60 protein-coding genes and 8 tRNA genes (1 of these 68 running past the window's edge) are annotated in these 57,671 nt (G+C 39.5%); 6 read left to right on the top strand and 62 right to left on the bottom strand.

The window, feature by feature from the left end; all coding sequences use genetic code 11:
- On the bottom strand, positions 1-2,142 hold the 5' portion of the coding sequence (locus T375_RS08520) for a RelA/SpoT family protein (protein WP_044937312.1). The gene continues 162 nt to the left of window position 1, outside the view; the window shows 2,142 of its 2,304 coding nt (coding positions 1-2,142); it begins with the start codon at positions 2,140-2,142; its stop codon lies beyond the left edge, outside the window.
- Between the two features lie 165 nt (positions 2,143-2,307).
- On the opposite strand from T375_RS08520, the gene T375_RS08515 reads away from it, so the two are divergent.
- Complete coding sequence (locus T375_RS08515; RefSeq protein ID WP_044937308.1) at positions 2,308-3,945, top strand: ABC-F family ATP-binding cassette domain-containing protein; 1,638 nt, start codon at positions 2,308-2,310, stop codon at positions 3,943-3,945.
- A 34-nt stretch (positions 3,946-3,979) separates the two neighbouring features.
- On the opposite strand, the gene T375_RS08510 is transcribed toward T375_RS08515, so the two are convergent.
- The 9 genes from T375_RS08510 to T375_RS08470 all read right to left on the bottom strand — a co-directional run bounded on the left by T375_RS08510 (position 3,980) and on the right by T375_RS08470 (position 13,124).
- Entirely contained in the window at positions 3,980-5,266 is a 1,287-nt protein-coding gene (locus T375_RS08510) for an ABC transporter permease (RefSeq protein WP_044937305.1), read from the bottom strand.
- On the bottom strand, positions 5,260-5,991 hold the full coding sequence (locus T375_RS08505; RefSeq protein ID WP_044937303.1) for an ABC transporter ATP-binding protein: 732 nt from the start codon (positions 5,989-5,991) through the stop codon (positions 5,260-5,262). The genes T375_RS08510 and T375_RS08505 overlap by 7 nt, the downstream gene beginning before the upstream one ends.
- Positions 5,992-6,001: 10 nt before the next feature.
- On the bottom strand, positions 6,002-7,522 hold the full coding sequence (locus T375_RS13590; protein WP_044937300.1) for an efflux RND transporter periplasmic adaptor subunit: 1,521 nt from the start codon (positions 7,520-7,522) through the stop codon (positions 6,002-6,004).
- Positions 7,523-7,723: 201 nt separating this feature from the next.
- A complete protein-coding gene (locus T375_RS08495; protein ID WP_044937297.1) occupies positions 7,724-9,010 on the bottom strand; it encodes an ABC transporter permease in 1,287 nt (428 codons plus the stop codon).
- On the bottom strand, positions 9,010-9,762 hold the full coding sequence (locus T375_RS08490; protein WP_033153562.1) for an ABC transporter ATP-binding protein: 753 nt from the start codon (positions 9,760-9,762) through the stop codon (positions 9,010-9,012). The genes T375_RS08495 and T375_RS08490 overlap by 1 nt, the downstream gene beginning before the upstream one ends.
- Positions 9,763-9,771: 9 nt before the next feature.
- Positions 9,772-11,184: an efflux RND transporter periplasmic adaptor subunit gene (locus T375_RS08485; RefSeq protein ID WP_044937294.1), complete on the bottom strand. Its 1,413-nt coding sequence runs from the start codon at positions 11,182-11,184 to the stop codon at positions 9,772-9,774.
- Positions 11,185-11,311: 127 nt separating this feature from the next.
- Entirely contained in the window at positions 11,312-12,052 is a 741-nt protein-coding gene (locus tag T375_RS08480) for a hypothetical protein (RefSeq protein ID WP_044937291.1), read from the bottom strand.
- Positions 12,052-12,765 carry an ABC transporter ATP-binding protein gene (locus tag T375_RS08475; protein WP_044937288.1) on the bottom strand — a complete coding sequence of 238 codons (714 nt, stop codon included), beginning with the start codon at positions 12,763-12,765 and terminating at the stop codon, positions 12,052-12,054. The genes T375_RS08480 and T375_RS08475 overlap by 1 nt, the downstream gene beginning before the upstream one ends.
- Positions 12,765-13,124: a GntR family transcriptional regulator gene (locus T375_RS08470; RefSeq protein WP_044937283.1), complete on the bottom strand. Its 360-nt coding sequence runs from the start codon at positions 13,122-13,124 to the stop codon at positions 12,765-12,767. The genes T375_RS08475 and T375_RS08470 overlap by 1 nt, the downstream gene beginning before the upstream one ends.
- Positions 13,125-13,285: 161 nt before the next feature.
- Between T375_RS08470 and T375_RS08465 the strand changes: the two genes are divergently transcribed.
- The gene (locus T375_RS08465; RefSeq protein ID WP_044937280.1) at positions 13,286-14,245 is read left to right on the top strand and encodes a P1 family peptidase; all 960 of its coding nucleotides are present in this window, start codon (positions 13,286-13,288) and stop codon (positions 14,243-14,245) included.
- Between the two features lie 87 nt (positions 14,246-14,332).
- Here T375_RS08465 and T375_RS08460 read toward each other — a convergent pair whose 3' ends face one another.
- The 14 genes from T375_RS08460 to T375_RS08395 form a co-directional block, all read right to left on the bottom strand.
- Entirely contained in the window at positions 14,333-15,181 is an 849-nt protein-coding gene (locus T375_RS08460; protein WP_155952476.1) for a hypothetical protein, read from the bottom strand.
- Between the two features lie 556 nt (positions 15,182-15,737).
- A tRNA-Leu gene (locus T375_RS08455) sits at positions 15,738-15,817 on the bottom strand.
- Between the two features lie 198 nt (positions 15,818-16,015).
- Entirely contained in the window at positions 16,016-17,161 is a 1,146-nt protein-coding gene (locus tag T375_RS08450; RefSeq protein WP_044937274.1) for an MFS transporter, read from the bottom strand.
- A gap of 307 nt (positions 17,162-17,468) precedes the next feature.
- Positions 17,469-17,882 (bottom strand): ATP synthase F1 subunit epsilon, encoded by a 414-nt coding sequence (gene atpC, locus T375_RS08445; RefSeq protein ID WP_044937271.1) that lies wholly within the window; start codon positions 17,880-17,882, stop codon positions 17,469-17,471.
- Between the two features lie 3 nt (positions 17,883-17,885).
- Positions 17,886-19,286, bottom strand: coding sequence for a F0F1 ATP synthase subunit beta (atpD, locus tag T375_RS08440; RefSeq protein ID WP_044937268.1), 1,401 nt, complete (start codon positions 19,284-19,286; stop codon positions 17,886-17,888).
- Between the two features lie 12 nt (positions 19,287-19,298).
- Positions 19,299-20,309, bottom strand: a complete 1,011-nt coding sequence (gene atpG / locus T375_RS08435) for an ATP synthase F1 subunit gamma (protein WP_044937265.1) — start codon at positions 20,307-20,309, stop codon at positions 19,299-19,301.
- 3 nt (positions 20,310-20,312) lie between these two features.
- Positions 20,313-22,328, bottom strand: a complete 2,016-nt coding sequence (gene atpA / locus T375_RS08430) for a F0F1 ATP synthase subunit alpha (protein ID WP_044937262.1) — start codon at positions 22,326-22,328, stop codon at positions 20,313-20,315.
- 2 nt (positions 22,329-22,330) lie between these two features.
- Entirely contained in the window at positions 22,331-22,813 is a 483-nt protein-coding gene (atpF, locus tag T375_RS08425; protein ID WP_044937259.1) for a F0F1 ATP synthase subunit B, read from the bottom strand.
- Positions 22,814-22,851: 38 nt separating this feature from the next.
- Complete coding sequence (gene atpE / locus T375_RS08420; RefSeq protein WP_015548814.1) at positions 22,852-23,073, bottom strand: ATP synthase F0 subunit C; 222 nt, start codon at positions 23,071-23,073, stop codon at positions 22,852-22,854.
- A gap of 212 nt (positions 23,074-23,285) precedes the next feature.
- Positions 23,286-23,972 carry a F0F1 ATP synthase subunit A gene (locus T375_RS08415; RefSeq protein ID WP_044937255.1) on the bottom strand — a complete coding sequence of 229 codons (687 nt, stop codon included), beginning with the start codon at positions 23,970-23,972 and terminating at the stop codon, positions 23,286-23,288.
- 213 nt (positions 23,973-24,185) lie between these two features.
- Entirely contained in the window at positions 24,186-25,466 is a 1,281-nt protein-coding gene (locus tag T375_RS08410; protein ID WP_044937253.1) for an amidohydrolase family protein, read from the bottom strand.
- 26 nt (positions 25,467-25,492) lie between these two features.
- Positions 25,493-25,759 (bottom strand): dihydroxyacetone kinase, encoded by a 267-nt coding sequence (locus T375_RS08405; RefSeq protein WP_044937250.1) that lies wholly within the window; start codon positions 25,757-25,759, stop codon positions 25,493-25,495.
- A 106-nt stretch (positions 25,760-25,865) separates the two neighbouring features.
- Entirely contained in the window at positions 25,866-26,984 is a 1,119-nt protein-coding gene (glgD, locus tag T375_RS08400) for a glucose-1-phosphate adenylyltransferase subunit GlgD (RefSeq protein ID WP_044937248.1), read from the bottom strand.
- A gap of 1 nt (position 26,985) precedes the next feature.
- Positions 26,986-28,125 carry a glucose-1-phosphate adenylyltransferase gene (locus T375_RS08395; RefSeq protein ID WP_044937247.1) on the bottom strand — a complete coding sequence of 380 codons (1,140 nt, stop codon included), beginning with the start codon at positions 28,123-28,125 and terminating at the stop codon, positions 26,986-26,988.
- Between the two features lie 269 nt (positions 28,126-28,394).
- Between T375_RS08395 and T375_RS08390 the strand changes: the two genes are divergently transcribed.
- Positions 28,395-28,466: transfer RNA gene (locus T375_RS08390), tRNA-Glu, on the top strand.
- 87 nt (positions 28,467-28,553) lie between these two features.
- Here T375_RS08390 and xylB read toward each other — a convergent pair.
- The 7 genes from xylB to T375_RS13250 all read right to left on the bottom strand — a co-directional run bounded on the left by xylB (position 28,554) and on the right by T375_RS13250 (position 36,276).
- Complete coding sequence (xylB, locus tag T375_RS08385; RefSeq protein ID WP_044937245.1) at positions 28,554-30,011, bottom strand: xylulokinase; 1,458 nt, start codon at positions 30,009-30,011, stop codon at positions 28,554-28,556.
- Positions 30,012-30,067: 56 nt separating this feature from the next.
- On the bottom strand, positions 30,068-31,552 hold the full coding sequence (locus T375_RS08380) for an L-fucose/L-arabinose isomerase family protein (protein ID WP_044937243.1): 1,485 nt from the start codon (positions 31,550-31,552) through the stop codon (positions 30,068-30,070).
- Positions 31,553-31,696: 144 nt separating this feature from the next.
- A complete protein-coding gene (locus T375_RS08375; protein ID WP_044937241.1) occupies positions 31,697-32,317 on the bottom strand; it encodes a zinc ribbon domain-containing protein in 621 nt (206 codons plus the stop codon).
- A gap of 126 nt (positions 32,318-32,443) precedes the next feature.
- Entirely contained in the window at positions 32,444-33,418 is a 975-nt protein-coding gene (locus tag T375_RS13255; RefSeq protein WP_049960362.1) for a ribonuclease H family protein, read from the bottom strand.
- Between the two features lie 2 nt (positions 33,419-33,420).
- Complete coding sequence (locus tag T375_RS08365; RefSeq protein WP_033153513.1) at positions 33,421-34,251, bottom strand: AraC family transcriptional regulator; 831 nt, start codon at positions 34,249-34,251, stop codon at positions 33,421-33,423.
- Complete coding sequence (locus T375_RS08360) at positions 34,251-35,009, bottom strand: GNAT family N-acetyltransferase (RefSeq protein ID WP_049960361.1); 759 nt, start codon at positions 35,007-35,009, stop codon at positions 34,251-34,253. Before T375_RS08360 ends, T375_RS08365 begins: the two co-directional genes overlap by 1 nt.
- 10 nt (positions 35,010-35,019) lie before the next feature.
- Positions 35,020-36,276 carry a DUF6273 domain-containing protein gene (locus tag T375_RS13250; RefSeq protein ID WP_049960360.1) on the bottom strand — a complete coding sequence of 419 codons (1,257 nt, stop codon included), beginning with the start codon at positions 36,274-36,276 and terminating at the stop codon, positions 35,020-35,022.
- Positions 36,277-36,463: 187 nt separating this feature from the next.
- Between T375_RS13250 and T375_RS08350 the strand changes: the two genes are divergently transcribed.
- Positions 36,464-37,168, top strand: coding sequence for a hypothetical protein (locus T375_RS08350; protein ID WP_044937238.1), 705 nt, complete (start codon positions 36,464-36,466; stop codon positions 37,166-37,168).
- Here the strand turns inward: T375_RS08350 and T375_RS08345 are convergent.
- The 4 genes from T375_RS08345 to T375_RS08330 are packed head-to-tail and all read right to left on the bottom strand — an operon-like array spanning position 37,165 to position 40,553.
- On the bottom strand, positions 37,165-37,668 hold the full coding sequence (locus tag T375_RS08345; protein WP_044937236.1) for a shikimate kinase: 504 nt from the start codon (positions 37,666-37,668) through the stop codon (positions 37,165-37,167). The two genes, T375_RS08350 and T375_RS08345, sit on opposite strands and share 4 nt — an antisense overlap.
- 33 nt (positions 37,669-37,701) lie before the next feature.
- Positions 37,702-39,171, bottom strand: a complete 1,470-nt coding sequence (locus T375_RS08340) for a carbohydrate-binding domain-containing protein (RefSeq protein ID WP_049960359.1) — start codon at positions 39,169-39,171, stop codon at positions 37,702-37,704.
- Between the two features lie 12 nt (positions 39,172-39,183).
- A complete protein-coding gene (locus T375_RS08335; RefSeq protein WP_044937233.1) occupies positions 39,184-39,855 on the bottom strand; it encodes a DUF4956 domain-containing protein in 672 nt (223 codons plus the stop codon).
- 20 nt (positions 39,856-39,875) lie between these two features.
- A complete protein-coding gene (locus T375_RS08330; RefSeq protein ID WP_044937230.1) occupies positions 39,876-40,553 on the bottom strand; it encodes a polyphosphate polymerase domain-containing protein in 678 nt (225 codons plus the stop codon).
- A gap of 182 nt (positions 40,554-40,735) precedes the next feature.
- Here T375_RS08330 and T375_RS08325 point away from each other — a divergent pair, with 182 nt between their 5' ends.
- Entirely contained in the window at positions 40,736-41,293 is a 558-nt protein-coding gene (locus T375_RS08325; protein ID WP_044937228.1) for an alpha/beta fold hydrolase, read from the top strand.
- Positions 41,294-41,338: 45 nt separating this feature from the next.
- Here T375_RS08325 and T375_RS08320 read toward each other — a convergent pair whose 3' ends face one another.
- Positions 41,339-41,707 carry a desulfoferrodoxin family protein gene (locus T375_RS08320; protein ID WP_044937227.1) on the bottom strand — a complete coding sequence of 123 codons (369 nt, stop codon included), beginning with the start codon at positions 41,705-41,707 and terminating at the stop codon, positions 41,339-41,341.
- Between the two features lie 635 nt (positions 41,708-42,342).
- Between T375_RS08320 and T375_RS13245 the strand changes: the two genes are divergently transcribed.
- The gene (locus T375_RS13245; RefSeq protein WP_049960358.1) at positions 42,343-43,377 is read left to right on the top strand and encodes a GGDEF domain-containing protein; all 1,035 of its coding nucleotides are present in this window, start codon (positions 42,343-42,345) and stop codon (positions 43,375-43,377) included.
- A 14-nt stretch (positions 43,378-43,391) separates the two neighbouring features.
- On the opposite strand, the gene T375_RS08310 is transcribed toward T375_RS13245, so the two are convergent.
- The 26 genes from T375_RS08310 to T375_RS08185 form a co-directional block, all read right to left on the bottom strand.
- Positions 43,392-43,724, bottom strand: a complete 333-nt coding sequence (locus T375_RS08310) for a rhodanese-like domain-containing protein (protein ID WP_044937225.1) — start codon at positions 43,722-43,724, stop codon at positions 43,392-43,394.
- A 15-nt stretch (positions 43,725-43,739) separates the two neighbouring features.
- Positions 43,740-44,063 (bottom strand): thioredoxin family protein, encoded by a 324-nt coding sequence (locus T375_RS08305; protein ID WP_044937223.1) that lies wholly within the window; start codon positions 44,061-44,063, stop codon positions 43,740-43,742.
- A 2-nt stretch (positions 44,064-44,065) separates the two neighbouring features.
- Positions 44,066-44,275: a hypothetical protein gene (locus tag T375_RS08300; RefSeq protein WP_044937221.1), complete on the bottom strand. Its 210-nt coding sequence runs from the start codon at positions 44,273-44,275 to the stop codon at positions 44,066-44,068.
- A 21-nt stretch (positions 44,276-44,296) separates the two neighbouring features.
- Positions 44,297-44,608, bottom strand: coding sequence for a hypothetical protein (locus tag T375_RS08295; protein WP_044937219.1), 312 nt, complete (start codon positions 44,606-44,608; stop codon positions 44,297-44,299).
- A gap of 203 nt (positions 44,609-44,811) precedes the next feature.
- The gene (locus T375_RS08290) at positions 44,812-45,318 is read right to left on the bottom strand and encodes a nitroreductase family protein (RefSeq protein WP_044937217.1); all 507 of its coding nucleotides are present in this window, start codon (positions 45,316-45,318) and stop codon (positions 44,812-44,814) included.
- Positions 45,319-45,601: 283 nt separating this feature from the next.
- Positions 45,602-46,837 (bottom strand): glycerate kinase type-2 family protein, encoded by a 1,236-nt coding sequence (locus tag T375_RS08285; protein ID WP_044937215.1) that lies wholly within the window; start codon positions 46,835-46,837, stop codon positions 45,602-45,604.
- A 21-nt stretch (positions 46,838-46,858) separates the two neighbouring features.
- Positions 46,859-48,250 (bottom strand): GntP family permease, encoded by a 1,392-nt coding sequence (locus T375_RS08280; protein ID WP_044937213.1) that lies wholly within the window; start codon positions 48,248-48,250, stop codon positions 46,859-46,861.
- A 123-nt stretch (positions 48,251-48,373) separates the two neighbouring features.
- Positions 48,374-49,516 (bottom strand): CdaR family transcriptional regulator, encoded by a 1,143-nt coding sequence (locus tag T375_RS08275; RefSeq protein ID WP_033154319.1) that lies wholly within the window; start codon positions 49,514-49,516, stop codon positions 48,374-48,376.
- A gap of 300 nt (positions 49,517-49,816) precedes the next feature.
- On the bottom strand, positions 49,817-50,278 hold the full coding sequence (locus T375_RS08270) for a GNAT family N-acetyltransferase (protein WP_044937211.1): 462 nt from the start codon (positions 50,276-50,278) through the stop codon (positions 49,817-49,819).
- A gap of 61 nt (positions 50,279-50,339) precedes the next feature.
- Positions 50,340-50,630: a helix-turn-helix domain-containing protein gene (locus tag T375_RS08265; RefSeq protein WP_044937209.1), complete on the bottom strand. Its 291-nt coding sequence runs from the start codon at positions 50,628-50,630 to the stop codon at positions 50,340-50,342.
- 432 nt (positions 50,631-51,062) lie between these two features.
- Positions 51,063-51,290: a hypothetical protein gene (locus T375_RS08260; RefSeq protein WP_044937206.1), complete on the bottom strand. Its 228-nt coding sequence runs from the start codon at positions 51,288-51,290 to the stop codon at positions 51,063-51,065.
- The gene (locus tag T375_RS08255) at positions 51,290-51,772 is read right to left on the bottom strand and encodes a DUF3990 domain-containing protein (protein WP_044937204.1); all 483 of its coding nucleotides are present in this window, start codon (positions 51,770-51,772) and stop codon (positions 51,290-51,292) included. Before T375_RS08255 ends, T375_RS08260 begins: the two co-directional genes overlap by 1 nt.
- Positions 51,769-51,951 (bottom strand): DUF3791 domain-containing protein, encoded by a 183-nt coding sequence (locus tag T375_RS13885; protein WP_242839276.1) that lies wholly within the window; start codon positions 51,949-51,951, stop codon positions 51,769-51,771. The genes T375_RS08255 and T375_RS13885 overlap by 4 nt, the downstream gene beginning before the upstream one ends.
- A gap of 239 nt (positions 51,952-52,190) precedes the next feature.
- Positions 52,191-52,493, bottom strand: a complete 303-nt coding sequence (locus T375_RS08245) for a type II toxin-antitoxin system RelE/ParE family toxin (protein WP_044937200.1) — start codon at positions 52,491-52,493, stop codon at positions 52,191-52,193.
- Complete coding sequence (locus tag T375_RS08240; RefSeq protein WP_044937198.1) at positions 52,486-52,749, bottom strand: type II toxin-antitoxin system prevent-host-death family antitoxin; 264 nt, start codon at positions 52,747-52,749, stop codon at positions 52,486-52,488. Before T375_RS08240 ends, T375_RS08245 begins: the two co-directional genes overlap by 8 nt.
- Before the next feature lie 186 nt (positions 52,750-52,935).
- Positions 52,936-53,008, bottom strand: a tRNA-Lys gene (locus tag T375_RS08235).
- Positions 53,009-53,060: 52 nt separating this feature from the next.
- Positions 53,061-53,132, bottom strand: a tRNA-Gln gene (locus T375_RS08230).
- 46 nt (positions 53,133-53,178) lie between these two features.
- Positions 53,179-53,252 (bottom strand) — tRNA-His (locus tag T375_RS08225).
- Between the two features lie 28 nt (positions 53,253-53,280).
- Positions 53,281-53,354 (bottom strand) — tRNA-Arg (locus tag T375_RS08220).
- Between the two features lie 25 nt (positions 53,355-53,379).
- A tRNA-Gly gene (locus tag T375_RS08215) sits at positions 53,380-53,450 on the bottom strand.
- Between the two features lie 21 nt (positions 53,451-53,471).
- Positions 53,472-53,546: transfer RNA gene (locus T375_RS08210), tRNA-Pro, on the bottom strand.
- 301 nt (positions 53,547-53,847) lie between these two features.
- Positions 53,848-54,279 carry a flavodoxin gene (locus tag T375_RS08205; RefSeq protein ID WP_044937196.1) on the bottom strand — a complete coding sequence of 144 codons (432 nt, stop codon included), beginning with the start codon at positions 54,277-54,279 and terminating at the stop codon, positions 53,848-53,850.
- Between the two features lie 35 nt (positions 54,280-54,314).
- Positions 54,315-54,929 (bottom strand): DUF3793 family protein, encoded by a 615-nt coding sequence (locus tag T375_RS08200; protein WP_044937194.1) that lies wholly within the window; start codon positions 54,927-54,929, stop codon positions 54,315-54,317.
- A gap of 193 nt (positions 54,930-55,122) precedes the next feature.
- Entirely contained in the window at positions 55,123-55,479 is a 357-nt protein-coding gene (locus T375_RS08195; RefSeq protein WP_044937192.1) for an ArsR/SmtB family transcription factor, read from the bottom strand.
- An 11-nt stretch (positions 55,480-55,490) separates the two neighbouring features.
- The gene (locus tag T375_RS08190; protein WP_044937190.1) at positions 55,491-57,362 is read right to left on the bottom strand and encodes a heavy metal translocating P-type ATPase; all 1,872 of its coding nucleotides are present in this window, start codon (positions 57,360-57,362) and stop codon (positions 55,491-55,493) included.
- Positions 57,363-57,371: 9 nt separating this feature from the next.
- Positions 57,372-57,590, bottom strand: coding sequence for a cation transporter (locus tag T375_RS08185; protein WP_044937188.1), 219 nt, complete (start codon positions 57,588-57,590; stop codon positions 57,372-57,374).
- Positions 57,591-57,671 lie beyond the last annotated feature (81 nt).

The raw sequence follows: 57,671 nt of genomic DNA, 5'->3' as shown, positions 1-57,671 counted from the left end.
TTCGGTGAATATACGTGTGATATCAACCAAAAGTCCTGTACGGTTGTTTCCGTAAATATTGATTTCTGTGAGGTATACTCCGCCCTTCTTGCCATCTTCCTCTGCGTCACGAGCCCACTCGGCCTCGATGAGACGTTCCTTTTCGAATTCTGGAAGATTAATCATATTGATACAATCGGTACGGTGAATTGATACACCTCTTCCTCTGGTAACAAAACCTACGATTTCATCACCTGGAACTGGATTACAACACTTTGAGAAACGAACTGAAACATCGTAAAGTCCGCTAACTGTAATACCATTTTTAGACTTTGGCTTAGCTTCCTTGCCTGAACCAGAATGCTCTGCCAAGATTTCTTCGTCGGTAACCTTAACTGGGTGATCCTTCTGCCATGCAGAGAACATTCTGTTGATAACAGCACCTTCTTTGATGGCACCCTGACCAACTGCCGCGAGGCAATCTTCCCAGCTGTGGAATCCGTATTTATTAATAATGATTTCCTGATATTTAGGCTTGTTTATATCGCCAAGATCCACACCTTTTTGCTTTGCAGAACCAATGAGAAGTTCCTTACCTTTAGCGATATTTTCGTCCTTGGACTGACTGCGGAACCACTGATTGATTTTGTTCTTTGCCTGTGAACTTTTGACAATACTCAACCAGTCACGGCTTGGGCCGTTTGTATTCTGAGATGTGACAATCTCGATACGGTCTCCGTTTTGGATGACATAGTCGATTGGCACAAGCTTGCCATTGACTTTTGCACCAATCATTTTGTTTCCTACTGCCGAATGGATGGCATAGGCAAAATCGATAGGTGTTGAACCGTTTGGCAGATTCTTAACATCACCTGATGGGGTGAAACAAAATACTGTATCAGAAAACAGGTTAAGATCTGATTTTAATAAGGAAGAAAACTCTTTATTATCTGAGATTTCCTGCTGCCACTCGAGGATTTCACGAAGCCATGAAAGCTTTTCTTCCTCGCCCATAACAGTAGAGCCTTCACCGCTTTCCTTGTATTTCCAGTGGGCAGCGATACCGTATTCGCTAGTACGATGCATTTCGTATGTACGAATCTGGATTTCGAATGGCGCACCATTAGGTCCGATAACTGTAGTATGCAAAGACTGATACATGTTTGGCTTTGGCATAGCGATGTAATCCTTGAAACGACCTGGAATAGGTGTGTACATTTCATGGATAACGCCAAGTGCTGCATAACAGTCCTTGATAGAATCTACAATGATTCGAACTGCAAATAAATCGTATATTTGATCGATGGTCTTGTGCTGATTAACCATCTTTTTGTAGATGCTAAAGAAATGCTTTGCACGGCCATAAACCTCTGCATCGATTTCCGCATCCTTTATATGCTTTGAAACATCCTCTACAAGAGAATTAATGTATTCTGTACGCTGACTCTTTCTGAGTGCGATTTTTTCAACTAAGTCGTAGTAAGCATCTGGCTCCAGATACTTAAGTGAAAGGTCATCAAGCTCGATTTTAACCTTGCTGATACCAAGACGCTGTGCAAGTGGAGCATAGATTTCCATGGTCTCACGCGCTTTTTCCTTTTGCTTTTCAGGACGCATGTACTTTAGAGTACGCATGTTGTGAAGTCTATCTGCAAGCTTGATAAGGATGACACGGATATCCTTTGCCATTGCAAGGAACATCTTTCGAAGGTTTTCCGCCTGGATTTCCACCTTATCCGCATCATAATTTAACTGACCTAACTTTGTGACACCATCCACAAGCTCTGCAACTTCGTCAGAGAACTCTGCTGCTATCTCTTCCTTTGTATAGATGGTATCCTCAACAACGTCGTGAAGAAGACCAGCCACAATTGTTTCTTTATCAAGTTCCAAATCAGCAAGGATAATTGCAACGCAAAGTGGATGAATGATATATGGCTCACCAGATTTACGCACCTGTCCCTCGTGGGCTTTGTGCGCAAGTTTGTAGCCCTTTTCAATCATAGAAATGTCTGTGTTAGGATGATATTTGCGCACTCTATCAATGAGCTCCTTATAGAGCTCGTCTGGATCAACAAAGTCCGCAGTAGCGATGACACCCTGGCTTTCAAAGGCAATCTTATTTTCTAGCTTTTCTAATTCGTCCCTGTTTTGAACTGCCATGATATCACCACCTTCCATGAAAAAATTATTAAATATTATATAATTTAACCGTGTAAAAAGCAATAATAAGGGGGCTAAAAATAGGCAATTTTCTAGACAATTTTAAAAATTTTTGATATTATATCTCAGGTTTTACATAGTTTGATTTATGAAAGGATTATTTATATGATACAAGCTAATAACGTTACTCTTCGTTTCGGCAAGAAAGCCCTTTTCGAAGAGGTTAATATCAAATTTACAGAGGGTAACTGCTACGGTATCATCGGTGCTAACGGTGCTGGTAAGTCTACTTTCCTTAGAATTTTATCTGGTCAGTTAGAGCCTACTAGCGGCGAAATCACAATGAGCCCTGGTAACAGACTTTCATTCTTAGAGCAGGATCACTTCAAGTATGATGAGTTCACAGCTCTTGATACAGTAATTATGGGTAATCAGCGTCTTTACGACATTATGAAAGAAAAGGACGCTATCTATATGAAGGAAGACTTTTCTGATGAGGACGGTATCCGCGCAGCTGAGCTTGAGTCTGAGTTTGCGGAGATGGATGGTTGGAATGCAGAAGCAGATGCTGCTACTCTTCTTAACGGCCTTGGTGTTGATACAGAGTTCCACTACACACAGATGTCAGAGCTTCCTGGTGCATTAAAGGTCAAGATTCTTCTTGCAAGAGCACTTTTCGGTTCACCTGATGTACTTCTTCTCGATGAGCCTACTAACCACCTTGATTTGGATGCTATCGCATGGCTTGAGGAGTTCCTTATCAACTTCGAGAACACAGTCATCGTTGTATCCCATGACCGTTACTTCTTAAATAAGGTATGTACACATACTGCAGATATCGACTACGGCAAGATTCAGCTTTACGCTGGTAACTATGATTTCTGGTATCAGTCTTCACAGCTTATCATTCAGCAGCGTAAGGAAGCTAATAAGAAAAAGGAAGAACAGATTAAAGAATTACAGGAGTTCATCCAGAGATTCTCTGCTAACGCTTCTAAGTCTAAGCAGGCTACATCACGTAAGCGTGCATTAGAGAAGATTCAGCTTGATGACATCCGTCCATCTAGCCGTAAGTATCCATACATCGATTTCAGACCAGCTCGTGAAATCGGAAACGAGGTTCTTTCAGTAGAAAACCTTACAAAGACAATTGATGGTGAGCTTATCCTTGACCACCTTACATTTAATGTTGGTCGTGAGGACAAAATCGCTCTTGTTGGTTCAAACGAAAAGGCTAAGACAGTTCTCTTCCAGATTCTTGCAGGTGAGATGGAGCCAGACGAAGGAAGCTACAAGTGGGGTGTTACAACATCTCAGTCATACTTCCCTAAGGACAACACAGAGATTTTCAACACAGACCTTCTCATTGTAGATTGGCTTACACAGTTCTCTGAAATCAAGGATGCTACTTATGTTCGTGGATTCCTTGGCCGTATGCTTTTCGCAGGCGACGACGGAGCTAAGAAAATGAAGGTATTATCCGGTGGTGAAAAGGTACGTGTACTTCTTTCACGTATGATGATTGAAAACTCAAACGTACTCATGCTCGATGAGCCTACTGACCACCTTGATATGGAATCAATCACAGCACTTAACACTGGTCTCCAGAAGTTCTCAGGAGTAATCCTCTTCTCTTCTCGTGACCACGAAATTGTACAGACTACAGCAAACCGTATCATCGAAATCCTTCCAAATGGACAGATGATTGATAAGATGACAACATACGACGAATACCTTGAGTCAGACGAAATGGCTCGTAAGCGTACAGTACTTGAGTTATCTTCAGATGAACTTGATGATTAATAAAAAAATGCCAGCCCAGAGGGCTGGCATTTTTTTATTCATATCGTAAAGCCTCAATTGGATTTAATTTTGCAGCTTTGTTAGCTGGATAGTATCCGAAGAAGATTCCGATGGCCATAGAGAAGGCTACGGCAATTATGATGGCGCTGATTGATACGGATGCTGAGTAGCCCATGTATGTGGCTGCTACGGATCCAAGAACAACACCAAGTATGATTCCGATAAGTCCACCCATTATACAGATAACAACTGATTCTGTAATGAACTGAAGCCTGATGGAACCGTTTGTTGCTCCCAAAGCTTTTCTAGTACCAATTTCTTTAGTACGCTCTGTGATTGATACAAGCATGATATTCATAACACCAATACCACCAACAACAAGAGATATACCTGCGATAATCGCAAGGGCAAGCTCAATTGTTCCAATCATTGTGGTCATTGATTCAATCATGCTGGCCATGCTTGTAACTGAAACCTCATAATCATCATTGTTTGAGTAATACATAGTGTTGAAATAAGTTTCAACAGTGTCTGCAAACTCCTCTGAATCTGTATCGATTGTTGTTACAAGTGTAAAGCTTTCATATCCATCATTGATTGTATGAAGCTGAGTTCTAGCTGTATCGTAAGGGATGTACAAATCCGTTGTTGTATCTTCAGTAGAATCGCTAGACCATGTACTATCATCGTATTCATAAACACCTACGATGTAGTATGTATAATACTTTCCATTGATGCTGATTTCTACAGCAGACCCCAAAGCAGCGGAAGTATCCCCATCAAACATGTTATTAACAAAGTAGTCTGAAACAATACAAACCTTCTGAGCATTTTCATAATCCTTTTCTATGAATGTACGACCTGCAAGTATCTCTGGGTCGTTGTATTCCATATAATCCTCGTTGTAACCTACAACATTTACATATGCATATAAATCACCGTCGATGGCTGTACCTGAACCAACAGTTGATGAAAGAAGTGTATATTTTATATTATCGCTGTATTCCTCAAGGAATGAATCTATCATATCGTCGGTAATGTAGTCCTCTGTGTCCATAGATCTGCGATTTCCGGCGCCAAAGTGCAATCCTGAAGAAGTAGTCTCCTCGGAAGTGCTCTTTGCTGATACACCAACTGTTAAGTTATTTGCTCCCATCTCCTGCATCTGTGTGTTAACCATAACAGTGATAGAATTACCAACCGTCATGATTGCAATAACGGATGCAATACCGATGATGATACCAAGCATTGTAAGTAGGGAACGCATTATATTGGACTTTAGTCCTGCCAGTGCGAGGAGGACGTTTTCCATAATTAGCATGCTAAATCCTCCTTTATTGTTTCCCACTGACCTTTCGACTCACCTCTTATATCACCATCTCGGAGTGTGATGATACGCTCTGTCTCTAAAGAAAGCTCATTTGAGTGAGTAATTAAAACGATGGTCTTGCCCTGCTCCTCATGAAGCTTGTGGAATATATCCATAATCAAGCGACCTGTTGCAGAATCAAGGGCACCTGTAGGCTCATCTGCAAGAATGATTGCCGGGTCATTTGCCATAGCTCTTGCAATGGCTACACGCTGTTTCTGTCCACCAGAGAGCTCGTCAGGATTGTGCATCATTCTGTTTGTCATGCCTACCTGCTCCAAAAGCATTTTTGCTCTTTCATTTCTCTCTGCTCTTCCTATGCCAGCGTACATCATTGGAAGCTCAACATTTTTGATAGCATTTGTTCTAGCTATCAGATTGTATGTCTGAAATACGAATCCAATCTTCTTGTTTCTTAAAATAGATAATTCGTGGTCCTTTGCTTTTTCAATATCTACACCATCAAGTGTATATTCACCACTTGTTGGTCTATCCAAGGCACCAATTATATTCATAAGTGTAGACTTTCCTGAACCAGACTGTCCAACTATTGATACGAATTCGCCTTCACGGACGCTAAAATTAACGCCGTGAAGTACTTCAAATTCGTTTGGTGTGCCGATGAAGAAGCTCTTATGGATGTCACGAAGATCTAACATGATATCTCCTGCTGCCATAATTCACCTCCTACATTCCGCCTGGGCCGCCACCCTGGCCGCCGCCACCACTTGGAGCACCGCCTCCCATGTCGCCGCCACCTTGGCCGCCGCCCATGTTAAGTAGTGAATTGTTTTCATCCTTTGACTCATCAGATGAATTAGAAGATGTGCTTGATGCTGTTGCCTTTACCTGAAGTCCTTCTGACAATTCATCACTGATAATCTGTACATAATAATCACTCTCAAGACCAAGTGTTACTTCAAGTTTTGTCTCATTTCCATCGTCATCAACTACTGTTACATAGCTATTTCCATCTGCATCTGTCTCTACGCAATCATAAGCTACTGCGTAAGCATCTGTTACTGATTCAAGGATAACTGAAGCCTTTGCTGTCATACCAACACGGAGTCTATCGTCTGTATCATCAAGTGTAATCTTTACTTCGTAGCTTGCAGATGTGCTGCCTGTGCTTGAAGATGAGCTTGATGTTGTAGAATCAGATGTAACTGCAACATATGAAACTGTTCCTGTAAACTCATCATCATCTGTAGCATCAAACTTAACTACTGCTGAAAGTCCTTCGCTAAGAGATGCAATGTCATACTCATCAACTGTTGCTTCTACAACAAATGAATCTGTATTTGATATCGTAAATACGGTATTACCCTGTGTATAGTTATTTCCCTCTTCTACATTGATTGCTGTAATGTATCCAGAAAATGGAGCAACAACCTGTGTGCCTGACTGGCTTTCAGTTACTGACTCATACTCCTCTGTCTTTGTGTATGTGTTGTCGTATTCCTGGTTTAACTGCTCGAGCTCATACTGATACTGAAGGTCTTCAATTTCCTCCTGGAGTGTTTCGAGCTCATCCTGCTTTGACTCATATCCTGAAATAGTTACTCCGTTGCCATCATCAAGAGTCTTAGCTGCGTTTGACTCTGTTGTCCAACGGCTAGCAACTGAAGAATCTGAATCGCCGTACTCAAGATAATCGTTGTAGGCATCAACGAGGTTGTTATAAACATCAGCCCACTCATCTAAGTATTCCTGAATCTCTGCCATCTCTTCCTGCTTTTCTTCAATCTGATCTAAATAATCCTGAAGAGTATGTGCGTCCTCGATATCAGAGATATTGTATTTTGCATTTAACTCAGCAAGCTTTGTTGCGTAATCATCTGCATCAAACTCAACGATAACTGTGCCGGCCTCTACATAGTCACCCACTTCATAATACACTGCTGCAACCTCAGTACCTGTTGCAACTGTTGAAGTTACCGACTGTGTCTGGCCTGCTGCAAGTGTACCAGTTACACTAATTGAAGACTGTAAATCCATTACTTCTACAGAAGTTGTAAGTGTCTGTGTTTCCTCAACTTCATGTGAGTTTGTCTTCAACAGATACTTTCTTCCAAATATAATTCCAACTACGATTAAAATAATAATTATGATAAATAGTAATAAATGTTTTTTAATAAAGCGGCCAAATCGCTTTATAAAACTACCCAATTTAGAAAGGATAGAAAACTTTTGAGAATCCTTCGGCATTTTGTCCCTCCTGGTAAAATATGTTTTTGATTAACTTCACACACTTTACTAGGATTTTTCCCCTAAGTAAACGGATTCCACATACCTTTCAGAATAATTCAGATGGTCGTCACATGGCCGTTTCACAACGTACAAAAAAAGCCAACAGGCAAAATACCTGTCGGCTTTAAATGAGCTAGTAGACAACAAGCTAAGGATAGACTATTCGTAACGCAAAGCATCGATTGGATTTAGTTTCGCCGCCTTGTTGGCTGGATAGTATCCGAAGAAGATTCCGATAGCCATTGAGAAGGCTACGGCTACTACGATACTCTGTGCAGATACTGCAGCTTCATATCCCATCAGCTTAACAGCAACTGTACCGAGAACTACACCAAGTATAATTCCGATGATTCCACCGATTACGCAGATAACAACTGATTCGGTTATAAACTGCATTCGAATAGAACTATTTGTAGCACCAAGGGCTTTTCGTGTACCGATTTCCTTGGTTCGCTCTGTGATTGATACCAGCATAATATTCATAACGCCGATACCACCAACTACCAGTGATATACCGGCAATTACTGAAAGCGCTAGCTGAATCATACCTATCATGGAATTCATGGAATCCATCATAGATGTCATACTTACAACCATTACCTCATAAGTGTCATTTCTTGAATAATAATTTATATTAAAGAAATCACGTGTCTTGATAGCAAAATCATCGTTGTTTGTATTTACTGATGTAACGATTGTGAAGTAGTAATCGCCTTTATTTTGATTGTGATTAGCTGTTCTAGCTGTCTCGTAAGGAATTACAAGCTCTGTTGTTGGATTGTCTGAAACACCAAATGAGAACTTATCCTCAACGTATTCGTAAACACCTACTATGTAGTAATTATAGTATGTGCCAGCTACATTAACCTCAACCTCCTGGCCAAGAGCTGCTTCGCTATCACCATCATAAATTCGCTCAACAAATTTGTCTGTTACAAGACAAACCTTCTTTGCATTTTCAAAGTCCTGGTTGAGGAACTGACGTCCTGCAACCATTTTGTAATCCTTAAATTCAAAGGTATCTTTGTTATATCCAACAATTTGAACATTGGCATTTTTATTGCCTTCAACAACCTTACCCTTGTCACCAACGTTTTCCATTTTCAGGATATACTGAACGTCATCAGGGAATTCATCCTTATATGCCTGAATCATTTCATCGGTAATCATATCGCTGTCAGTCATTTCTCTGACATAGCCATCACCATAGCTTGTTCCATCTTCATTGGTCTGGTCTGTGGACTTTTGCATAACACCCATTTCAAGGTTGTTTGCTCCAAGGTCCTGCATAGTACTGTTTACGATTAATGTGATGGAATTACCAACTGTCATAATTGCAATAACGGATGCAATACCAATGATGATACCAAGCATAGTCAGAAGGGAGCGCATTATGTTGGCCTTAAGTCCTGCTAAGGCAACCAGAATATTCTCTGTAAATAACATTACTCCACCTCCTTCTTTACGCCAGCGCGTTCATCAGAAGAAAGTCCCTTCCAATTGCCCTTTGATTCACCCAGGATTGTTCCATCCTTAATAGTGATAATTCTGTCAGTCTCCTGAGAAAGCTCAGGCGAGTGGGTAATGAGAAGAATTGTCTTTCCCTGCTCCTCGTGGAGCTTGTGGAAAATATCCATTATCATTCGTCCAGTAGCTGAATCCAGCGCACCAGTAGGCTCATCTGCAAGGATGATAGCTGGGTCGTTAGCCATAGCTCTTGCAATGGCTACACGCTGCTTCTGTCCACCGGAAAGCTCGTCTGGGTTGTGGTGCATTCTATCTGTCATGCCAACTTCTTCAAGTAGCATCTTTGCTCTGTCTGTACGCTCACCACGTCCCATTCCTGCGTACATCATAGGGAGCTCAACGTTTTTAAGTGCGTTGGTTCTCGCAATAAGATTGTAGGTCTGAAATACAAAACCTATCTTTTTATTTCTAAGCGCAGACAATTCATGATCTTTTGCTTTTTCAATATCTACTCCATCAAGAGTGTACTCTCCAAGTGTAGGTCTATCTAAGGCACCGATTATGTTCATCAATGTAGATTTACCGGAACCTGACTGTCCTACAATGGAAACAAACTCACCCTGATTGACGGTAAGATTAATTCCATGAAGAACCTCAAATTCATTTGGTGTACCGATGAAAAAGCTCTTATGAATATCACGAAGGTCTAGCATTAAATCTCCTGCTGCCATAAGGACCTCCTATTCAAAAGTCATATAATCCATAATATCTGTGCTAGGTGCATCGCTAACGATTGCCTCTACAGTCATGCCTTCTTTGATTCCATCACCTGAAATCTCTACATAATAATCGCTTTCAAGTCCCTTTGTAACAGGGATGTCCTTCTTTGTTCCATCATCAGCGATAGATGTTACGAAGAAGCTTCCGTCATCCTTCTGCTGAACACAGTCATAAGGTACTGCAAGCACATCTGAAGCAGAATCAAGAACGATGCTTGCCTTTGCTGTCATACCAACACGGAATCTATCGTCTGTTCCATCCATCTTAATCTTTAATTTGTATGACGCAGCGCTTCCAGTTGATGTACCTGTTGCTGCGCTGTAGTTAGCTGAAGCTGTTGCTGCAGATGTAGTAGATTCAGATGCAATTGATACGAATGAAACTGTACCTGTGAATTCCTCGTCACCTGTGGCTTCAAACTTAACTGTAGCTGGCAAATCCTTTTGGATGTTTGCTACATCGTATTCATTAACAGTTGCCTCTACAATAAATCCGCTTGTATCAGCTATCGTAAATACGGTATTGCCCTGTGTATAGTTGTTACCCTCTTCAACGTTCATTGTAAGGATATATCCTGAAATAGGTGCCTCTACCTTTGTCTTATCCATGCTCTCATAAAGATCATTTTTAGCATCTACCTGAGTGTAATTCTGAGCATAGTTCTGCTGCATCTGTGCAAGCTCAATCTTGTTCTGAGTTGTACGGATTTGCTCCTTAAGAGCATCAACCTCGTCCTCAACAGCTTCGTATCCTGAAACAGTAACTGGCTCACTTCTGCCAGCAGCAGCTGCTGATTCTCTATTCCAACGCTCTACTACAGATGGGTCAGAATCCTTATATTTCTCATACTGATCAAAAGCATCCTTAAGGTTTTCGTAGATTGCCTTGTTATCATCAAGCCACTTCTGCTTCTCGTCAATCTTCTTCTGAGTGTCTTCGATGGATTTTTGCATATCCTCGATGCTCATGCTTGCTTCAGTGTTTGTAATATCGTTCTGAAGATTGAGCTCTGTAAGCTTACGCTCATAATCATCGCCATCAAACTCAACTACTGTCTGGCCTTTTTCGACGTAATCTCCTACCTCATAATTTACAGTAGAAACCTTTACGCCTGTAACACCTGTACCACCAAGTGTTGATGTAACAGTAAGTGTCTCATTTGCTGTAAGTGTTCCAGTAACACCAACAGACTTCTTTAAGTCCATCTTTTCAACTGTAGATGTGACCGGTTCATTCTGTTCATCAAGCATAGCCTGAGCCGCAACTTGAGCCTTGTGTCTTATAAACAACACCACGCCAATAATAACAACCAGAATAATGATTAGCTTCAAGTGCTTTTTGCAGAAGCCACCTATTTTCTTTATAACGCCCAATTTCATCCTCCTTTTGAACATATCCTGGGTAAGGTATGTTCGTATAACTTTTTCATATCTTGTTTAGTGTAATATAATCCACTGTAATGTAAATACTTTTAATTTTTATTTAATAATCTTTTTAGATTTACACTGAAAGCTTATTGTCCATTAACCATGCTGATGCAACATAAAGAATTACTGAAACAACTGCATAATAAACAATCTGGATGATTACACGTGTTGTATTAAAATCCAATCCATCGTCGATAAACACGCCAAGTAACTTGCTAAGGCAGATTGAGATTGCGATGAAGATGCAGAAGCTGAGGAATCCATTGTATTTCTTGCCGTTTAATAATGTCGCGCAGATGATTACAGCAAAGAAACCTAAGCATACTGTGGAAATCCAATTTACAACAGATGCTGCACTAATCATGGCAAATCTGTATGAATCAACATAATAGCTTTCGCCTAAAAGGGCATTTATAAACTCAAATAACTCTTTAAACTCACCGTAAGAAGCAGCCAAAATAGAAACATCAGCAATTGCAAGTGCTACAAAACATACGCTTACTACTATGATTGAGCTTGCATTTTCAATAAGCTTTGCGCCTAAAATCTTGAAGCTATTATTTGGAGTCATAAAAAGCATGTAGCTTCGCTTTGTGTTCAAATCTCTGCTCAATGTAAATATTCCAAAAATACCAATAATAAACACTGAACAAACAGCTATCATAGAAAGAAGGGTTACACCTATTGCTAAAAATCCTTCCTTCTGCATGAAAACACCAATTAAAAACATCACCTCAAATATAGCTGTTATAACAAGGATTATTCCCTTCATTGCCCATGATTTTCTGAATTCGTATTTAATTAAGTTTCCCATTATGCAATCCCCTCCATACATGTAATATTTGAAAATACCTGGCGATATTTATCAGCCAAAGATACGCCTTCTGTCATACGTAAACCTTCTACATCAAATACACCTACAAGCTGTGCCTGCTTAATAAAGATTGCTTTATCAACAACTGACTCCAACTCTTCAACCAGGTGGCTTGAAATGAGAAGAATTTTATCCTCTGATGCCGCATCAAGAATCATGTTCATAACCTCATCTCTTGCAAGCAAATCAATTCCATTTAATGGCTCATCTAGCATGTAGACTTTTGCATCTCTAGCCATAGTAACTGCAACCTTAAGCTTAGCCATCATACCTGATGAAAGTGACTTCACCTTTTGCTTCATATCCAAATCCATGCTAATAACCATATCTGTGTAGTTATCCATGGAGAAATCTGCAAAGAAATCCTTATAATATTTTCCAACATCCCCTACAGTCATCCAATCATAGAAATATGGCTCAGTAGACATATAAGCAATTTCCTTTCGGCTTTCGATACCGATTGGAGTGTCCTTGTAAAGCACCTCTCCTGATGTAGGCTTTATAAGGCCTGCTGCCATCTTCATCCAAGTAGTCTTACCGCTTCCATTAGGACCTAGCATTGCATAAATGTGTCCTGGTTCGAGGCTCATTGTTATGCCATCTACCGCGGTTTTGCCAACAAATTTTTTAGTAACATCAACACTTTTTAACATCACATTTCGTCCTTTCTACTTCTAATCATTTCTATTGCTTCTTCATTAGTAATTCCAAGCTCCATGATGCTTTTCAAGAATAGATTTAAAGCATCCTGCGCCATTTCCTGTCGACATGCTTTGATGATATTTGCATCATCTGTCACAAACGTTCCCATGCCTCTTTTGGTGTAACATACACCCTCCCTTTCCAGCTCCTGATAAACCCTAGCGGCTGTGTTTGGATTGATTGTATATTTAACAGCCAGCTCTCGGCTTGATGGAAGCTTTTCTCCGCATTTAATACGTTCATTAACGATATCCATTTTGATAGAGTTAATTACTTGTAAGTAAATGGGTGTCTTTGAATCAAACTGCATATTCACACTCCTCCTGTGTCATGTACTACTGTACTATCTGAATAGTACACTAGTATGTTGGTGCTGTCAACAGTTTTTTTCCACATTTTTATTTTTTGTTGTAAAATGTTTTCTAGGGCTTTGTTTACTGCCCCTACTTAATTATTTTTTAGGAGGTTTTTATGAAAGAAATTGATATTTTCCAGATTGGGAATTTTAAGATAGGACAGGCTGAAAATCAGGACGCTGGAACTGGTGTCACTGTTATCGTTGCTCCAGAGGGAGCACCATGCGGTCTCGATATTCGCGGCGGCGGCCCAGCCAGCCGTGAATCAGGATTAATGGATCCTCTTGCCGCTGCAGAGGTTATTCACTCTGTTGTTTTAGGCGGGGGCTCAGCCTTCGGTTTGGATGCAGCCGGTGGCGTTATGAAATGTTTAGCTGAAAAAGGAATTGGCTTCCCTGTGGGGGATGTTGTTGTACCACTTGTTTGCCAGTCAGATATCTTTGATTTAGGCTACAAAGCTTCTAACGTATATCCGGATAAAGAAATGGGATATGCAGCTTGTACTAAAGCTTTTGAAGGAGAACATGGCAACTTTGAAAATGGTAGTCATGGTGCAGGATGTGGCGCAACTGTCGGAAAAATGCTTGGTCCTGACAGATGCACAAAGTCAGGAATTGGCAGCTACGCTGTTGAACTTGGTGAATTAAAAGTTGGAGCAATCGTCTGCACTAACGCTGTTGGCGATGTTTATGATTATGTTGATGGAAAAAGAATAGCTGGTGTTTTAGCAGAAGACAAAAAATCCTTAAACGATGTTTCCTGTGAGGAATTAATGTACGCCATGACTATGGCCGGAAAGCCTTCTGATTCTGCCGATAATGCCCCTGCCGGTGCACCAACTAACACTACCATTGGTATCGTATTTACGAATGCAAAGCTCAACAAAACACAGCTCTGTAAAGTAGCCGGCATGACCCACGATGGCTACGCTCGATGCATACGCCCTATCCACACATCAATGGACGGCGACAGCATCTACGCCATGTCTTTAGGAAATGTAGAAGCGCCCCTTGATGTTGTAGGAACCCTCGCAAACCACGTAATGTGTGAAGCTATAAAAAGAAGTGTAAAATAAGTAAAAGGCTATTGCATTGTGCAATAGCCTTTTTGACTGTATATATCGAGTAGGTATCTAATCACGGAGAACAAATACCTACTCTTTTTATTTACAATTCTCTAATATTATCCTATACAAATCATTTATGTTTAATCCATCAACGCCAGTCTCAAAAGAATAAAGCAAGTTCTTGCCATACTCATACCCTAATTCTCTATATTTCGCAATTTTCTTCACTGCAGCTATAGCGTATTCTGGCTTGTCCATCATTCCAAAATGCTCATAGAAATATGTCTGTCTGGTCTCTTGATTTAATAACACAAAGTCCGGATGAAGCCCCTTTCGGTTTAGCTCACAAGCCGGTTCATATACATATGGAATTCCTTCTTTTGCAAACTTATCTGCAATAATCTTCTCTGATTTAGATCTAACATGCTCCCCATTATCTGTGTAGTAGGATGTTTCAATTGGATATTTTTCTTTGAATAAGTCAATATCTTCTTGACCATTGTATTTGGCCAACCAGTGATCTATAAAGGTTTGGTCATCTATATATTTGCTGTCAATTAGAGCCTTGCGCGCATCTGACAATTCATTATATAGCATCATCCCGTCTAGTTTAGGGAACTCTTGTATCGTCCCATTTAATGCTATCAATTGCTCATTCAATATCTTTAGCAACTGAAAATCAAAATCCTTTTGCGCTAATCTCCTAGCCACATCAATATCATCTCGTTTTATAAAAGTTCTCTCTACCTTAAATCTTCCTTGTCCAGGAATCATTTTACATTTGTAGAATTGAGTATATTTCCCCCGATTTTTCTTTATTTCAAGGAAATATCCATCATCCTTTGGATACCTCCTTTCTAGTGATTCTATTTCTCCCTTAATATTATCTATCTCTTGATTTATTGCATCTATGAAGCTTTTCAATAACTCTACCTCCTTAATCATAGCTCTCAAACCTGCATTTACCACTAGCATTCCAGCTATTTCAACTTGCTAGTGGTATCTTTTCGTCACTTTACCTCTAGCAAATAGTATTTCTGTGACAGCTAGAGGTATTCTTTTGCACCTATACCACTAGCATGAAGCAATCACACTTACGCTAGTGGTATGTCTCTCATTTTTTACCACTAGCAGAATTCAGTTTTGATTATGCTAGTGGTAAACCTACAATTTCGTACCTCTAGCTCTCAGTATTCCATCTCCCGCTAGTGGTAATGAACATATTTTGTACCTCTAGCAAACAACATCTGACTACCCGCTAGTGGTAAAACCGGGCCCATCAGCCCCAATTAATGCTTTCCTAATCCGTACTACTCCAAAATTACTTAACTCACCACACTTCCTAATACCAAATCACAATAACACTCATTTTCCCCGCAATTGCCAATCTATTACATACACCAAAAACTAGCAATTGTATGACCTGTTTCGTGAAAATCGCTATCGACTTGATAGCAAATGAAAAAAAGAAAATCTCACATACAGATGTATGTGAGATTACTGCGGGTGACAGGACTTGAACCTGCACGGTCTCCCACTAGAACCTAAATCTAGCGCGTCTGCCAATTCCGCCACACCCGCGTGAATCAAGGTCTTGACCAAGTCTACGACCTCGATGTCGGCTCATCGACTCCAATAATATATCACACTGCTACTCCCAATGCAACAAAAAATAGGCCTTTCAGAATACATCTGAAAGACCTACCAATTATCTAAATATTCAACCAGATTTTATCATTTCCCATGACTAAAGCACTACCTAAAGTTCTACCTGAAGCTCTATCCGAAAATCCATCCAAACACCGGTGATAATAGAATCATTATAACCGAATATGTAAATGAATTTACTGACATCAAAGTGGCTCTTTGGCCTGATGGAATCATGTCGTTCAGCACTACATCTGATCTGATTTCAATGAAGCTGTCTGCAAAAGAACCGATGCACGCTCCCACAATCATTACATATGGATTGCCAACTAATACTGAGGCAAAGGCAAGGACAACTCCCAAAAAGGAAATAAGACCAATAGTCCTATATCCTAACTTGTTGAAAAATGTGACAGTCTTTGAACCTAGAGCTCCAGAAAGGCCAATAACAAACAAAGCTGGACCAAGTAACACAGGTCTCAAGCCAACTTCAGGAAGCTTTGCTTGCATGAAGAAACCTATCAAAACAGCCACCGCCCCGATTTCAGCATTAAATAGAATTATCAGCCTCGCTTTGCGATTCTCCTTTAAAAACTTGATTGAGCCAATAGCAACTTCTTTGAATCTGCCAGCCACGTCCATTGATTCATGGCCTTCAGCATGAACCTCTGTCAGCGATAATGCAAACACCAATGCCACGCTTCCGATGATGATATCAACCAAATATGCTCTACGGTACCCTAGCATCAACGCTACTCCCGCAAGAAGTGTAGCCAGGGAACTGAATATCTCATAGATAATCATATCTTTTGAAAAGAAATCTTCGTAATTCTTTTCGACGCCAGCCTTTTTCATACTGTCGTAGGCCAGTGCTTCGCGAGTTCCTGATGCTAAGTTATAGCTCAATGCACTCACTCCCATAGCGAAAGCAATTGAGATGAACGAATCAGTGAATATCATTATCATTGCAGATAACATAGACATTATCTGCGCAAGCACCATAGATTTCTTTCGTCCAAACACATCAGACACCGCGCCAGATGGCACTTCACATATCATGCTTACCACATGAAAAATACTTTCAAACCAGCCTATCTCCAGTGTTGAGAAGCCACGAGCTGCCAGCAGCGCAACCCATGAAGCACCTGCAATCATAAATGCCCCAAAAGTATCTATAGCATAAATCTTCCCAAGCTGTGCCTTTATATTTATCTTTTTGCTTCTTACACGAAGCTCATTATTTCCTTGAATTTCAAATTCTGTATTATTTATTTCCATAAAAAAATCTCCTTATCTATTTTTTAGAATAAGGAGATAGTGCGGCACGATGTTATAAGCAATTAATTTCTATCGCTTAAAAAAGGGCGCACTATCCCCGTAAACTGCAAAAATAGAACCTTTTGTAAGATGCATATTAATTGTTTTCCAAGTCATACTACGCCCTCCTTTCTTTAAAACTTTGATGTTAACAATGTGGATTTTACCATATCGTATTTTCGAAGTAAAGTAAAAAAACACCTCTTTATCAAATGTGTCCAAAACAGTGAACACATTAGTAAAGAGGTGTTTATAAATCATATTAAAGCTATGAGTGTCTGCTAGCTCCCTTTAATCGAGCCATAGCACGAGCCATATTAGCAGTAGAGATTTGGTATTCAACCATACTCTGTTTCTGCTGAAGCTGCTCCTGAGCACGCTCTAAAGCTTCCTGAGCTCTGTATGTATCAATATCTTCTGGACGCTCGCAAGAATATGCAATCATCTTTACTGAGCCGTCTTTGTAAACAGATACTAATCCATCAGATACAATGGCACTTCGCCATGTTCCATCGCCTGTTTTAAAGCGTATTTCACCGACAGAAACTACACCAGTCATCATCTCATGATGATTCATGATTGCAGACTCTCCATCAGGACTAGGAATAATAATTATTTCGCAGTCACCATCATAAAACACGCCATCACAAGCGATTATTTTAAGATTAAATAATGATGCCATATACTACTCCTTTACAAGATCTGCAGCCTTTTTCTTGACATCCTCAATTGTACCAACGTTAAAGAATGCTGCTTCTGGATAATCATCCATCTCACCATTAAGGATAGCCTTAAATCCGCGGATAGTATCCTTTACAGTTACGAACTGTCCCTTAACACCTGTAAAGTTCTCAGCAACTGAGAATGGCTGTGAAAGGAAACGCTGTACCTTTCTTGCACGATATACAGTAATCTTATCCTCGTCAGAAAGCTCTTCCATACCGAGGATAGCGATAATATCCTGTAACTCTTTGTACTTCTGGAGAATCTCCTGTACTCCACGTGCAACCTGATAATGCTCCTCACCAACTACATCTGGCTCAAGGATACGTGATGTAGACTCAAGTGGATCTACAGCTGGGTAAATACCCATTTCAACGATCTTACGTGAAAGAACGGTTGTTGCATCCAAGTGTGAGAATGTTGTTGCTGGAGCTGGGTCAGTTAAGTCATCAGCAGGAACGTATACAGCCTGAACTGATGTGATAGAACCGTTCTTTGTAGAAGCGATTCTCTCCTGAAGCTCACCTAAGTCGTTTGCAAGTGTTGGCTGGTAACCAACGGCTGATGGCATACGACCAAGAAGAGCTGAAACCTCTGAACCTGCCTGTACGAAACGGAAAATGTTATCAATGAATAAAAGCACATCCTGATTCTTAACATCACGGAAATACTCAGCCATTGTAAGTCCTGTTTCAGCAACACGCATACGTGCTCCAGGTGGCTCGTTCATCTGACCAAACACTAAGGCTGTTTTATCAAGAACTCCTGACTCAGCCATTTCTGTCCAAAGGTCATTACCTTCACGAGAACGCTCTCCTACACCAGTAAAGATTGAGTAACCGCCGCTCTCTGTAGCGATATTATGGATAAGCTCCTGGATAAGTACTGTCTTACCTACACCGGCACCACCGAAAAGTCCGACCTTACCACCCTTAGCATAAGGAGCAAGTAAGTCGATAACCTTGATACCTGTCTCAAGCATTTCAACAACTGGGCTCTGGTCCTCGAATGTAGGTGGCTCTCTATGGATGCACCAATGCTCTCCATTATCAAGCTTCTCACCATTATCAAGTGTGTCACCTAATACGTTGAAAAGTCTACCAAGTGTCTGCTCACCAACTGGTACAGAAATACCAGTACCTGTAGCAGTTACTTCCATATCTCTACATAGTCCCTCAGAAGGAGCAAGCATGATACATCTAACCACGCCTAAACCGATGTGCTGAGAGACCTCCATTACTCTTTTCTCATCCCCTACCATAACGTATAGGGCATCTCTAATGGCAGGTAGGTCATTATCTTTAAATTCTACATCGACAACAGGTCCTGAAACCTGGACGATTTTTCCTTTTAACTCTGACATGTTTAACCTCTCTTACCTTTTAGCTTTTTTCTTTTTAAGCGCCTTAGCACCGCCGATTACCTCAGTGATTTCCTGTGTAATCTGTGCCTGACGCACTCTATTGTATTCGATAGATAACTCTCGAAGAATCGCTTCCGCATTGTCAGTAGCTGACTGCATAGCCATCATTCTCGCATTCTCTTCACTGGCTGAACACTCAACCAAAGCTCCATAGATGAAAGCTGTAAAATGGTTGTGTACCAAATGTTCCAAAACCGATGAAAGCGATGGATAGAATGGATACCATGAATCTCCGCCTTCTTTGAAAGCTTCAAGCTCGTAGTTATTGATTGAGTGAACGTGTTTTGTTCCTTCCTTCATCTCAGTAGCTACTTTACTTGTTCCCTCTGTATCAGATTCGATTTCCTGAACCTGCTCCTTAATAAACTTGTGTGTTTTTAAAGGAAGCAAACGTTCTACGCAAGTCTCTTCTGTAACAGAATTGAGCATCTTTGTATAAATAATATCGATTCTATCAAGCTCTTCTCTGTTGTATAAATCGATAAGATACTCGGAAATGACACGCGCTCTATGCATTGAAGGATTGTTTGCAGAATATCTGAAATTCTCGTCTACGTTATATCCATTGTTTATAAAAAACGCTCTACCAGTCTCACCTACAACGAATAGCTTGTATTCGTCCTTAGATAAGCCTCCGATTCGCTGAAGTGCAAATTTGATGGCGTTGTGGTTGTATGCACCAGCCATACCCTTGTCACCTGTAAATACTACGAATCCACGCTTTTTAATGGTCTCCTGATCATCCTCAACACGGTTATCAAAATAGATGTGTCGGATGTTAGGCATTCTAACAAGATTTTCTGCAATACCTTTTTGGGTTCCTTCAAAGAATGGCAATGTCTCTTCAAGCTTTGACTTTGCCTTACGCAATTTCATTGAAGACATCATGTACATGGCTCTTGTAATCTTCATTGTATCCTGAATACTATTTATTCTATTTAGGATTTCCTTTGTACTTGCCATGGTTTACTCCTGATTCTTTTTGAACTCCTCTGCTGCGTCAACAATAGAAGCCTTAATATCCTCTGACAAATCCTTTGTTGACTCGAGCTGGCTGATAATAGCACTATGCTCTGTTGCAAAGAACTCAAGCATATCTGCTCTAAACTTCTTAAGCTTTGAAAGCTCAACATCACTGAAGATATGAGCGTTTGCAGCTACAAGAATGATAACCTGCTCTGCCATTGAGAATGGTCTGTTAAGAGGCTGCTTCAATAATTCCATAAGGGCACGACCATGAGCCAACTGCTTCTTTGTTGCATCATCAAGATCTGATGAGAACTGTGTGAAGACTTCCATCTCACGGTACTGAGCCAAATCGATACGAATTGAACCAGCGGCTTTCTTCATAGCCTTTGTCTGTGCAGCACCACCAACACGGGATACTGAAAGACCTACGTTTACGGCTGGTCTCTGACCTGCGTTGAAAAGCTCTGACTCAAGGAATATCTGACCATCAGTAATAGAAATTACGTTTGTAGGAATGTAAGCTGAAAGGTCACCAGCCTGAGTCTCAATAATTGGAAGAGCTGTAATTGAACCGCCACCTGCTTCTGGTGTGATTCTTGCAGAACGCTCCAATAATCTTGAATGTAAGTAGAAAACATCACCAGGATATGCTTCACGTCCAGGTGAACGCTCTAACAACAATGAGATTGCACGGTATGCAACCGCATGCTTTGATAAATCATCATAAACGATAAGTACGTCCTTGCCTGAATACATAAAGTACTCTGCAAGTGCTGTACCAGAATATGGTGCAATATACTGAAGTGGTGCTGGATCAGATGCTGTAGCACTGACGATAATTGTGTAATCCATTGCACCGTTTTCTTTTAATGTGTTAACAAGCTTTGCAATTGTAGATGCCTTCTGACCGATAGCTACGTATACGCAGATAACATCCTTGCCCTTCTGGTTGATGATTGTATCAGTAGCGATAGATGTCTTACCTGTCTGTCTATCACCAATGATAAGCTCACGCTGTCCTCTACCAATTGGGAACATTGAATCGATTGAAAGAAGACCTGTCTCCATTGGCTGGCTAACAGACTGTCTATCTACGATACTTGGAGCTGGACACTCAACTGGTCTAAATCCATCTGCCTGGATTTCTCCATTTCCATCAAGTGGAGAACCAAGGGCATCAACAATACGTCCAAGGAAGCCGTTACCTACTGGAAGACCTGCCATCTTGCCTGTACGTACTACCTTTGAACCTTCTTTGATTTCTGTATCACGACCGAAAAGGATAACACCTACTTCATCGCGACGAACGTCCTGAACCATACCTCTAACGCCACAATCGAAAATAACGATTTCGCCGTAGAATGCATGATCAATACCGTCTACATTTGCGATTCCATCACCTACCCAGTTAACGATACCGACTTCCTTCTGCTCTGCTTCAAGCTTGAAGTCTTCAACGTTAGTTCTTAGGATTGAAAGAATGCTCTCATCAACAGCTGAAACACCAACTGCCTTATTAATCTTTGTAGCGAACTGCTCAATACGGCCCTGCTCGCTCCAGTCATATTCTTTTGTACCCACTGAAAGAATGAAACCACTCTTTAGTGAATCGTCCTGTACTAATTCAAGCTCAATGTCTCCATTGCCTGTTTCCTTAGCAAGGAACTTCTTGATACCTGCAAGCTGCTCATCAGAAGGTGCTGTAACATAGCGAAGCTTCGCTCTGTCAACCTTTTCAGTCTTAGTCTGAAGAGATTCCTTGTATGCAGCTCTAATATCATTAAATAAATCAAAATCTCCGTTATCACATAGCAATTTGAAGAAATTGCGGATTTCATGAGGGAAGATGCTATCAATAACAACATGCTTCTTAGCGATTGCTACTGTAGGATCTGATAATTCCTCTCCAATTGCAGGTACAGCCTCTAGTATAGAAGCGGCAGACTGCAAATGTGCTTCTGCATTATCTATGCTATGTAGGTCACGGGCATAGTTTAAAGATTTCTCTGTCACTTTTATTCACCTGCTTTACCTAAAAATTCATCAAACAGTTTGCTATCGATATCAGCTCCTGTTTTGCTACCAACAACTTTTGTAGTTGCATCAACTACTATATCTGCAATTTCTTTCTTTGCACTTGCGATAATCTGGTTCTTCTCATGATTAGCTTCTGCAACTGCTGCATCATGAATGCTCTTTGCATCAGTCTTAGCATCTTCTAATATCTTCTGATACTGACCATCAGCGCTCTTTCTTGCTTCAGCAATAATCTGTTTCTTCTCTGTCTCAGCCTCTGCAACCTTCTGCTCGTACTGTGCAGCAAGTTCATTAGCCTCGTTTTCCTTTGCTGTAGCCTTTGCATAAACCTCATCTGCCTCTTCCTGACGCTTAGCAATAATTTTGCCAATAGGCTTAAAGAAGAAGATTTTGAAAGCTACAACCAGGATAAGAAGATTGACTACTGTCCAAAGAATACTCCAAAATTGAATGTTAATCATATCTAATACCTATCCTTTATTATTAATAGAACTTGTTATTACAATACGAACATTATCATAAGAGCGATAACGAAACCGTAAATAGCTGTTGCCTCTGCAAGGGCACAACCTAAGATAAGGTTCTTCTGAATCTTGCTCTCTGCTTCTGGCTGACGTGCAATACCTTCGCAAGCCTTACCTGTTGCGATACCGATACCAATACCAGCACCAAGACCTGTTACTACTGCAATACCTGCTCCAACTGCGATTAAAGTGTTCATAAAATTTTTCCTCCTAAGAATCCGCCTTGTTTTTCATCTACATCTCGCCAGTTACGCTCTCAAGCCTGAGATATTGTCTTCGTCGACCAACATGTCTCCTTAGACAACACTCAGAGCTAGATAGCTACTGGCTATCTTTTCTCTTTGAACAAGGCTCATTTAATAGTAAAAAATAAATAAAATAAAATTCGGTATTCATACCGCTTATACGGTTACTCAATAGCTTCCTTTAAATATAAAGAAGTTAAGAATACGAATACATATGCCTGAAGTAATCCATCGAACAAATCAAAGTATAATGAGAATACAGCAGGGATAACTGGTGGAACGACGATTTTAAGAAGTTCCATGATAACAAACGCACCAAGTACATTACCAAAAAGTCGCATACATAACGACAATGGTCTTGTGAATACATCAAGAATGTTAAATGGTGTTACTATAGCAACCGGCTCAACAAATGAATGTAACCATTTCTTTACGCCTTTGTGATAAATACCTGCAGCTTCTACCAAAATAATACTCATAAGAGCAAGTGCTGCTGTAACATTTACATCCTTAGTAGGTGACTTGAAACCAAACAAACCAATGATGTTAGATAAACCAATGTACAAAAGTACTGTGACAAGGTAACCGGTATATGCCTTTCCCTCTTCACCTAAGGTTGCACCAACAATGGCATTTAGTTTCTCGTAAATAAGCTCGGCAAATGCCTGCTTTTTACTGATGTTTTGTGTCTTTAGTCCCGTAGTCAAGAATATGGCTATGAGAATAAGCACGGCCATTACGATCCAGGTAACTACGACTGATTCATAAATCGGAATATCAAATCCTCCGATATGGAGCCTGAATACCTCTTCGCAATTTAGCTCTTCTACAAGCTTTTCTGCTAAAGTCAAGAAAACACCTCCTATTCATTTTTTCTCATGCCACCCATTTTATACCTTTCGCACAAAAATATAAGATACAAATTGAGCAATGTGTATAAAGAAAATGTTTGACACGCAATTTACCGGATATTTACTCCGTATGTTTTCACCATACACCTAAAAAAAGTGTCCAGTCAATGCTGGACACTTTTATTTAACACTTTTTTCAAGACTTTTTAGCAATTAGCAATATACCTTTTTGCCCTTGACAAATTTATCCTTAATAATGGCATCGGCATCGTTGTAACACATTCTCTCAATACGCTCTCTGATGGACATATCTCTCATTGAATACATCTTGCTATCGTCGATAACAACTGCATCGAATTCGTACCCATCCTTGAATGTACCAACCTTGCCAAAGTACTCTCCGCCACCTGCTGTAGCAAGATAGAAAACCTCCTCAAAAGAAAGTGGCTTAACATCTGTATCAACCAGGCGATAGTACATTTTAGATGCCTGCAATGTAATAAGCATTGTCTTAAGCATATTCATAGATGAACCTGCAGCCACGTCTGTACCAAGACCGACCTTGATACCTGCATCCATAAACTTTCGGATTGGAGCGATACCACTTGTAAGGTTCATATTGGAATCGGCGCAATGAGCAATGTAAGCACCATGCTTTTTAAGGATGCTCATTTCCTCCTCGCCTGAGTATACACAGTGTGCCATGATGGTAGGTAATTCAGCCGAACCCATAGTATCGAATAGCTCGTATGCATTTGCATAGGAAGTTGATTCAGGAACCAATTCCTTTACCCAAGCGACCTCTGACTGATTTTCAGAAAGATGAGACTGGATTCTCAAATCTCTTTCAGCAGAAAGCTTTCCCAAGCCTCTCATTAAATCATCTGAACATGATGGGATGAATCGAGGTGTCAGGATAGGCTTTGTGTTCTTATAGCGACCCTCGATGGCCTGAAGCCAATCTAAAGTTGCCTGGAGGGATGCTTCGGCGCTTTCCTCCTGAAGACCTTCGCCACCGTTTCTATCCATATTTACCTTACCAACGTATGTGATCACACCAGTATCCTCTAGCTGATCCATGAGGTTGATAGTTGCTTCATTATGCATTGTTCCAAAAACAACAGCACGAGTTGTGAAGCATCGTCTTAAATCCTCTGCAAAATACCCATATGCCTTTTTAGCATATTCCATATCTGAGTACTTTGCTTCCTCTGGGAATGTGTAGGTGGTAAGCCACTCCAGAAGCTCTTCATCCATACCAATTCCACGGAATGTGTACTGAGGTGCATGAACATGCAAATCAGTCATGCCTGGAATGATTAAACGCTCGCCGTAATCATACAGCTGCAATCCCCTGTACTGCTCAGGGAGCTCGGTGAAGGCACCTTTACAAATGCCATCCACACAAACAAGATAACCTCTATAATATGTAGTTATTCTCTTTTCTGATTCCGAGAAAGCAATGCCTCCTCGTAGTACAAAACTTTCGTTCATATAAATACCTAACAGGAAGATGCAGCCTAGCCCTGTAAACCTCTAGCCTGTCTATCCATATCCTCGACTACGATATCGTAAATCTCGCCAAGTGTTCTGCAGTACTCAAGAACCTTCCATGGCTCGTTTGTATGATAGTGAATCTTGATAAGCTCCTCATCACCTACTGCAAGTAAGCTGTCGCCAACAAAATTCTCTGTAATGTAATCGTTGATTGCATCCTCATCAAGATCCTCGCCCTCGATAAGAAGCTGTGTGTCATATCTAAATTCAATTGTCTGTTCTGGTAACATATTTATTTCCTCCAATATTTTCTTTTCGAAAAACTACAGACTTACTTTACCACATCTATAAAAAAAAGGCGAGTCAGTCTGTTAGTTTAGACTGACTCGTTTTTAATTAAAGTTTATCATTACGTTTTACATATGTAGGGGTGACAGATTCTGAAACAATCTTCTTGATTTTCTTCGCCTCAACCCATTTATCCACTACCGCATTTTCGATATAAACTCCATCTCCAATATCAGCGTAGGAAAGAATAATTGAGTTTCTAACTACTGCCCCTTTTCCAATATGAACATTTCGTCCGATAATGGAATTTTCAACTGTACCTTCTATCAATCCTGCATTACATACCATTGAATTGGTAACACTTGCTCCGTGGAAATATTGGGTTGGGCAAGCGTCTGTTGTCTTGGTGTAGAATGGCCAATCGCTTGTGAAAAAGTCCATTGCCGTTGCATATTCAAGCATCTCCATGTTTGCCCTGTAGTAGTCATCCAGGCTTGTTATTGCTGCAAAGAATCCTTTGTGCTGGTAGCCTCTCACATCCAGTGTCTCGCACGCTAATGCAATCATGTCTGCAAGAGAATATGCAGATGATTCTTTCTTGGCCTTTTTAATCAAATCAACAAATATTTCTTTCGACATTACATAGGTGTCCATGCTGATAAGCTTTTCCTTAGCTGTACCCATGTTGCGTTCCAAAGACTGTACGCCCTTTTGCTTATTCAAGGTAACCACATTACATGCTCTGTAGTATTCCTTCGCCTGGTCTACCTTATGATAAAGCAAGGTAATATCTGTTCCAGATGCCACATGCTCGTCTAAAAGCTTTTGATAATCCTGTTTGTAAATCATGTAGCTAGGAGCCACGATTACATAGTCCTGAGGCATGCGCTCTATCTGCTCCAGGTTTTCCAGATAGGCATTAATATCTGTGTTGTAGATAGAACTGTGGCCATTATTCTGTGTAAATAACAGCTGGATGTTGCCTCGCTTTGAATTGATATTGTAGTGGCGTCCATCACCGATATGTTCAACAATGGAACGTGGTCTACTGTTCAAATATACGTGTATACGATTTATACCGCTATTGCTCATATTTGAGATAGGAAAATCGATAACTCGAAATCTTCCCAGAAATGAGAAAGCGCCAATTGGTCTGTAGTCATGAAGACCTTCTACTCTGATATAGTTTGCGGCGGAATTAATCACGCCAAATGCTTTGTTTGCCATATTAATCCTCCCCCTTTACATTTTTTGCAACAAGAAGGATTTCCTCGCTCTTCTTATTTCCTACTTTGGCGTTCTTTCCTATTCTAATGTTTTCAGCCACAAGAGCTCTTGTTACAGTAGCTCCTTCTTCAACAATAGCCCCCGGCATAAGCACTGAATCTATTACCTTTGCACCAGGTGCAATCTTCACATTTGAAAAGATAACCGACCTGGAAACCTCTCCACCTACATGAGCACCCTGGTTGATATATGCACCATCAATCTTTGCAGAGGATGCAATATACTGTGGAATGATTCCTGTGTCTTCTGTGTAAATCTTCCATGATGTATCGTCCAAATTAAGCTCATTATCGCTATCCAGAAGATCCATATTGGCTTCCCAAAGGGAATCAATAGTTCCAACATCCTTCCAATAACCTGAGAACTCATAGGCATAAAGCTTTTTATCTCCATTTAACATTACCGGAATGATGTCCTTACCAAAATCATGGCTTGAGTCAGGATTCTTCATATCCTCTATCAGAAGCTTTCTCATAGTTTTCCATGTGAAGATATAAATACCCATAGACGCCAGGTTGCTCTTTGGTTTCTCTGGCTTTTCCTCAAACTCGATGATTCTTCGGCTGTCATCTGTGTTCATGATGCCAAATCGACTTGCCTCTTTCATTGGCACACCACGAACAGCTATTGTAGCATCTGCCCCCATTTCCTTATGGAAGGTAAGCATTTTGTCATAGTTCATTTTGTAAATATGATCACCTGACAGTACCAAAATGTACTCAGGATCATAAGCGTCGATAAAATCGATATTCTGAGAAATAGCATCTGCAGTACCTCGATATACATCAAGGCCACAGTCTGCCTTCTCTCTAGGTGTAAGGACGAAGACACCACTATCCTTTGTGTCCAATCCCCATCTTCCACCTGCCGCAACATAACTGTTTAGCAAAACCGATTCGTACTGTGTCAAAACACCTACGATATCTATTCCACTATTAGCACAGTTACTGAGTGGGAAATCGATAATACGATATTTTCCACCATAAGCAACGGCTGGTTTAGCAACTTTGTTTGTTAACTCATGCAGACGGCTACCACGACCACCTGCTAGAATCATAGCTAGCATACTTGTCTGAGCCATATTATCCCCCCTAACTTTCTTCTTTTATCTCCTTCAGTAAACAAACAACACACGTTTTATAGATAATATTTTAATAGTTTTGCACAAACAAGGCAATGTTTTGAGCATTTTTTTATGCATTTTTCTTACATTTGTTGAGCACAACATAAAAGAAATATTGTATCCTATTGTCTTAATTTTCGAATAATTCTGAATTTAAAAAAGTTGTGGGTTTTCTCTTGACTTAGGGGCTGGGCCATAGTATTATATGTCTTGTCGTTAGGACATATGGTTCCTTGGTCAAGCGGTTAAGACGTCGCCCTCTCACGGCGAAAACAGCGGTTCGATTCCGCTAGGAACTGCTAAGAGCATTGCAAAAGCGATGCTCTTTTTTGCATATATAAATATTAATAAAAATGGCGCCAGCTCCTATGCTAGCGCCTTATTTATTAGAATAAACTCTTTACTGTAGGATAAAGCTTCTTGAATTCCTGATATCTCTCTTCGTATTTACGAATTAATTCTGGATCAGGCTCTACTGTTGTCTTTACCTTTACAAGCTTATCACAAGCCTCTTCAACTGAAGCGTACTCACCGCATCCTACTGCTGCAAGTATAGCTCCACCAAGTCCTGGGCCTTCCTCATTCTCCAAAATATCAAGCTTAAGATTCATAACTGATGCAATAATCTTCTGCCATAATGGAGACTTTGCACCGCCACCGCAAATCTTGCTTCGCTCAATAACGATACCCTGTGAACGTGCAACCTCCAGCGAATCACGAAGACCAAATGCTACGCCTTCAAGAACAGCCTGTGTCATATCCTCACGTGTTGTATCCATAGACATGCCGATGAACATAGCACGTGCATCTGGATTGTTGTGAGGGCTACGCTCTCCCATAAGGTATGGAAGATAGAATACACGATTCTCCCCAAGGTTCTTGATACCAGCCTGCTCTGCTGGATAATCCTTTGTCTTGAGGATTTCATCCATCCACCACTTGTTGCAAGATGCTGCTGAAAGCATGCAGCCCATAAGATGATATCCACCATCTGCATGATCAAATGAGTGAAGTGCATTGGCAGGGTCTACTGTAAAGTTCTTGCTTGAAATAAAGATTGTTCCAGAAGTACCAATTGAAAGATTACACTTGCCCTCTCCAACTGTACCTGTACCAACTGCAGCTGCAGCATTGTCACCAGCACCTGCAATAATCTTTACATCATTTGTAAATCCAAGCTCTGCTGCAACCTCTGGCTTAATTGTGCCAACTACTTCATAGCTCTCGTAAAGCTTAGGAAGCTGGGCCTCAGAAACATGGCAGATATCCATCATTTCCTTGCTCCAGCATCTATTCTTAACATCGAGTAAAAGCATACCACTGGCATCTGAATAATCTGTGCAGAAGCTTCCAGAAAGCTTGTATGCCAAGTAATCCTTTGGAAGCATAATCTTTGCTACCTTAGCCCAAAGCTCTGGCTCATTTTCCTGCATCCAAAGAATCTTTGGGGCTGTGAAACCAGCAAACGCAATATTTGCTGTGTAATCAGAAAGCTTATCCTTTCCAATCACATTGTTGAGATACTCTGTCTCTTTTCCTGTACGTCCATCATTCCAAAGAATTGCAGGACGAATAACATTGTCATCTGCATCAAGTGTTACAAGACCATGCATCTGACCACCAAAAGAAATACCAGCAACCTTTGTCTTATCAACCTCTGCTGTAAGTTCCTTCAAGCCAGCCATAGACTGAGCCCACCAATCCTCAGGCTTCTGTTCAGACCAACCTGGATGTGGGAAGCTAAGGTCATATTCCTTTGAAACTATTTTCTTGATATCACCGTTGCCTTCCATGAGAAGAAGCTTTACAGCAGATGTACCAAGATCAACTCCGATATAATACATAACTATAATCTCCTATTCTAAAAATGGCTGGCCGAAGCCAGCCATAAATTAACTAATTATGCGAATGGATTCTCTGTTGGGTAACGTACGCCTGCTGGCTGGTTGTATCCGATTTCGTCTACCTCTACTCCGATGTACTTGAATACTTCGTAGAGAGCCTTTCCATAGTGACCGAATGCAACTGCTCCGTGATGTGGGAATCCCTTTTCGATTAACCAGTGACGATAGAAGCGTCCCATTTCTGGAATAGCAAATACACCGATTGAACCGAATGACTTTGTACGTACATCAAGAACCTCACCCTGTGCGATGTAAGCACGAAGGATGTTGTCTGCTGTAGACTGAAGTCTGTAGAATGTGATCTCACCTGGAGCGATATCGCCTTCAAGTGTTCCGTTTGTAACTTCCTCTGGAAGTGTACGAGCCATAATCTTCTGGTTTCTCATCTCACAGAATGCAAGCTTCTTAGAGCATGTATTTCCGCAGTGGAATCCCATGAATGTATCCTGAAGTGTGTAGTTTGTCTTACCCTTGATTTCTTCGTTGTACATATCCTTTGGTACTGAGTTGTTGATATCAAGAAGTGTAACGATGTCTTCTGAAACAACTGTACCAATGAACTCTGAAAGACATCCATAGATATCAACTTCGCAAGATACAGGAATGCCTTCACCTGTTAATCTAGAGTTTACATAGCAAGGAACGAAACCAAACTGTGTCTGGAATGCAGGCCAGCACTTGCCAGCGATTGCTACGTATTTACGATATCCCTTGTGATCTCTTACCCAATCCTTAAGTGTAAGCTCATACTGAGCAAGCTTTGCAAGAACCTCTGGCTTCTTGTTTCCAGCGCCAAGTTCTTTTTCCATATCTGCAACAACCTCTGGAATACGGCTGTCACCTTCATGCTTATTGAATGCTTCGAAAAGATCAAGCTCTGAGTTCTCCTCGATTTCAACACCAAGGTTGTAAAGCTGCTTGATTGGTGCATTACAAGCAAGGAAGTTAAGTGGACGTGGTCCAAAGCTGATAATCTTGAGATCTGAAAGTGCGATTACGGCGCGAGCGATTGGCTCGAACTCATGAATCATATCAGCGCAATCCTCAGCATCACCCACTGGATACTCTGGGATATAAGCCTTGATGTTACGAAGCTGTAAGTTGTAGCTAGCGTTGAGCATACCGCAGTAAGCATCCCCTCTACCATCAAGAAGGCTGTTGCCTGACTCTTCTGCTGCTGCAATAAACATCTTTGGTCCTTCAAAATGCTTTGCAAGAAGTGTCTCTGAAATTTCTGGACCGAAGTTTCCAAGATATACGCAAAGTGCGTTACATCCTGCTTTCTTAATATCCTCGAGAGCCTGTACCATGTGGATTTCACTCTCTACTATACAAACTGGGCACTCATAGATGTGCTCTGCACCGTACTTCTTTGTATAAGCCTCAATAAGTGCCTTTCTTCTGTTTACTGATAAGCTTTCTGGGAAGCAGTCACGAGAAACTGCTACTACACCAATTTTTACATTTGGCATGTTGTTCATTGTAATTACCCTCCTTTAATAACGCGGCTCCTTTTACATAAAAATAAAGCCCCCAAAACGTTTTCGATAATCAAATGATATCAAACAAAACATTTTGGAGACTTTTAAATCTTTACTATGTGATGTCAATTTTTTGACATTTATTTAGTTAACATATACATCGCGTCTGTTGTTGAAGTATGTGTGGTTTACAAAAATCATAACGATTGAAACAACAACTGATACTATGATTGATGCATCCCCTGCAAATGAGAAAAGGATGATTGAACTAGCCGCAACATAAACAATAGATAAGCCAGCCTGTACAGCATATACTAAGCAAACTAATAATCCTGTCTGTTTCTTGCACTTAATGATAGATAAAGCTGCAAATACATTCAAAGCAACTGTACCAAGTAAGCAAACACCATAAAGAATATTTAACACCTGAAGAACTGGGAAGTAATCGTAAATAAAACTAGCATCACCGTTGTAAATTAAACCAGTAACAAACTGAATACCACTAGCTAAATTTAAGACTGCGCCTGCCCACAAAGCAAAGTATCCAAGGAAGTGTGCCCATTTCAAACCAAGGACTGGCTGTGGTGTGTAATACTGTGTTGAACCATCAAACTGTGGTGCTGGATTAACTGGAGCGCTAGCCTGTGCTGCACTAGCCTCTGCCTGTGTCTGAGCTGTATCATTTGCCTGAGCTACAGGATTACCGCAGTTTGGACAAAATAGTGTACCTTCTTCTAACTGTGTACCGCATGAACTACAAAACATATCATTTTCCCTCTTTTCTTTTATTTTAGATCTGAATTCGCCCTTCAAATCTATCTGCTGAAATTATAATATACTATATTGCAATAAATATCAATGCCCAACTTTAAAAGTATTGTATAAATACTATTAATTCTTATAATCCGCTAATCTATCAGAAACTCCATTTAAGAATTCTGCCATTTCAAAGGATACTTTTGGTATATCCTGAGATTCGTAAACAGCCTTTCCTTTAGTAGCTTTTGCCTTATCTTTGTATGCAGCATGCTCTGATGGCACATAAAGGAAGTTGATTTCCATGCCCTGCTTCAAGTATTGAAGGCTGGCATTTATAAATATCTGAAGCATGTAGTCATCCATCTTATGGATTTTCTTAAAGGCTCCGGAGAAATACTTCGCTGGAAGATTGTTATCCTGATAAATGTGGATTTGTTTCAATCCCAGACGAGCTGCTATGTACATAGCAAACAGTGCAGCAAGCTCCTCTCCTGCCACATTTGATGCTCTAAAGAGCCAGTCGAAGTCTGTACCTCTTTCAAGAGCATATCTGTATAAGCTGAATTTAGATTCCTCAGCATTATAGAAAACTACGCCAAAGAGAATTCTAGTACTTTCGAAATTGGCACCCACTTTATCGCCGCCACCATCTACGAAGGCAATATTTACACCCGATGAAACACTGTCAAAATCACATCCATAACGAGACATCAAAGTCCTTACATCCTCATTTGCGCTAATGTCATCAATAGAAACTGGCGATGCAAATGCAGTCTTGAAGGCTTTTGTAATAAGTGCCACCTTGTCAATGCACTGCTCCTTAATCTGGGAATCAAGAATGTTGTATTTGCCTCCATCCTCTACAGTTACCTTTTGAAGATTCTGGAAAGCATCAGCTGCAGTCACAATATCATTTTTAACAGTTGCAGATTTAGCAGCTCCGCTACTTACAGAGCCTCCTTTCATAAAAGCCTCTGCCTCTGCCATAGATGTAAAGCCCTTAAACACAGGTCCCTTGAAGCCATCAACTTGCGCCTTAGCCTCATCCCATGTGTGATAAATTCCAGGTTTTCTACCTACTCTGACTGCATATACTTTCTTTGCCATTATTATTCATTACTCCTTCTGTACTCGCTTGGGAGTACACCGTATTTATCTCTGAATGCATTTGAAAATGCCTTTGAATTTGGGAATCCATTTCCCAGAGCAATATCTACAATCTGGCCATTTGTCTCTTCCAATTCCCGGACTGCATGCTCCAAACGAATGCCAAGCAGATAATCCTTAAAATTGATGCCTGCATGCTTCTGGAACATTCTGGAAAGATATGATGGAGAATAATTAAACTGCTCCGCCATGGATTCCAAGGAAATGCTTTCGGCATAATGGTCCTTCATGTATCTCGTGATATTTGAAAGCTTTTTCAACTGCTTGCTGTTCTTAAGTATCTCTTCGTTAACATTAAACTTTCGATATTTTGTAACCAAAATATAAAGAAGCTCATAATATAAGCTAAGAACCTGAAGCTTGTTTGCTTCCTCTCCATTTGTATAAATAAGATACATCTCCTGCAAAAGTGTAAACACACGATGGTCTGTTTCTCTGTCTCCATGTGAAAACCAGATAAACTGCTCATCTGTAAAATACTCCGCAAATGTATCCTGTGGAATCTGTAATACCACAGTTTTATTAACATCTGGAGCTGCTATACTATGAACCTCGTTGCTATTAACTATAACAAACTCGCCACCGTTAAGAGGAAAACGCTTTTCTTGGAGAGTAAATTCCAATCTGCCCTCCCATACAGCGAAAATCTCGATTGAACGGTGCCAGTGTTTTTCCCTTACATAATTTCCATTCTGGCCTTCAAAAGCAAAAAGCTTGAATGGAAGCCCCTCATCAGTCACTACTACTTCATGCTGATAGTTCTTTAAATCCATTACAAAATCTCCCTAAAATACCTACAATCTCCATCAGTTTCGTATCCCACAATAACGAAACCGAGTTTTTCTAATAAATGTCTGCTGGCTAAATTTTCCGAATCACATCTTGCAATTAAGCTTGTGAGCCCATATTCATCCCTAGCCAGTTCCACTATCTTTGAGCAAACCTCATAGGCAAGCCCCTTCTTCCATCTGCTGGATGCAATGGCAAAGCCCATTTCCGCCTGGTTTTCTCTATCGCAGGTTTCCCGCACTTCTAAACCTGCTCTACCTATTAATTTACCCGTGAATCTATCGAAAATCAACCACATTCCAAAACCATACAGCTTGTAAATATACTCTATATAGTTTTCCTCATACTGCTTTTCTTCCTCGTACTCAAAAAGCGGTTCCATATAATCTGTCATATGTGGTTCAGAATACAATTCAAAGAGTGCATCTAAATCGTCCATTCCAAATTCCCTGATAAAACACCGCTCCGTATATGCGATATCCCAAGGGATGCCGGCGCATCGCCTATAGATGTTTTCAAAATCATCGTCCTCTATTTCATCAACATCCATAAGCACCTGAGAACAACGGATAGGCTGGGAGCCCTCCTCCTCATAGGCCGCCACCAGTATATGCCTGCCTACGCACTCATCAACAACAGCCTGGCTATCAGTCAGCACCAAAGTGCCAGGCTCATAGTCAGGCTGTAAATCAGCTAAATCGTTTATTATTATTTTTCTTTTAAGGAATCTTTCCTGAGTCACAACTCTGCTCCTAGGTCACATCAATACGGCATGTCATGGTATACGTCTTGCCATTTGATTTCTTCATTCTTACCGTCAGTGTACCAGTTCCTTTGGCAACCGATGTAATCAGTCCATTGGAATCAACAGTGAACACACTGGCATCTGACGATTTGTATGTCACATTGTATTGCTTATCAGTACTATTTAAGTAATCAAGATTAATCGCTACCTGTGCAGTACTGCCGTTGGTCATAGAATAGGAAGCATCATCTGGAAGTGTGATATTTCCTATATTAGTACCATTATTAGCATATTTCTTTGAAGAAGTAGCCTTTGCTGTAGATGTGCTGCTTGTTGATGTAGTTGTAGCAGCTGTTGTGGTTGCACTGCTAGTTGTACTTGCCGTGCTTGCAGTATTTGTTGAACTGCTAGTTGAACTACTAGATGAGCTACTTGTAGTATCTGATGTTGTGATTGTGTCTGTTGAAGATGTGTCTGTACCTGATTCAGCAGCCTTCTCTTCATCAGTCTTGCCCAGCTTTACATACATAGCTGGTCTGATTCCATCGCCAAGATAATAGTACTTTCTTTCGATGAGCTTCTTTGTATCATTTACAAACAATCCCTGAGCAGGGTCATCATAAGCGTTTGTTCTAAGAGGCCATGTATTGCTGGTCTCATATTTCATAGTATCCTTGTACTCTGTGTACTCATCAGTTGAAAGGAAGAAAATATAATCAGAAGTTGTACTCTGATTGTTGTAAATATTCATATTTAAAGAGTTCTTTACATTTCCTGCAAGGTAATAAGCATCCAAAGTAGTGTCATGATAGAAATTCATAAGACTTGTCTGGGCTGCTTCCTCAGTAAGAGATGTCTTCTGGATTGTGGCTCTTTCCGCATCTGTAAAGCACTGATTATAGAAAATCTGATTGAGCCAGCCTCTCCAATAGTTGTCCTCCCATTTAACATAGCCAGCAGAGGAATTACTATTTAAATACATCTGGTTAATTGAATCTCTGTATGCAAGTACCGAATATGAATGTAAGGTTTTTCTTGAAACAAGAAGGGCAACCTTTGTAGTATCGTCATAAGTAAGAATTGTCCAGTTGATAATATTTCCATCCAATGTTCCAAAAGCAATATCATCACCTTCTGCATATGTTCCCGATGACTTCTTTTTAGCTGCATCCGCCTGTAGTGACAAACCAAGAACTGCCACTCCCATAAATACAGCCAGTGAAAAAGCCAATATCTTTTTTGAAACTTTGATTGCTCTTCTCATATATAATCTCCTAACACAAAAATATGTGCATAATTCCCTTTATATCCTTATAGTAATATCGTGCATTTTTAAAGTCAAATTAATATTGGATAATTAACAAATTTATCATTTTTGATAATTGTAAATTTCAATTTCAGTTGCTATACTATCCTTCTGTATAAGTTATATCGAGTTTTAAGGAGACATAATGACAAAGAAAGAAATGTTTAAAATGTTGCACGATGAAGAGCCTGTTCTTCGTGCAGAAATCACTGCATTGTACTCAGTTTTAGATCACAAGCTGGGGCTCCACGGTGCAGAAGTTCCAATCACCTTTGGAATGGATGAAAAGGCCCTTGGTTCTTATCTTCCACCTTCATATGATGATGAAGAACAATTCCAGTTTTCACTATTTTTCATCGGCTTCTGCTTAAATGAGCAGCTTTCAAAGGCCGATCGAATCAATTTATATAAGCATGAATATGCACACTACATGACACGTCACATCAGCATCCCAAGCGAATACACATGGCAGCCAGGAGTTCACGGCAGTGCATGGAAATACTGCTGCAGCCTTATCGGCGCCATTCCTGCAGATTACTACGTTGAGGGCCAGAGCCTTAAAAAGGTAGACTATGATTCAGTTTTAAAGCGCCCTACAGTAGACCACAAGCAAGTTCAAATGCTTGATACTTATCGTACACAGCGCGCTTACAAAAATATGGAAAATTCGAAAATACGATATGAAGTAGGCGATGTTGTTTCTCATCCAAAATTTGGAGAAGGAACAGTCAAAGAAATTGAAAAACAACCATCATCTGTACGTCTCCACATCTTATTCGGAGACGAAGTCAAAATCATCGACCAGAAGTGGCTTGTAAAAACTGGCTACAAAAAAGTTTCGGAAACCTAGGTTTCCGAAACTTTTTTCATAACCGCATCTAGCGTTTCCTCAAGGCCAAGGCCAGCCTCATCTACGGTCACATCTGCATATTTTTCATACAGTGGAATTCTTTCGTCGTAAAGAGACTTAAGATTCTGACCATCTTTTAGCACAACCCCGCGGCCCTTTAGGCTACCAAGTCTGCTATCAAGTGTTTCATAATCAAGCTTAAGATAAACTATAGTTCCAATTTTCTTTAGGTGCTCCATAGCCTCCGCACCATAGATAACACTACCACCAGTTGCAATAACTGTTTTTGTGGATGAAATGCTGGCATTTACATCGTTTTCTATTTTAAGAAAACCTTCCACACCTTCTTCAGCAATAATCTCCTTAAGCAAACGCTTTTCGCGCTTCTGGATAAGTAAATCCGCATCTACGAATTCAAATCCCAGTTCCTTTGCCAATACAACACCCAAAGTACTTTTGCCAACACCTGGCATACCAATCAGAACTACGTTTTCTTTCATTTTAATTATGTCTCCTAATCATTCACTTAAATGTTAGGGGTATTGTACACGATTTCCTTTTCCAGCGCCACCCATTGGGCCCATTTGGTTCTCACCATCCATCTGGCCCATGCCGCCCATCTGGCCCATGCCACCTGCTGTGGTCTCTCCTACAGTAGTTACCACGTCTTCGAGTGTAACTGTCTCGGATTCATCGCCAGCAGTAATTGTATATGTTTCACCAATTACTAAATCCGGACTACTAATATTAACTGAAGAGAAGCTATATGGAACTTCCCATGAAAGGATTTCATTTCCATCTGCATCTACAACCGAAACTGTAGTTCCTGCTTCCATGGAAGCGCTAGTTGTGTAAAGTATAGATGCCTGTGTAGATGTACTATCAAAGGATTCTGCCATACCGCTGCTTCCAGCAGCAATAATTGTTCCTCCTGTGATTACAGCAACACCGTCATTTTCACTTGCATAATCAATAGCGTTATTCATTCCGCCATCAACCACGCTTACAAAAATCGTACCACCTGATATACGAATATCACCGTTAGAATCAATGCCATCTGCGTCGTTACCACCTTCATTAAATATTCTTAATGTTCCACCACTTATGCTAATGTATGTTTCTTCATCTTCTGTCGAACCTCCATTAGCATTTATGCCATCATCTGTTGAATAGATAGTGATATCTCCATCTTCTATTTCAACAATGACTGCTTCAATTCCTTCGTAAGAATTGCTTATGAGAATTGTGCCTCCGCCAATGTATACACTGGTATCGCAAGTGATGCCATCATCTTCAACATCAATAGTAATATCTGCATCTGTTATATTCAGAGCATCATTTGCTTTCAAGCCATCACCCGGAGCTGTCACGGTGATTGTTCCGCCAGTGATAATCAAATCATCCTTTGAAACAATGCCATGTGAATAGCCGGTTGTAACAGTCAAGCTGCCACTTCCATTTATAGTTAAATCATCGTGGGAGAAAATCGCTCCATCTCTATCATCTTCAACTGCTTCTTCGGAATACTCGCTACCTGTCTCAACTGTGTTTTCAGAGCCTTCTGCCAAAGTTAAAAATACCTTATCTGCCTGCTCTACGATAATTCCTGCATCATCTTCGCAGTAAATATCTACCCCATCAAGCATGATCCATACCTTTGAGTAATCTTCAGCAGCTACAACAATACTTCCATCTGTAAGCTCTCCGCTTACTAAGTAATAACCCGACTGTGTAATATACACACTACCATCATTTACATAAGCTCCTGACCCCGAAACAGTTATGTCATCTCCTTCTAATGTAATAATTGTCGCCTCGGAGGTGTCCCAGTCCCCATCCATGTCATTGGTTGTAAAATATGACGATGTGGTGGTTGTTTCAGCATCCTCATCAACCACCACTGTAAGTCCAAGCTTCTCGCCATTCATAAACAACACTGTAAGGATGATAGCCAGTATCAAGACCACTACGCAGATGATGTCAATTTTTTTATTAGTTGACATAATCTGTCCTCCTTATCCCATGTAATCACCGTTATAGCTTACAAGTACTGCACTTTCTACACCTTCCATATCTGATAACTCGTTAATGAAATCTGTGTTATCTTCCTTAAGTCTGATTTCAAGATTTAATTCAATCTCGCCCTTTCTAGCAGTCTTGCTCTTAACTGCACACTTAGTTGTCTTCTCATTTAAATACTGCATTGCTTCCTTCTCTGTAAGAGAATCCTCACAACGAAGAACTACGATATATGGATTAACATTTGATTTACGATTCGCAAATACGGTAATCATTACACCGATAATCACACTACCAAATACTGCAAGTGGAATCATTCCTGCCGCAAGCACAATACCTGCTGCAATTGCCCAGAATAGAAAAGCAATATCAAGAGGCTCCTTGATGGCTGTTCTAAAACGAACAATTGATAAGGCACCGACCATACCTAATGAAAGAACTACGTTACTGGTTACCGCCAAAATAACGAAGGTTGCAATCATTGTAAGAGCCACTAATGTCACACCAAAATTTGCTGAATACATTACTCCTGCATATGTCTTCTTGTAAATAAAGAAAATAAATAAACCAATAGCAAATGATAATGCCATGGCAATTACCATATCTAAAACTGTTACGCTTGTTACATTGCTTAAAAAGCTTGATTTAAAAATATCGCTAAATGTCATAATCTTCACTCCTTCTATCCTTAACCATAAATCCTACACTGTGCATACTTTGAAAACGCCTGCACTCTAGTTCCTGGGGTTTGAACAGCATCTCTTATTATTTCTGGCAGATATGCATCCCATTTAACCTCCAATATGATTGGAGCGTCACCCGCTGGAATTGTTACACATTCCGGATTTAAGAAATCCGTTCTATTCATCCCTGTTCTGATGTCGTAATCCAACGTAACTCTTACATTTCCAGGCCCATATATAAATGGCTCTCTGGTGTAATCAACTATGGTCATTGGTCTCATTCCCTGATATCGCATCTTGCAATACAGTTCCTGAATAAGGGAATGTGGGGAATCAATCATCCAATCAATGTCTCCATCCACTATCTTCTGTGCCTCTTCCGCTGTTAATGGAGCATGGTATTTTGTTCCAAGACCATTGAATTTACTTTTCTTTTCAAGGTGGATAATTCTAGTATCGAAGTTGTAATATCTTATGCGAAATTTCTCTCGCATGTTTACCCCATCCACTTTTTCACGAAGTGCTTTGTCATTCAGATTGTCGAAATAAAGACTTCTTATAAGATATTTTCCGTCGATTGTATGTGGATCAGGTATCGCTATAGCTGACATCCTTTGCCTTATTGTTAGCAAGTCGGCGTAGGTTATAGCGTGTTTCCATTCATGCCTATACCTCTTTTCCATAATTCACTCCTATCTGTTGCTACTTCTGTATCATTTAGCGGTATATTAATCCCGTCAAGTGTGTGCAACATGATTGTAATGTGAACAAATCGGTACAAGTTTTGTGTTTTTTAGGTTTTTCTAAGGACTTTTGATTGCTATAATAGATTCGTAGAATTTTTCTTATTAATGAAAGGAACACTATGGATAAGAATTTAGCTGTAATATTTCCAGGAGTTGGATATCACTCAGATAAACCACTTTTATACTATTCAAAGAAGCTTGCCAAGAATCATGGCTATGAAATAAAAGAAGTTAAATACACTTTTTCTAAAGATTTGAATTCTATTAAGACAGATGCCTTGCAAGCTGAAGCTGCAATCAATGAAGCTATGGCACAGGTTGTGGAGCAATTAAAGGATATCGACTTTTCTTCCTATGATAATGTTGTCTTTATTGGAAAAAGCATTGGTACAGCTATCGCTGCCAAATACGCCTTTGACTACGGCATCGAAGTAGAAAGTATCATCTTCACACCAATAGAAATGACTTTCGCTTACATCAATGCCTGCGAAGGTTTTGTTTTCCACGGAAGCGATGATCCTCTTTGCGATACTGATATGTGCGTCCAGCTTTGTGATGAGCTTTCCATCACTTACGCCGTCATCCCAGATGCAAACCATTCTTTAGAGACCGGTGATGTGGATACAGATATTCAAAACCTTCATAGAATAATGAAAATAGTTGATGGATTGTTTTAATAAAAAAAAGAGCTTTGGATTATCTCCAAAGCTCTTTGCTTTATATTATGATTTCCATAATCCGTGTAAGTTGCAATATGCATAAGCTGCAACCACTGAATCGCCATCTGTAAGAGCGAACTGAGCGCATGGCTTCTGACCTGGCTCGAGGACCTTTCTCTGAGCTCCCTGCTTTGTTTCGATAGCAATCCACTCAATGTAGTGCTCTGGAGCCATAGGATGCTCTACAGAACCAACCTCTACAGTCACCACATTTCCCTCTACCTTACATACAGGAACATGCTTTTCAACTGCACCATCAGAAGTACCAGGAACAAGTTCCTTCATCTTCTGACCACAACATGACATTGGAGCACCGGACTCCTTAATCATACCAACAAAATTGCCGCAAACCTCACATACATAAAATTTCATACCTAGCCTCCTTTTACAAGATACTCCCCAACTGTAGCTTCATTGTAACATATGGGATTCCAATAGTCTTTAACTACACAAAAAACACACAAATTATTGTGTAAAATATAGTTGTGTTAGCGGATTGGCTAGTCGTATGCTGTGATAATTGAATTCTTATATCCAATATTTTTGAATTGAGTTTTAATTGCAGAATTCTCGACTCAATTAGTTCAGATTGAGTTGTATCTTTATATTTTTTTGTTCCTACACTGGGACTATTTTTGAAATCCTACCGCCAGATTTGCAAAATCCCGATTTCACCCGTAGTTTTTGACCCCTGTGTGTATAAACTAGGCCTCATGAGTGTAGCAATGTATATTATCTAGATAGATAGCGAGATGCTCTAGCGATTTATATTCCAGATAGGTATACACTAATGCAGTAGTGGGCATTTCACTACGGTTGGAAAATCAAAATAAAGCTTTCGCCCGTAGGGTCAAAAAAGATATGCCACAGAGGGCAATAAATACATATTCCCTACGCTGTTTTTTAACAATTATATGATACTTTTATTTTGGATTGCTGCATGATGTAAGTAAAAAGTATTGTAATTACAATATTCTCATATATATGACATATGGAGGAGTACCGCAATGGTAATGAATTTAAGAAACGCTAAAATCATGGGAAGCATTTTTTCTTTCAATTTCATGGTTATCCATGCTATTTTCCTATTTATTTTTATTAAGTATTCCATTCCACCAATGGCAAAAATAAATGTTATCAGCGTATTGTTTTATTTCTTTTTAATATTTGGCTGTCACTTTGGATGGCTTAGATTATTTACAGTGGGGATATATCTTGAAGTTATTATCCATATGTTTTTTGCTGTAATTTATACTGGATGGGATAGCGGATTCCAATACACTATGCTTGGAATGAATGTAGTTGTTCTTTATTCTGAGTATGTTGGACGAAACTTAAAGATAAAAAACGTTATTCCAATGATGCCATTTGGCTTTTTAGGACTGGCTCTTTATCTTAGTTCATATATTATTGTTTATTTTAATGGTGCACCATATTCTCTGCCAAAAAATATAAACTTTTTCCTAAATATTATTCTAGGTATAGTGGTTGTTTCTATCACCCTGATTGTAGTGCAGATATTTATCCTGATTGTTAATTCTTCCGAAAAAAAATTAGAGTTTCAATTATCTCATGACCACTTGACAGGCCTTCCAAACAGATATTACTTTGCTGACAAAGTTAAAGAAATAAAGGAAGAAGAAGGATTAGAAGGATATTGGTGTGCTATATTTGATATTGATAATTTTAAAAGCATAAACGATACCTATGGTCACAATTGTGGTGACTACGTATTATCTACGCTAGGTGACATGGTCTTAAAAAGCAAAATTGATAATTGCTGCCGCTGGGGTGGCGAAGAGTTTGTGGTACTTGCAAAATTTGATAGTGAAGATGATGCATATGCCTATTTTGATGAGAGGCGAAAAGAGGTTGAAGCCTATGACTTTAAATTCAACGGATTTCCTTTAAAGGTAACAATAACCATAGGTATGGCTGCTTGTACAACTAGCGACGCCCAGGGAAATGAAACCTGGATTAGTGAAGCAGATGAAAAGCTATACTACGGAAAGAACCATGGAAAAAATCAAGTCGTGAGATAAAAAGAAAAAGACCTCTACTTAGTCGTTCCTATTGCAGTATTTCCTTTATATGAGGCTATTCCACCTATACTTTTAGCATTTGTATATCCCATCTTTTCCATAGCTTTCACCGCAGAAGCACTTCTAAATCCACGAAGACAATATACATAAACAGGCGTGTCTTTGTCTTTAATGACATCCACTACCTTTTCTATATTCTCAACTGGCACATTTTTACTTCCTGGAATGTGTCCACCTGAATATTCTTCCTTAGAACGCACATCAAGAAGCACTGCGTTTTCTATAGACTTCATAGCCTCTACTTCGGCATTAATATCTACATGTTTGAAAAGATTAAATAATCCCATATTTACTCCTCAATCCTACGACATTAATTCAATCAACCGCTCTAACTTTGCAAAGATTTCATCTAAACTAAAATATCCAGATTCACAGATAGCCACTTGCCCATCAATATACACAACAACTGTTGGAAATGACAAAACATCATTCTGTGCTGCAAGTTCAGGATGCGCATCAATGGATATATGCCTTGCTTCAACTTGTTCATGACTAGATAACCAAACTTCTAAACGCTGTCTTATAGCTACACATGGAGTACAAGCTTTAGAACTAAATTGAAACAAAATTATTGAATGTTCAGAGGCTAATTCTTGTATAGTCTCTCCTGATCTAATATCAATCATACTTACTTTTCTCTACTCTTTATACCATCATAGATTTTCTGCTCTATCTCATCATTAGACATAGAGTAATACTCATATTCACTAAAAGCTATGACAACATCCCCAAGCTCTGTTTCAGCAATGACACAGTCTTTTCCTTCAAAGAAAATCTTATATGTCTTTCCAGCTAATAATTTTGTAAATTGTCTTTCCTCAAGAAATTCCCTATCCATAATAAACCCCTCTAAAAATAATCATCCTTCTCTTAAAGCTTCAGTCACAATATCCAAAGCTTCATAGTACACCTCTAAATTCTTGTACCCCTTACTAAGAGCAGCATCTAACCCTAATGTAGCTGACTTTAACTGATATTTAATACGTTCTCTTTCTTCGATTCTTGCTATTTCTTCCTCACCTAGAAAAATGCTGCATGGAACAATCGGACCAAATCCATATTCACACAAGCAATTAACATATTCTTTGCACTTAGGACATAGATACATAGCATTGCTGGCAAGAGGACCAGAAAACTCACACCCACATTTTTTACAGCGCAATTGTTGCATAGCCATTTCTCCCGTCTTACTTATAGCCCTTAAGCTGTTCTTTGATAACTTAACTTTAGTTTTTGATTAGACCCCTTTGGCATAAGATAACCCCTCCGTATATACGAACTAAACTAAGCTTAGTATATCACAGAAGGGTAAGTTATTGGACAAAGTTATATACTTAAGTTATATGATTGAATTGATTACATATTATTCCGTACCTATAAAAAATTAATCATTGAATCTAAGGAATTTCTTTTCTTATTGCCTAAAAGACTTTTAAAATCATCAGAGCGATATCCTAAATCCAAAAAACAGATAGGATAGATATTTTCCTGCAAATTAAAGACTTTTTGTGTTTGCTCAACATCATTGACTCCAGCCCAACAAGTATCTAATCCAATATCAGTAGCAGCAAGCATCATATGTGTTGCAACAATTGTTCCATCCATTAAATAACTATTTCCACCCTGAAAATTACTAGCAGCATCCTTGTCAGCACATACCAATATAACCATAGGTGCTCCATAACGGCAAGGATGAACACTATCCATTTTTTGAAGTGCTTCTTCACTTTTTAATATATATATGCGTTGTGGCTGTTTATTGAAAGCAGTTGGCGCCATACGTCCCGCTTCTAAAATATACTTAACCTGTTCTTCATTTGGTTTCTGATTACTGTACTTACGAACAGACTCTCTTGATTCTATAACTGTCTTAAATTCCATCTATAAATCTCCTTTTTTGCTTTGTTAATACAACTCCTATAACAGATATAGAAATTCCCCAAAGAACCCAAAGGTCCAACATAACATAGCAAATTTCATAAATGGTTTCCTCCTTCATTTGAATCATAATTCATTATACGGGCTATTTTTTTTAAATGTCAGTAAAACTTTTTCATAACACAAAAAGACCAGCCGAAGCCAGTCTAATTGTTATATCTATTTTATTGGACAATATTTAATTGTTTGTAAGACCTAAATAATGCACTATGTCATATACTATTCATTAAATATCAATCAATGCTATAGCAACATCATTCACGTTCGTTCCTGTTGCACCAGTTATTATTAGGCCATCAACTGCTTTTAATGCATTGTATGCATCATTATCTTTTAAAACATCATGTATGTTGATTCCTTTAGCCAGTAATTCTTGATAAGTCTCGTTATCAACATAGCCTCCAGCGGCATCTGTTGGGCCATCTGTTCCATCACTTCCAACTGATGCTACAGCAATGCCTCTATTTCCGGCTATTCCTATAGCAGCGCTGAGTGCAAGTTCCTGATTTCTTCCACCTTTACCTGTACCAGTAAGATGAACCACTGTCTCTCCACCAGCAATAATGGCAAGCCTTTCATTGTCTTTTGCTTTTGTCTTTGCGATGCTAGCAAGAAAACTTCCTGCTTCTCTTGCCTCGCAGCAAAGCTCATCGGTCAATATAATAGGCTTATAACCTAACTTTCCACTGTTGCTAGCAGCAGCTCTACAAAGTTCTCTAACTGATCCCGTTATGTGAGTTTCTACATTATTTAATTCTTTAGGAGTTTCTTTATTCAATAGCTCTTCAGCTTCCTTAGAAAGCTTAATATTGTATTTACGAACTATTTCTTTTGCTTCATCACATGTAGAAAAATCAGGATATGCTGGACCACTTGCTATCATATCAAGTGGATCTCCAACTATATCACTAAGCACAATACTAAATACTTTGGCTGGAGCACAAGCTAGAGCAAATCTACCGCCTTTTACTTTACTAAGACGCTTGCGAATAGTATTTATCTCTACTATATCAGCACCACTAGCAAGTAACTGTTTTGTAATGTCTTGTAGTTCTTCACCAGAAATTAATGGCAATTCAAACAGGGCGCTTCCACCACCGGAAAGTAAAAAGATAACTGTGTCATCTTCTGATAAGCCTTCCACTAATTCAATAGCCTTTTTTGTCGCATCAAAGCTATTTTGATCAGGTACTGGATGTCCTGCTTCAAAGCATTGTATCCCCTCAATATTGCTTTTTACATGATCATATTTTGTTATTACAATGCCGCCATCTAATCTTTTAAGAACCTTTTTTGCTGCTGCGGCCATTTGCCAAGCCGCCTTTCCAGCGGCTACTAGAATCACTTTACCTTTTCCATAAGAGAAATTGTTAAGAGCTCTAGTAACCGCCTCATCAGGCAGAACTTCTTTTATTGTGTTTTCAACAATATAATCAATATCATTCCTTAATTTCTGATTCATAAAACTTCCTCGATTACATTTTTAATGTATGAATAGGCTAAGTATAGCTATTTCAATTATAGCTGCAATACCCATAACAAGCGATGCTACTGTCCAGGTCTTGTAACCTCTTTCTGGAGTCATCTCACCAAAGTTAGTAACAACCCAGTAATAAGAATCGTTTGCATGTGATACTGTCATAGCACCTGCTCCGATTGCCATACATACAAGTGTTATCTGTGCTGGTGTAGTAAAGCCAAGCACTGGAAGAAGTGGAGCTACGATACCAGCTGTTGTTGTAAGAGCTACTGTAGAAGATCCCTGAGCACTCTTTAATATAGCTGAAAGTAAGAATGGGAAGAAGATGCCCATTGCTGAAAGTACTGTAGCATGCTCTGAAATGTAGTTAACCATATCAGAAGAAGCGATAACTTTACCAAGTACACCACCAGCAGCTGTAATGAAAAGAATAGGACCAACTGTCTTTAATGTATCATTTACAATGTCATAGAACTCATCAATCTTTTTAGCTCCGCAAAGCTGAATAACAGCAAAGATTGTACCTACTGCAAGAGCGATAATAGGAGTTCCTAAGAACTTGCAGATGCTAGCACCAGCTCCTGTTACCTTAGCCATTGTAACAATTGAAGATAATGCCATAAGAATAATTGGAACGATAATAGGTGCAAGAGCAGAGAATCCATTTGGAAGCTTACCATACTCAGCAACTAATTCTTCGTATGTTTTGCTAACTGCGTTTGTATCAAATTCATCATCGGCCTTAACCTTCTTGCCAATAAATGTAGCATAGAAATATGCTGCAATAAGTGGGCAAATTGAACATACTAAACCAAGTCCAATTACAAGAAGTAAATTGTCACCAATTCCAAGTGTATTCGCTGCAGCAATTGGACCTGGTGTAGGAGGTATAAATACGTGAGATGTAAATAGACCAGCTGCAAGACCAACTGTCATTGCAACAGAAGATGAAGCTGTTCTCTTTACTAATGCTTTACGGATAGGGTTTAAGATTACAAATCCTGAATCACAGAATACTGGGATTGAAACAACCCAACCCATAAGCTCCATAGCAAGTACAGGATGATTCTTGCCTACAATCTTAATTACTATGTCAGCAAGTTTTAAAGCTGCACCTGTTTTCTCCAAGATACTTCCTATTAAAGCACCAAGGATAATAACAATACCAATAGATGTGAATGTGCCAGAGAAGCCCTGACCAATTACAGTAGCTATACCAGCCTTTGTTGTTCCGTCCTCTAATGTGACATCAACAATAGGAATGCCCGCTAATAGACCTAATACCAAAGAGATGCACATAATTGAAATAAATGGGTGAATCTTGAATCTTGAGATCATGACAATCATTAATACGATTGCCAAAATAAAGATGATAATTAACGGAAATCCAGTCATGGAACCGCCCTCCCTTCTTAAAGCGTTTATAAGATACTTTTATGATAAGGGAGGGCAATATAGAATTTAATGTACTATCATTACAAAAAGAATATCAATTTTTTGTGTTGAGAACACAACACATTATATATTGTATTTGTTCCTCTTCCTATACAAATAGGTGTAGAAACTCTCTAAAAAACTTCTGTCAGAAGCTTTAGCCACTGGATCAATATCCATCAATTCCTTGTACTTGTTGTATCGATAAACCAATGTATTTTTATGTATGAATAATTCCTGGGCTGCTTTATTAAAGTTAAAGTTGTTTCTAATTAAAGCTCCAACTGTCTCTATGAAATCATCAATCTTTCCCTCTGGAAATTTGCTTTCAAATATATAAAACATGTTGGCCATATCTCTCATTGGAGTAATAAAATGCAAATATTCCCCCACATGATCATAAAAGAAAACGGAGCTTCCCTCTGTTTTTATATATTCCTGTAACCATCTGCAATGTCTGTATGCATAGTAATAGCGTGCATAAGAATCTTGGAAACTACCAATGTAAAACTTTGCCTGAGTATCATTTTCTTTCATCCATCTAAGAACTGGGCTTAAATACTCTCCAACTATGTATTTGTAATCAGAGAATAATTCGCTAACTGTGTCAGGCATAGTTTTAAAGATGATTACTCTTTTTTCATCAAGAGCCAAAGAAACATCTTTTAGAGTATGATATGGACTCTTTTTAAGATGCACTAAAAAGTCAGATGCATTGACCCCATCCATAATGGCTAAGATAGGAATTCTAATTCTTTCTTCAGGATAGCCAAGTTCCTCAGCCAACTCACGTATTTCCTGCGAATCCGCATACTCAACCTCAGTTAACATATGGATAAAACGTTCTTTTCGATTTTCACGTAGTCTGGCTTTTTCTTGCTGCTTTTCATAGCGAAGCATAGACTGAATTGCCATCTTTACAATCATTGCTACAGGTCTGACTTCCTCTGGCTCTCCAGTAAGACCAACTACTCCCTCTCGCCTTCCATCCATCTCTATTACCATGTTTATGCCTGGAAGAACGTTTGGAAACTGCTCAATGGTTGTAGTATCGACTATGTCCTCTTCCCCATGAACAATTCTGTAAGCAATCTCGTGATACTGCCCCACTCGCTCACTGTTTCTGCTTGCTATTATTACACCGTCTTCATCCATAATATTTACATTATATGAAGTGTATTCTGTTACTTGTTCAATAAACTTTTCCGCTAAAAGCTTACTAATCATGCCCCTTCTCCCTTTCCTTCATCCTATCCATTATTTTAAATCTTAGGCTATCAAAAGCAAAGTTCGTGGCGAGCTTTCAATCATGTATGCTGGCAGATTAACAGATTAAAAATTATGTCCACAAGGATGTTATGAACATAGGTGATGCATCCTTACTTTTTTCAAAGCCACAGTTATTGTAAAAGTTCATTTCATTGTCATAAGCAATTACAGCTATTCTTAGATAGCTTTTGTACTTTTCTTTAATCATATCAATCAAAGTTATGCTTATCTGTATATTTGATATTCATTGTTGTCTCCTTAAACTAGTTCCATTTCAGATTCCATTTTTACAAAACCATATTTTTCATACAAAGGACGTCCCATTTCAGTTGCCTCTAATGAAATTTGGTTAATCCCACGTTCTTTTGATATTTTAACGAGCATATCTAATGTTTTATATGCGATACCTTGACGTCTATAATCTGGAGCCGTATACATATTCATGATATAAGCCTTCTTGCCACTAGGGTTATGATAGGTAGGCATCACGCTATAAAAACTAACACCTCCAGCCCCTATGAATTTATCATCCTCCATTACGAGAATTGCATAATGTGTATTTTCCTCCAATGCATTTTTGTAATAGTTATAGGATTCCTTTTCTACATTTGCCATATCCGTAGAAGCATCTAGCTTATTTGCTGCTCTTAAGACTTCAATACGAGATGTAGTCAATAAATCAAGATCATTCAATGTTGCAACTCTAAATTCCACTTTTATGTCCTCCTATGATTGTTTATGTTTTCAAAAGCATACACTAAGAAGTTGAATAAAACAAAAGTCATTGTTTTGCTGTTCGTGGTACAAGTTCTAGCTTTAGCTGCATCCCCAAACCTTCTGCAAGCCTTTTTACCATTGCTAGACTAGGATTGCGTGTTCCATTCTCTATACGACTAATATCAGCCTGTGTAATACCTGTTTTTGCAGAAAGATCCTTCTGTGTCATATGCTGGTTAATTCGGGCATCAATCATTGCTTGGATAATATCGTACTCTGCCTCAAGAGAGTCATACTCAGCTTTAACCTCCGGGTCTTTTAGTGCTTTTTCTTTATATTCTCTATAACTGCTCATTTACAATTCCTCCGTTCATAATCAGCTTTGTACTTCTTTGCTAATTCAATTTCTGCCTTTGGAGCCTTTTGAGTCCTCTTCTAGTTATAATATGTCGTATAGAACATATTGTCAAGTTATCCACTTTGCTTTTGTCCTTACAAATATAATTATAAGATACAGTTGTGTCCGTTTATATGCACATGCGAAAAAGACCCTGAAGCAAAAGCTTCAAGGTCTTTCATTTGCTGAGGCTGAGGAGGCTCGAATAGAAGTCTGGCCTCAAAAAAATATGAAAGAAAGGTATTTGTCACCTCTGCAATTATTGGTCTCGACTCATGTCTCGACACATTATCAGTCTATTTTAGCGAGAATTACATAAATTGAGTTGGTGACATATTGACACCAACTGGTGACAACTTGTCACCAATAAAAAAAGCCTTCATATGAAGACTATTTTTCAAACAACTCAGGCTCTGTCTCTTTTAATATATCCGCAAGTACCTTGTAGTCTAGATACTGCATTCCTTCCTTGCCTTGATTTATTTTATTTGAAAGCTTACTACCATAATAGATAGCCATTGCTTTCTCTAGAGAAACATTGTTTTCTTTTGCTATATAAGAAATTAATCTCTCTTCCAAGCTTTCCTGATATACCTGTTCTAATACTTTATCATCCATTATTTAACCTCATATGAAGAACTATAAGACAAAAGATTATCTATAGCTTTTTGTGATATAAAAGCTATCTGGTCATAGGTTTCATATACCTTGATTTCTTTTAAAGCTCTATCTCTATCCCAAATTCCCTGATGATACATATCTACAACTCTAAAGACCTTATCATCAGCTACTTTTCCAATGATAATGTCATATTGTTTGTATTCTTCATTTCCATCTCTACATGAGCATACAAAATCTATCCACTCTATCAAATCATCAGGAAATGTTTTTACCTTAAAGGAATCATAATCATCTTTCAGTTCATAACAATTAACTACAGACACATCCTTATCAAAGATATCAGCCTTTCTTCTAGCCCATTTTTCAGCCTGTTCCTTAACTGTAGTAATATAAAAACCTTTACCAAAATCTAATGGTCTATATGAGTGATTAATATCTGGCTTCTCAATTACATCAATCCCGCCATGGTAAACAATCATATTTTAACACCTCTTGCATTTAAATAGTCTGTAATATCATCAATAACATAGGACGTGCTTTGAGTATGAATTATGTCAAAATGTTTAACCAAATAATTATTTATACAATCGACACTACTAAGCATAGCGTAAACCTCAGATGGTAGTTTCCCCCACTTATTAGCACAAGCATGAATCATGTATATTACAAATGAAAACGATTCCTGATTCATCTATTTAATCTCCTTTGTTAAATTAACTCCTACATAAATAATATAACAGATTCCTACATAAAATAAAAAGCCTTCAGACGAATCTGAAGGCTTCATTTGCTGAGGCTGAGGAGGCTCGAACTCATCTCGGTCTCAAAAAATATTGAAAGAAAGGCATTTGTTGCCTCTGCATTTATAAGTTAAACCACAGGGTAAACCTACTATCACTATATATCTCTTCCCTGATACTGCACAGTAACAACCAAAACTCTACCATTACCTTCATCAATTCTAAATATAGCAATATAGTTATCAATAATTAATTGTTTATATCCTTTACCTGCATATCTACCAGTTATTCTATCTTGATGAGATTCAGGCAATGTATCGAGCCCTAGTATAGCTTCTTTTATTCTATCAATCTGTCCTTTTGCATTTTCTGGAGACAACTTTTCATAAGCAATATAAGCATATATTTCTTCTATATCCCTATACGCTCTTGGCATTAATTCTACAATGTATTTATTCAAAATACTTTTTCTCCAATTCTGCAAAAGCTTCCTTCGCATCTACTGTCTTGCCTGTCTCAGCAAACTCCTGCTCTGCCTCAAAAATAGCCTGATCTATGCGATTTTCTCTTGCAAACTTCTCGTATAATTCTGCACTCATAACCACAAGATCACTATATCCATTTTTTGTAATAAAAATAGGTTCTTTTTTTCTATGTGCAATTTCTGATATTTCACTTGTATTTCTTAAATCTCTAATAGGCATAATTGTTGGCATAATAAACACCTCCTTATTTGTCTTTATTGTAGCATAATTATGCTACACTGTATATGTTTTTAATTTCTTAGTTGGTTACAACCTGTAACCAACTCGTGACAAATTGTCACGTTTTGAACTATCCGGATTTTGCGGATAGTTCATAAAACAAAAGCACGTAAGACAATCTTACGTGCTTTTCTTTGCTGAGGCTGAGGAGGCTCGAACTCCCGACAACCTGATTAAAAGTCAGGTGCTCTACCAACTGAGCTACAACCCCATATTAAATTGGTATGCGACTATTTCCAAAAGAAAAAGGCATAGACTAGAAACTGGGCTAGCTGGATTCGAACCAGCGAATGCCAGAATCAAAATCTGGTGCCTTACCGCTTGGCGATAGCCCAACAAAGGACTTAATTGCCCTTATTCAATTTGTTGCTATCGCAACAGGGTGGGTAGAGGGGTTCGAACCCTCGACCTTCGGAACCACAATCCGACGCGCTAACCAGCTGTGCCACACCCACCATACTGATAAAATATAAACCGTATAAATGTGCCAGAAGGGATTCGAACCCCCGACCCACGGCTTAGAAGGCCGTTGCTCTATCCAGCTGAGCTACTGACACATATGCAACATATTAGAAATTAAAAAGCGGGTGATGGGAATCGAACCCACGTATTCAGCTTGGAAGGCTGATGTTCTACCATTGAACCACACCCGCATAAAATAATTAATTTCCAAGTCGGGGTGACAGGATTCGAACCTGCGACCCCCTGGTCCCAAACCAGGTGCTCTAGCCAAACTGAGCCACACCCCGAAATAATTTGTTCTGCGTTTGTTGCGTATCTCTCTCGCGAACAATAGAGAGTATATATGAGAATCAAGGCTTTGTCAACAACTTTTTCAAAATTAAATTGTTAGATTTTATCACGAAATATCAGATATTCCGACAACTTTTATCTGTGGCATAAACCATCGATATTTGCCTCCGTCAAAGGCTGCTTCCGAATAAATACCTCCAGGCACTGGCATACCTGGAGGCTGTAAAAGGAGTCTAATAACTTCCCCAAGAAACCCGGTTAGAAACTCAGGGAAAGGAAATAAGCTAAAATATGAAATTAAACTGCTGCTAAAGCTTTACCAAGCTCCTGGCATGCAGCTTCTGCTGCTCCATCTGGAGCGTCCTGGCAAATAACGCCTTCGCCGTTTACTACTGTTGCGCCTGCTGCTGTCATGCGATCAACCCAGTCGCGCATCCACTGACCATCTCCCCAGCCATATGAGCCGAAAAGACCGATTGTCTTACCTGAAACAAAGCCCTCTAAATCTGTAACAAATGGCTCCATCTCGCCTTCCTCAAGAACCTCAGCGCCCATTGCTGGACATCCAAGTGCAAATGCCTTTGCATTCTTGAGCTCATCTATAGAAGCATCACCAACATATACTACGTTAGCCTCGCCGCCTGCTGCTGTAACACCAGCACCTACAGCGTTTGCCATACTCTCTGTATTACCAGACTGTGACCAAAATACAACATTAACCTTACTCATGACTTTAATCTCCTTTAAAATAAGATATTTTGACGTTAAACTGCCAAGGATACGACAGGCTTTGCATACGTATTTACGATATCTTTTAATGAATATCCTTTAAATACCATGCGAACCATATCATCTTTTACAATGTCAAATTTTTCAAATAACTTCTGTGCCTCAGTCGCATTTTTGTAAACCTTCCAATACCCCGACAGCACAAATCCGTCTCCTCCGTTTTGAATGAAGCCTACTACATCACAAAGCGGATATCCGAGGAACACTCCCATCTCGTGAGGGAAATTATCCCTTTTATGAACATAAGAATCATATCGATTCTGGAAATTTCTAAGCAAATACCCAAAGGCATCTGTACGATATCCATAAGAGGAAAGAAATTCCTTTACCTCTGGCTTTGCAAGGTAGCTTATGAGCTTATCCCTATTAAAAACCAAAAAGATAACTCGATGTCTATCGTACACGAGGCGATACCCCAACAAGCCTGAATGCCTGAGAACAAATCTAACCTTATCTTCCTGATCTTTCGGAACTATAAGAAGATTTGAAGTTTTAAGGCCAGCTAATGTGGGAGCACACTGCAATACAACTTGCAACTCTACACATCGCCTGTCCATGGCACATATCATTTCAAATACTTCTTCGCACATAATGTTAGCTTCCTGTTCATGTTTTGGTTAGCCTTTGCTAACTGTGGTTATCTTATACTAATAGAAGTTCGAAGTCAATACTTTTTTCACATTTTTTTCTTATTGATAAATTGTTTCGTTACAGCCTAAAAATTCAATAAAAAAGCTTCCTGTTCCTCAATCAAAGAACAGGAAGCCAACAACATTTTATATATTATTCTAAGATGTGATTTAGGCCTTGTGCCATAATGGTAACCACATGCTCATCTGCCAAACTATAATAGATTTGCTTGCCCTCGCGACGGCTCTTTACAAGCTTGTTTGTACGAAGAATCTGCAGCTGATGTGATACAGCTGATTGTGTCATACCAAGAGCTTCTGAAATGTCACATACGCAAAGCTCTGCCTCGAATAAAGCAATCAGGATTCGTACCCTGGTACTATCACCAAAAACCTTGAAAAGCTCTGCCAAATCGTATAAGACATCCTCATCAGGCAAATCGTTAAGTACATTTGCTACCAATTCTTTATGTACACACTGCTCTTCACAGCATTCTGCATGTTTATCCATTGTCAAACCTCCTAAATGTTCCTCACACGTAATGCGCGGATTGCGTTGAGAACTGCAATAACCATAACTCCAACGTCTGCAAAAATAGCATACCACATATTTGCAATACCAATCGCACCAAGTATCAAACATAATACCTTAATTCCGATGGCAAAGTAAATATTTTCATATACTATACGCATGCACTTTTTTGCAATACCGATGGCTTTTGAAATCTTCATAGGGTCGTCATCCATAAGAACAACATCTGCTGCCTCTATGGCTGCATCGCTACCAAGAGCTCCCATGGCAATACCGATATCAGCTCTTGAAAGAACTGGAGCATCATTTATACCATCGCCAACGAAAATCAACTGTTCATTCTCTGATTTGGATGCTAATAACTCCTCTACCTTCTGGACCTTATCCCCAGGCAAAAGCTCTGAGCAAACACTATCAAGTCCCAAATCCTTTGCAACGATATCTGCCACGCTCTTGCTATCGCCAGTAAGCATAACTGTCTGTCTCACACCAACTCGCTTCATATTTTCGATAGCAGCCTTTGATGTGGCCTTTATCTGATCAGATATAAGGATGTAGCCTTTATACTGTCCATCAATTGCGATATAGATAACTGTACCTGGCTCATTTGCCTGGTTGAAAGCTGTGCCAACAGAAGCCATAAGCTTCTCATTTCCTGCATTTACAGTCTTTCCAAGAACTGTAGCTCTGATTCCATGTCCAGAGATTTCCTGCACATCAGTAACGTCGTTTGTATCGAGAGGCTTGCTGTAAGCCTCCTTCAAACTACGTGAAATTGGATGATTTGAGTATACCTCAGCCATAGCAGCATACATCAAAAGCTCATCCTCAGAAATATCCTTTGGAACAATCTTTGTAACCTTGAATACGCCCTCAGTAAGTGTACCTGTTTTGTCCATAACAGCGATTTTAGCCTTTGAAAGCATATCAAGATAGTTTGAACCTTTTACAAGGACACCTTCCTTGCTGGCACCACCAATTCCTGCAAAAAATGTAAGCGGAATACTGATAACAAGTGCACATGGGCAACTGATAACAAGGAATGTAAGGGCTCTATAAATCCACTGGCCCCAGTTAGGATTAACACCGATAATAAGTGAAATCACTGGTGGAAGTACTGCAAGTGCTACAGCTGAATAACAAACAGCTGGTGTGTACACTCTGGCAAATCTTGAAATAAAATTCTCTGGCTTTGATTTCTTTGAAGATGCATTCTCCACCAAGTCGAGAATCTTTGATGCTGTAGATTCGCCGAATTCCTTTGTAGTGCGGATAGTGAGAACACCTGACATATTGATACATCCGGAAATAACCTCGTCCCCAGGCTTTGCACTTCTAGGAACGCTTTCACCTGTAAGGGCTGCAGTATCAAGAGTAGCTGTACCGTCAATAACCACACCATCGATAGGAATCTTTTCACCAGGCTGAACAACGATTTCGCTTCCAATTTCCACTTCGTCAGGATCAACCTGTGTAAGCTGACCATCCACCATTATGTTTGCAAAATCAGGCCTAATGTCCATAAGCTGGGAAATGTTACGTCTGCTCTTTCCTACAGCGTATGATTGGAATAATTCGCCAACCTGGTAGAATAGCATAACCGCTACGCCTTCTGTATATTCCCCAAGTGCCATTGCACCAATAGTGGCAACAGCCATAAGGAAATTCTCATCAAAGACCTGCTTGTTCTTGATTCCCTTAAATGCCTTCTTTAAAATGTCATATCCAATAGTAAAATATGGAATCAAAAACAGCACAAAACGAATCCAACTGCCCTCTTCCAAAGGAAGCAACAACAGGATTGCCATCATCAAAGCCGCTGCAATTATTCTGATTAGTACCTTCTTCTGCTTTTTGTTCATATCAAACTCCTATAAAAAAATCTCGCAATCGTCCTCTACCTTCTTGCAGTTCTTAAGAACTTCTTCCATAACAGCCTTAACATCTGCTCCATCTTCGAACTCAACGTTCATTTTAAGTGCCATAAAATTAACTGTAGCATCAGCAACACCTGCTGTCTCCTTAGCAGCCTGCTCCATCTTGTTTGCACAGTTTGCACAATCTACATCGATTTTGTAAGTTTTCTTCATGATATTTTCCTCCGTCCCCCATTGGGTCTTCTTTAAATTTGAATATATGAATGATTGTTCATATGTTTGATTAAAATATAA

Origin of the sequence: Pseudobutyrivibrio sp. LB2011, from assembly GCF_000701765.1 — a bacterium.
GTDB classification, from domain to species: domain Bacteria; phylum Bacillota; class Clostridia; order Lachnospirales; family Lachnospiraceae; genus Pseudobutyrivibrio; species Pseudobutyrivibrio ruminis.
This window is presented reverse-complemented; position numbering and strand designations above follow the sequence as displayed.

Coding starts and splice junctions, on each gene's coding strand:
- T375_RS08515 (WP_044937308.1), top strand. CDS start 2,308: ATGATACAAGCTAATAACGTTACTCTTCGTTTCGGCAAGAAAGCCCTT.
- T375_RS08300 (WP_044937221.1), bottom strand. CDS start 44,275: ATGGATAGGGAATTTCTTGAGGAAAGACAATTTACAAAATTATTAGCT.
- T375_RS13250 (WP_049960360.1), bottom strand. CDS start 36,276: ATGAGAAGAGCAATCAAAGTTTCAAAAAAGATATTGGCTTTTTCACTG.
- T375_RS08320 (WP_044937227.1), bottom strand. CDS start 41,707: ATGAAATTTTATGTATGTGAGGTTTGCGGCAATTTTGTTGGTATGATT.
- T375_RS08335 (WP_044937233.1), bottom strand. CDS start 39,855: ATGACATTTAGCGATATTTTTAAATCAAGCTTTTTAAGCAATGTAACA.
- atpF (WP_044937259.1), bottom strand. CDS start 22,813: ATGATTAACATTCAATTTTGGAGTATTCTTTGGACAGTAGTCAATCTT.
- T375_RS08305 (WP_044937223.1), bottom strand. CDS start 44,063: ATGATTGATATTAGATCAGGAGAGACTATACAAGAATTAGCCTCTGAA.
- T375_RS08410 (WP_044937253.1), bottom strand. CDS start 25,466: ATGAACGAAAGTTTTGTACTACGAGGAGGCATTGCTTTCTCGGAATCA.
- T375_RS08490 (WP_033153562.1), bottom strand. CDS start 9,762: ATGGCAGCAGGAGATTTAATGCTAGACCTTCGTGATATTCATAAGAGC.
- T375_RS13255 (WP_049960362.1), bottom strand. CDS start 33,418: ATGGCAAAGAAAGTATATGCAGTCAGAGTAGGTAGAAAACCTGGAATT.
- xylB (WP_044937245.1), bottom strand. CDS start 30,011: ATGTATTATATCGGAGTTGATCTTGGTACATCTGCTGTAAAGCTTCTT.
- glgD (WP_044937248.1), bottom strand. CDS start 26,984: ATGGCAAACAAAGCATTTGGCGTGATTAATTCCGCCGCAAACTATATC.
- T375_RS08330 (WP_044937230.1), bottom strand. CDS start 40,553: ATGGAAAAGAGGTATAGGCATGAATGGAAACACGCTATAACCTACGCC.
- T375_RS08295 (WP_044937219.1), bottom strand. CDS start 44,608: ATGCAACAATTGCGCTGTAAAAAATGTGGGTGTGAGTTTTCTGGTCCT.
- T375_RS08470 (WP_044937283.1), bottom strand. CDS start 13,124: ATGCAGTTTGATTCAAAGACACCCATTTACTTACAAGTAATTAACTCT.
- T375_RS13885 (WP_242839276.1), bottom strand. CDS start 51,951: ATGATTCATGCTTGTGCTAATAAGTGGGGGAAACTACCATCTGAGGTT.
- T375_RS08290 (WP_044937217.1), bottom strand. CDS start 45,318: ATGGAATTTAAGACAGTTATAGAATCAAGAGAGTCTGTTCGTAAGTAC.
- T375_RS08460 (WP_155952476.1), bottom strand. CDS start 15,181: ATGATTAAGGAGGTAGAGTTATTGAAAAGCTTCATAGATGCAATAAAT.
- atpE (WP_015548814.1), bottom strand. CDS start 23,073: ATGAACACTTTAATCGCAGTTGGAGCAGGTATTGCAGTAGTAACAGGT.
- T375_RS08325 (WP_044937228.1), top strand. CDS start 40,736: ATGGATAAGAATTTAGCTGTAATATTTCCAGGAGTTGGATATCACTCA.
- T375_RS08285 (WP_044937215.1), bottom strand. CDS start 46,837: ATGAATCAGAAATTAAGGAATGATATTGATTATATTGTTGAAAACACA.
- T375_RS08505 (WP_044937303.1), bottom strand. CDS start 5,991: ATGGCAGCAGGAGATATCATGTTAGATCTTCGTGACATCCATAAGAGC.
- T375_RS08185 (WP_044937188.1), bottom strand. CDS start 57,590: ATGAAGAAAACTTACAAAATCGATGTAGATTGTGCAAACTGTGCAAAC.
- T375_RS08260 (WP_044937206.1), bottom strand. CDS start 51,290: ATGGATGATAAAGTATTAGAACAGGTATATCAGGAAAGCTTGGAAGAG.
- T375_RS08280 (WP_044937213.1), bottom strand. CDS start 48,250: ATGACTGGATTTCCGTTAATTATCATCTTTATTTTGGCAATCGTATTA.
- T375_RS08495 (WP_044937297.1), bottom strand. CDS start 9,010: ATGTTATTTACAGAGAATATTCTGGTTGCCTTAGCAGGACTTAAGGCC.
- T375_RS08465 (WP_044937280.1), top strand. CDS start 13,286: ATGAAAGAAATTGATATTTTCCAGATTGGGAATTTTAAGATAGGACAG.
- T375_RS08350 (WP_044937238.1), top strand. CDS start 36,464: ATGACAAAGAAAGAAATGTTTAAAATGTTGCACGATGAAGAGCCTGTT.
- T375_RS13590 (WP_044937300.1), bottom strand. CDS start 7,522: ATGCCGAAGGATTCTCAAAAGTTTTCTATCCTTTCTAAATTGGGTAGT.
- T375_RS08240 (WP_044937198.1), bottom strand. CDS start 52,749: ATGCCAACAATTATGCCTATTAGAGATTTAAGAAATACAAGTGAAATA.
- T375_RS08205 (WP_044937196.1), bottom strand. CDS start 54,279: ATGAGTAAGGTTAATGTTGTATTTTGGTCACAGTCTGGTAATACAGAG.
- atpG (WP_044937265.1), bottom strand. CDS start 20,309: ATGGCAAGTACAAAGGAAATCCTAAATAGAATAAATAGTATTCAGGAT.
- T375_RS08340 (WP_049960359.1), bottom strand. CDS start 39,171: ATGTCAACTAATAAAAAAATTGACATCATCTGCGTAGTGGTCTTGATA.
- T375_RS08380 (WP_044937243.1), bottom strand. CDS start 31,552: ATGAACAACATGCCAAATGTAAAAATTGGTGTAGTAGCAGTTTCTCGT.
- T375_RS13245 (WP_049960358.1), top strand. CDS start 42,343: ATGGTAATGAATTTAAGAAACGCTAAAATCATGGGAAGCATTTTTTCT.
- T375_RS08265 (WP_044937209.1), bottom strand. CDS start 50,630: ATGAGCAGTTATAGAGAATATAAAGAAAAAGCACTAAAAGACCCGGAG.
- T375_RS08195 (WP_044937192.1), bottom strand. CDS start 55,479: ATGGATAAACATGCAGAATGCTGTGAAGAGCAGTGTGTACATAAAGAA.
- T375_RS08275 (WP_033154319.1), bottom strand. CDS start 49,516: ATGATTAGTAAGCTTTTAGCGGAAAAGTTTATTGAACAAGTAACAGAA.
- T375_RS08200 (WP_044937194.1), bottom strand. CDS start 54,929: ATGTGCGAAGAAGTATTTGAAATGATATGTGCCATGGACAGGCGATGT.
- T375_RS08190 (WP_044937190.1), bottom strand. CDS start 57,362: ATGAACAAAAAGCAGAAGAAGGTACTAATCAGAATAATTGCAGCGGCT.
- T375_RS08365 (WP_033153513.1), bottom strand. CDS start 34,251: ATGGATTTAAAGAACTATCAGCATGAAGTAGTAGTGACTGATGAGGGG.
- T375_RS08450 (WP_044937274.1), bottom strand. CDS start 17,161: ATGGAAATAAATAATACAGAATTTGAAATTCAAGGAAATAATGAGCTT.
- T375_RS08255 (WP_044937204.1), bottom strand. CDS start 51,772: ATGATTGTTTACCATGGCGGGATTGATGTAATTGAGAAGCCAGATATT.
- T375_RS08475 (WP_044937288.1), bottom strand. CDS start 12,765: ATGTTAAAAAGTGTTGATGTTACTAAAAAATTTGTTGGCAAAACCGCG.
- atpD (WP_044937268.1), bottom strand. CDS start 19,286: ATGTCAGAGTTAAAAGGAAAAATCGTCCAGGTTTCAGGACCTGTTGTC.
- T375_RS08310 (WP_044937225.1), bottom strand. CDS start 43,724: ATGGGATTATTTAATCTTTTCAAACATGTAGATATTAATGCCGAAGTA.
- atpC (WP_044937271.1), bottom strand. CDS start 17,882: ATGGCATCATTATTTAATCTTAAAATAATCGCTTGTGATGGCGTGTTT.
- T375_RS08405 (WP_044937250.1), bottom strand. CDS start 25,759: ATGTTACCAGAACAGACAATTGAATTTAGATATGACACACAGCTTCTT.
- T375_RS08510 (WP_044937305.1), bottom strand. CDS start 5,266: ATGCTAATTATGGAAAACGTCCTCCTCGCACTGGCAGGACTAAAGTCC.
- T375_RS08480 (WP_044937291.1), bottom strand. CDS start 12,052: ATGGGAAACTTAATTAAATACGAATTCAGAAAATCATGGGCAATGAAG.
- T375_RS08395 (WP_044937247.1), bottom strand. CDS start 28,125: ATGGCTCAGACAAGTATGCTAGCTATGATTCTAGCAGGTGGTCGTGGT.
- T375_RS08345 (WP_044937236.1), bottom strand. CDS start 37,668: ATGAAAGAAAACGTAGTTCTGATTGGTATGCCAGGTGTTGGCAAAAGT.
- T375_RS08375 (WP_044937241.1), bottom strand. CDS start 32,317: ATGTTTTGTAGTTCATGCGGTACACAGTTAGAAGAAGGTACACTATTT.